General features: G+C 28.0%; 55 protein-coding genes (2 of these 55 running past the window's edge). 28 read left to right on the top strand and 27 right to left on the bottom strand.

Going from position 1 to position 57671, the window contains the following annotated elements; all coding sequences use genetic code 11:
- Positions 1-1376, bottom strand: partial view of a S41 family peptidase gene (locus Q0776_RS07715; RefSeq protein ID WP_298366708.1) — the 5' portion only. 121 nt of this gene lie to the left of the window's left edge; only the first 1376 of its 1497 coding nucleotides appear in the window; it begins with the start codon at positions 1374-1376; its stop codon lies beyond the left edge, outside the window.
- A gap of 140 nt (positions 1377-1516) precedes the next feature.
- Between Q0776_RS07715 and Q0776_RS07720 the strand changes: the two genes are divergently transcribed.
- The 5 genes from Q0776_RS07720 (at position 1517) to Q0776_RS07740 (ending at position 6092) form a co-directional block, all read left to right on the top strand.
- Complete coding sequence (locus tag Q0776_RS07720; protein ID WP_298366711.1) at positions 1517-2026, top strand: sigma-70 family RNA polymerase sigma factor; 510 nt, start codon at positions 1517-1519, stop codon at positions 2024-2026.
- Positions 2013-2438 carry a hypothetical protein gene (locus Q0776_RS07725; RefSeq protein ID WP_298366713.1) on the top strand — a complete coding sequence of 142 codons (426 nt, stop codon included), beginning with the start codon at positions 2013-2015 and terminating at the stop codon, positions 2436-2438. The genes Q0776_RS07720 and Q0776_RS07725 overlap by 14 nt, the downstream gene beginning before the upstream one ends.
- Positions 2439-2441: 3 nt before the next feature.
- A complete protein-coding gene (locus Q0776_RS07730) occupies positions 2442-2981 on the top strand; it encodes a DUF4252 domain-containing protein (RefSeq protein WP_298366715.1) in 540 nt (179 codons plus the stop codon).
- 1 nt (position 2982) lies between these two features.
- Complete coding sequence (locus Q0776_RS07735) at positions 2983-3531, top strand: DUF4252 domain-containing protein (protein ID WP_298366718.1); 549 nt, start codon at positions 2983-2985, stop codon at positions 3529-3531.
- Between the two features lie 122 nt (positions 3532-3653).
- A complete protein-coding gene (locus tag Q0776_RS07740) occupies positions 3654-6092 on the top strand; it encodes a M1 family metallopeptidase (RefSeq protein WP_298366720.1) in 2439 nt (812 codons plus the stop codon).
- Between the two features lie 52 nt (positions 6093-6144).
- Here Q0776_RS07740 and Q0776_RS07745 read toward each other — a convergent pair whose 3' ends face one another.
- Positions 6145-6561 (bottom strand): helix-turn-helix transcriptional regulator, encoded by a 417-nt coding sequence (locus Q0776_RS07745; RefSeq protein ID WP_298366722.1) that lies wholly within the window; start codon positions 6559-6561, stop codon positions 6145-6147.
- A 355-nt stretch (positions 6562-6916) separates the two neighbouring features.
- Here Q0776_RS07745 and Q0776_RS07750 point away from each other — a divergent pair, with 355 nt between their 5' ends.
- The 6 genes from Q0776_RS07750 to Q0776_RS07775 all read left to right on the top strand — a co-directional run bounded on the left by Q0776_RS07750 (position 6917) and on the right by Q0776_RS07775 (position 13757).
- Positions 6917-8014 carry a M14 family zinc carboxypeptidase gene (locus tag Q0776_RS07750; RefSeq protein WP_298366724.1) on the top strand — a complete coding sequence of 366 codons (1098 nt, stop codon included), beginning with the start codon at positions 6917-6919 and terminating at the stop codon, positions 8012-8014.
- Between the two features lie 70 nt (positions 8015-8084).
- Entirely contained in the window at positions 8085-8564 is a 480-nt protein-coding gene (locus tag Q0776_RS07755; RefSeq protein ID WP_298366727.1) for a winged helix-turn-helix transcriptional regulator, read from the top strand.
- A gap of 183 nt (positions 8565-8747) precedes the next feature.
- Positions 8748-10664: a dehydrogenase E1 component subunit alpha/beta gene (locus Q0776_RS07760; RefSeq protein ID WP_298367487.1), complete on the top strand. Its 1917-nt coding sequence runs from the start codon at positions 8748-8750 to the stop codon at positions 10662-10664.
- An 85-nt stretch (positions 10665-10749) separates the two neighbouring features.
- Positions 10750-11916: a PAS domain-containing sensor histidine kinase gene (locus Q0776_RS07765; RefSeq protein ID WP_298366729.1), complete on the top strand. Its 1167-nt coding sequence runs from the start codon at positions 10750-10752 to the stop codon at positions 11914-11916.
- Complete coding sequence (locus tag Q0776_RS07770) at positions 11909-12958, top strand: response regulator (RefSeq protein ID WP_298366732.1); 1050 nt, start codon at positions 11909-11911, stop codon at positions 12956-12958. The genes Q0776_RS07765 and Q0776_RS07770 overlap by 8 nt, the downstream gene beginning before the upstream one ends.
- Before the next feature lie 355 nt (positions 12959-13313).
- Positions 13314-13757, top strand: coding sequence for a hypothetical protein (locus tag Q0776_RS07775; protein ID WP_298366734.1), 444 nt, complete (start codon positions 13314-13316; stop codon positions 13755-13757).
- 216 nt (positions 13758-13973) lie between these two features.
- Here Q0776_RS07775 and Q0776_RS07780 read toward each other — a convergent pair whose 3' ends face one another.
- The gene (locus Q0776_RS07780; protein WP_298366737.1) at positions 13974-14711 is read right to left on the bottom strand and encodes a pseudouridine synthase; all 738 of its coding nucleotides are present in this window, start codon (positions 14709-14711) and stop codon (positions 13974-13976) included.
- A 106-nt stretch (positions 14712-14817) separates the two neighbouring features.
- On the opposite strand from Q0776_RS07780, the gene Q0776_RS07785 reads away from it, so the two are divergent.
- The 5 genes from Q0776_RS07785 to Q0776_RS07805 are packed head-to-tail and all read left to right on the top strand — an operon-like array spanning position 14818 to position 17364.
- Positions 14818-15300, top strand: coding sequence for a lipocalin family protein (locus tag Q0776_RS07785; protein ID WP_298366739.1), 483 nt, complete (start codon positions 14818-14820; stop codon positions 15298-15300).
- A 3-nt stretch (positions 15301-15303) separates the two neighbouring features.
- A complete protein-coding gene (locus Q0776_RS07790) occupies positions 15304-16017 on the top strand; it encodes an OmpA family protein (protein ID WP_298366740.1) in 714 nt (237 codons plus the stop codon).
- Between the two features lie 28 nt (positions 16018-16045).
- Complete coding sequence (locus tag Q0776_RS07795) at positions 16046-16819, top strand: sulfite exporter TauE/SafE family protein (RefSeq protein ID WP_298366742.1); 774 nt, start codon at positions 16046-16048, stop codon at positions 16817-16819.
- A gap of 10 nt (positions 16820-16829) precedes the next feature.
- The gene (locus tag Q0776_RS07800) at positions 16830-17012 is read left to right on the top strand and encodes a CPXCG motif-containing cysteine-rich protein (protein WP_298366745.1); all 183 of its coding nucleotides are present in this window, start codon (positions 16830-16832) and stop codon (positions 17010-17012) included.
- Between the two features lie 19 nt (positions 17013-17031).
- On the top strand, positions 17032-17364 hold the full coding sequence (locus tag Q0776_RS07805; RefSeq protein WP_298366747.1) for a Dabb family protein: 333 nt from the start codon (positions 17032-17034) through the stop codon (positions 17362-17364).
- Between the two features lie 13 nt (positions 17365-17377).
- Here Q0776_RS07805 and Q0776_RS07810 read toward each other — a convergent pair whose 3' ends face one another.
- The 3 genes from Q0776_RS07810 to Q0776_RS07820 all read right to left on the bottom strand — a co-directional run bounded on the left by Q0776_RS07810 (position 17378) and on the right by Q0776_RS07820 (position 20150).
- Positions 17378-18475, bottom strand: a complete 1098-nt coding sequence (locus Q0776_RS07810) for a TlpA disulfide reductase family protein (RefSeq protein WP_298366749.1) — start codon at positions 18473-18475, stop codon at positions 17378-17380.
- 78 nt (positions 18476-18553) lie between these two features.
- Positions 18554-18847 (bottom strand): thioredoxin, encoded by a 294-nt coding sequence (trxA, locus tag Q0776_RS07815; protein ID WP_298366751.1) that lies wholly within the window; start codon positions 18845-18847, stop codon positions 18554-18556.
- Between the two features lie 91 nt (positions 18848-18938).
- The gene (locus Q0776_RS07820) at positions 18939-20150 is read right to left on the bottom strand and encodes an MFS transporter (protein ID WP_298366753.1); all 1212 of its coding nucleotides are present in this window, start codon (positions 20148-20150) and stop codon (positions 18939-18941) included.
- A 102-nt stretch (positions 20151-20252) separates the two neighbouring features.
- On the opposite strand from Q0776_RS07820, the gene Q0776_RS07825 reads away from it, so the two are divergent.
- A complete protein-coding gene (locus Q0776_RS07825; RefSeq protein ID WP_298366755.1) occupies positions 20253-20852 on the top strand; it encodes a class I SAM-dependent methyltransferase in 600 nt (199 codons plus the stop codon).
- Between the two features lie 819 nt (positions 20853-21671).
- Here the strand turns inward: Q0776_RS07825 and Q0776_RS07830 are convergent.
- Genes Q0776_RS07830 through Q0776_RS07855 form a run of 6 tightly spaced genes read right to left on the bottom strand, consistent with a single transcriptional unit; the run spans position 21672 to position 26500 of the window.
- Positions 21672-22778 (bottom strand): L-dopachrome tautomerase-related protein, encoded by a 1107-nt coding sequence (locus Q0776_RS07830; protein ID WP_298366758.1) that lies wholly within the window; start codon positions 22776-22778, stop codon positions 21672-21674.
- A gap of 1 nt (position 22779) precedes the next feature.
- Complete coding sequence (locus Q0776_RS07835; protein WP_298366760.1) at positions 22780-23250, bottom strand: cupin domain-containing protein; 471 nt, start codon at positions 23248-23250, stop codon at positions 22780-22782.
- Positions 23251-23268: 18 nt separating this feature from the next.
- Positions 23269-24282, bottom strand: a complete 1014-nt coding sequence (locus Q0776_RS07840; protein ID WP_298366762.1) for a zinc-binding alcohol dehydrogenase family protein — start codon at positions 24280-24282, stop codon at positions 23269-23271.
- A gap of 18 nt (positions 24283-24300) precedes the next feature.
- Positions 24301-25086 (bottom strand): glycine betaine ABC transporter substrate-binding protein, encoded by a 786-nt coding sequence (locus Q0776_RS07845; protein WP_298366765.1) that lies wholly within the window; start codon positions 25084-25086, stop codon positions 24301-24303.
- 56 nt (positions 25087-25142) lie between these two features.
- On the bottom strand, positions 25143-25433 hold the full coding sequence (locus Q0776_RS07850; protein WP_298366766.1) for a putative quinol monooxygenase: 291 nt from the start codon (positions 25431-25433) through the stop codon (positions 25143-25145).
- On the bottom strand, positions 25433-26500 hold the full coding sequence (locus Q0776_RS07855) for an L-dopachrome tautomerase-related protein (RefSeq protein WP_298366767.1): 1068 nt from the start codon (positions 26498-26500) through the stop codon (positions 25433-25435). Before Q0776_RS07855 ends, Q0776_RS07850 begins: the two co-directional genes overlap by 1 nt.
- Positions 26501-26680: 180 nt before the next feature.
- Here Q0776_RS07855 and Q0776_RS07860 point away from each other — a divergent pair, with 180 nt between their 5' ends.
- Positions 26681-27565 (top strand): AraC family transcriptional regulator, encoded by an 885-nt coding sequence (locus Q0776_RS07860; RefSeq protein WP_298366769.1) that lies wholly within the window; start codon positions 26681-26683, stop codon positions 27563-27565.
- A 149-nt stretch (positions 27566-27714) separates the two neighbouring features.
- Here the strand turns inward: Q0776_RS07860 and Q0776_RS07865 are convergent, their stop codons facing one another.
- Positions 27715-28218, bottom strand: coding sequence for a TolC family protein (locus Q0776_RS07865; RefSeq protein ID WP_298366771.1), 504 nt, complete (start codon positions 28216-28218; stop codon positions 27715-27717).
- A 295-nt stretch (positions 28219-28513) separates the two neighbouring features.
- Between Q0776_RS07865 and Q0776_RS07870 the strand changes: the two genes are divergently transcribed.
- Positions 28514-29482, top strand: a complete 969-nt coding sequence (locus Q0776_RS07870) for a TIM barrel protein (protein WP_298366773.1) — start codon at positions 28514-28516, stop codon at positions 29480-29482.
- Between the two features lie 104 nt (positions 29483-29586).
- Here the strand turns inward: Q0776_RS07870 and Q0776_RS07875 are convergent, their stop codons facing one another.
- The 5 genes from Q0776_RS07875 to Q0776_RS07895 form a co-directional block, all read right to left on the bottom strand.
- Positions 29587-31008 (bottom strand): hypothetical protein, encoded by a 1422-nt coding sequence (locus Q0776_RS07875; protein ID WP_298366775.1) that lies wholly within the window; start codon positions 31006-31008, stop codon positions 29587-29589.
- 156 nt (positions 31009-31164) lie between these two features.
- A complete protein-coding gene (locus Q0776_RS07880) occupies positions 31165-32379 on the bottom strand; it encodes a toll/interleukin-1 receptor domain-containing protein (RefSeq protein WP_298366777.1) in 1215 nt (404 codons plus the stop codon).
- A 93-nt stretch (positions 32380-32472) separates the two neighbouring features.
- Positions 32473-34692: a caspase family protein gene (locus tag Q0776_RS07885; protein WP_298366780.1), complete on the bottom strand. Its 2220-nt coding sequence runs from the start codon at positions 34690-34692 to the stop codon at positions 32473-32475.
- 5 nt (positions 34693-34697) lie between these two features.
- Complete coding sequence (locus Q0776_RS07890; protein WP_298366782.1) at positions 34698-35261, bottom strand: hypothetical protein; 564 nt, start codon at positions 35259-35261, stop codon at positions 34698-34700.
- Positions 35262-35287: 26 nt separating this feature from the next.
- The gene (locus tag Q0776_RS07895) at positions 35288-37276 is read right to left on the bottom strand and encodes a hypothetical protein (RefSeq protein ID WP_298366783.1); all 1989 of its coding nucleotides are present in this window, start codon (positions 37274-37276) and stop codon (positions 35288-35290) included.
- Positions 37277-37385: 109 nt separating this feature from the next.
- Between Q0776_RS07895 and Q0776_RS07900 the strand changes: the two genes are divergently transcribed.
- Positions 37386-37670, top strand: coding sequence for a hypothetical protein (locus Q0776_RS07900; RefSeq protein WP_298366784.1), 285 nt, complete (start codon positions 37386-37388; stop codon positions 37668-37670).
- Between the two features lie 260 nt (positions 37671-37930).
- Here the strand turns inward: Q0776_RS07900 and Q0776_RS07905 are convergent, their stop codons facing one another.
- Positions 37931-40267 carry a hypothetical protein gene (locus tag Q0776_RS07905; RefSeq protein WP_298366786.1) on the bottom strand — a complete coding sequence of 779 codons (2337 nt, stop codon included), beginning with the start codon at positions 40265-40267 and terminating at the stop codon, positions 37931-37933.
- A gap of 301 nt (positions 40268-40568) precedes the next feature.
- Here Q0776_RS07905 and Q0776_RS07910 point away from each other — a divergent pair, with 301 nt between their 5' ends.
- On the top strand, positions 40569-41444 hold the full coding sequence (locus tag Q0776_RS07910) for a universal stress protein (protein ID WP_298366788.1): 876 nt from the start codon (positions 40569-40571) through the stop codon (positions 41442-41444).
- Positions 41445-41456: 12 nt separating this feature from the next.
- Positions 41457-41750 carry a hypothetical protein gene (locus tag Q0776_RS07915; protein WP_298366790.1) on the top strand — a complete coding sequence of 98 codons (294 nt, stop codon included), beginning with the start codon at positions 41457-41459 and terminating at the stop codon, positions 41748-41750.
- Between the two features lie 26 nt (positions 41751-41776).
- Here Q0776_RS07915 and Q0776_RS07920 read toward each other — a convergent pair whose 3' ends face one another.
- The gene (locus tag Q0776_RS07920) at positions 41777-42481 is read right to left on the bottom strand and encodes a hypothetical protein (protein ID WP_298366791.1); all 705 of its coding nucleotides are present in this window, start codon (positions 42479-42481) and stop codon (positions 41777-41779) included.
- Positions 42481-44328, bottom strand: coding sequence for a hypothetical protein (locus Q0776_RS07925; RefSeq protein WP_298366793.1), 1848 nt, complete (start codon positions 44326-44328; stop codon positions 42481-42483). The genes Q0776_RS07920 and Q0776_RS07925 overlap by 1 nt, the downstream gene beginning before the upstream one ends.
- Before the next feature lie 246 nt (positions 44329-44574).
- Between Q0776_RS07925 and Q0776_RS07930 the strand changes: the two genes are divergently transcribed.
- The 4 genes from Q0776_RS07930 to Q0776_RS07945 are packed head-to-tail and all read left to right on the top strand — an operon-like array spanning position 44575 to position 49665.
- Entirely contained in the window at positions 44575-45258 is a 684-nt protein-coding gene (locus Q0776_RS07930) for a TetR/AcrR family transcriptional regulator (protein WP_298366794.1), read from the top strand.
- Positions 45248-46912: an ATP-binding cassette domain-containing protein gene (locus Q0776_RS07935; RefSeq protein WP_298366795.1), complete on the top strand. Its 1665-nt coding sequence runs from the start codon at positions 45248-45250 to the stop codon at positions 46910-46912. Before Q0776_RS07930 ends, Q0776_RS07935 begins: the two co-directional genes overlap by 11 nt.
- A gap of 3 nt (positions 46913-46915) precedes the next feature.
- The gene (locus Q0776_RS07940; RefSeq protein WP_298366797.1) at positions 46916-48277 is read left to right on the top strand and encodes a biotin/lipoyl-binding protein; all 1362 of its coding nucleotides are present in this window, start codon (positions 46916-46918) and stop codon (positions 48275-48277) included.
- Positions 48277-49665, top strand: coding sequence for a TolC family protein (locus Q0776_RS07945; protein ID WP_298366799.1), 1389 nt, complete (start codon positions 48277-48279; stop codon positions 49663-49665). The genes Q0776_RS07940 and Q0776_RS07945 overlap by 1 nt, the downstream gene beginning before the upstream one ends.
- A 104-nt stretch (positions 49666-49769) precedes the next feature.
- Here the strand turns inward: Q0776_RS07945 and Q0776_RS07950 are convergent, their stop codons facing one another.
- The 3 genes from Q0776_RS07950 to Q0776_RS07960 all read right to left on the bottom strand — a co-directional run bounded on the left by Q0776_RS07950 (position 49770) and on the right by Q0776_RS07960 (position 51987).
- Positions 49770-49961 (bottom strand): cold-shock protein, encoded by a 192-nt coding sequence (locus tag Q0776_RS07950; protein ID WP_298366802.1) that lies wholly within the window; start codon positions 49959-49961, stop codon positions 49770-49772.
- Positions 49962-50100: 139 nt separating this feature from the next.
- Positions 50101-51348, bottom strand: a complete 1248-nt coding sequence (locus Q0776_RS07955; RefSeq protein ID WP_298366803.1) for an ATP-binding cassette domain-containing protein — start codon at positions 51346-51348, stop codon at positions 50101-50103.
- 72 nt (positions 51349-51420) lie between these two features.
- Positions 51421-51987, bottom strand: coding sequence for a hypothetical protein (locus Q0776_RS07960; RefSeq protein ID WP_298366805.1), 567 nt, complete (start codon positions 51985-51987; stop codon positions 51421-51423).
- A gap of 327 nt (positions 51988-52314) precedes the next feature.
- On the opposite strand from Q0776_RS07960, the gene Q0776_RS07965 reads away from it, so the two are divergent.
- Positions 52315-54501 (top strand): amino acid permease, encoded by a 2187-nt coding sequence (locus Q0776_RS07965; RefSeq protein ID WP_298366810.1) that lies wholly within the window; start codon positions 52315-52317, stop codon positions 54499-54501.
- A 123-nt stretch (positions 54502-54624) separates the two neighbouring features.
- A complete protein-coding gene (locus tag Q0776_RS07970) occupies positions 54625-55242 on the top strand; it encodes an acetate uptake transporter (RefSeq protein ID WP_298366812.1) in 618 nt (205 codons plus the stop codon).
- A gap of 90 nt (positions 55243-55332) precedes the next feature.
- Here the strand turns inward: Q0776_RS07970 and Q0776_RS07975 are convergent, their stop codons facing one another.
- From Q0776_RS07975 to Q0776_RS07985, 3 genes are all read right to left on the bottom strand, one after another.
- Positions 55333-55914: a hypothetical protein gene (locus Q0776_RS07975; RefSeq protein WP_298366815.1), complete on the bottom strand. Its 582-nt coding sequence runs from the start codon at positions 55912-55914 to the stop codon at positions 55333-55335.
- Between the two features lie 103 nt (positions 55915-56017).
- A complete protein-coding gene (locus Q0776_RS07980) occupies positions 56018-56536 on the bottom strand; it encodes an EF-hand domain-containing protein (protein ID WP_298366817.1) in 519 nt (172 codons plus the stop codon).
- 73 nt (positions 56537-56609) lie between these two features.
- Positions 56610-57671, bottom strand: partial view of an exo-alpha-sialidase gene (locus Q0776_RS07985; protein ID WP_298366819.1) — the end only. The gene runs 2220 nt beyond the window's last position; 1062 of the gene's 3282 nt are visible here — the last part of the coding sequence; its start codon lies off the right edge, out of view; the stop codon is at positions 56610-56612.

Below are 57671 nucleotides of genomic sequence, written 5' to 3' on the forward strand. Positions count from 1 at the left end.
GAAATTAAATCTAAAGCTGTTTTTAATAATGGTTCTTCAATATCACCAAAAGGCTTAATTTCCGAAGCTCTTTCAAAAACCTCGTGATCAGGTTCAAAACCAAGAGTATAATCACTTTCATCTAGTTTATTATATATTTGAAAAACTATAGGTTGCATAGCATTCGTATGGCTAGAATTTACATTTTCTGATGTGAAATCAGGTGAGTCATACAATGTGATTGAACCTACATTTTTACCATAAGTTGTTGTTCCAATTTTAATAACCGACATAAATGGAGATAAACCATTTATTACCATTTCACTGGCTGAGGCCGTGTCATCTGAAGTTATAATATATACTCTTGTTAAATTATTCAATCTATTTAGAGTTACTTCTGTATCAGTATATTCTCCTTCTTTATTATAAATATATGCAGTGTCGAAGAATGGATAATATCCACTTTCGTCAGAATGATTGTCATTGTAAATTAATTTCGCAAATACTTCATCTTCAGGAGCTGCTCCATAAATCATACTTGCTAAATAAGCTGATGTTAATACAGATCCACCACCATTATATCTTAAATCCAAAACAAGTTCATCAATGCCATTAGTTTTAAAATCTCCAAAAGCATCATTTAACTCACTGTGAAATGTATATTTAAATCCATTATAGACTAAGTAACCAACTTTTTTTCCTCCTTCGGTTGTAATAATATTGGAATATAAAACCGGATTTTCAACAACTTCCCTAATTGCAAGAGACTTCTCAACATTTGTTGGTATAATTTCATCATTATTTATAGTGTTAAAACTTAAAGCAATACTTGTTATATCAGCATCGTAATAATTATTAACAATTCTATAATTGTTAACATTTAACTCAACTCCATCAAATTTATAAAACATGTCTCCTCTGTTTAAACCTGCATCCGAAGCCGGTGAATTTGGTACTACATAGGTAACATATCCAATTATCTCATTACAATCACTACAAAGTCTAGCTAGTCCAAATTCAAAACCATAAGCGTCGTTTACTCCTCTAAATGAAGCTCCTTGTTCGTTATAATCTTCAATAAACCAAGAGAATGGTGTACCTGTATTTCTATTTGCATCATCATTATGCAATAAAGATTCAAAAAGACTTTCAGGAGTTGAATATGAATTTAAATATGTATAATAATCATCAATATTATCTTCTTTAGCATTATCTAAGTTTGCAATATATGGTTGCCAATTATACCATGAATTCATTCCTTTCCAAACAAAATCATTAATTGGGTTGTTTAATTCTACGGTGGCAACAACTGGAATATCATCGTCATTTTTTTTACAGGACGTCATAAAAAGTCCAACAAAAACAACCAAAGTAATAAGGGTTTTTAATTTCATCATAATTTTAAAGTCTTATATTTCATAATTATTTGACGCAAGATATTACTTTTTATTACAAAAATTAAACCAAAGTGTTACAAAAAAGAAAGTTGCTCGTCATAATTATGTAAACAACTAAAAAAAGTTAAACCAAACTTAAAATGAAGCAATCGGAGTTTTTAAAAACTGTAATGCCCTTTAAGGATAAAGTATTTCGAGTAGCAAAAAGGTTGCTTGTATCTACTGAAGAGGCTGAGGATGCAACACAAGAATTGTTATTTAAGTTATGGAAAAATAAATCGAAATTAAAAGAATATAATAGTGTAGAGGCTTTTGCAATGACAATGACAAAAAATTATTGTTTTGACCGATTAAAATCGAAGCAAGCAAGTAATTTAAAGTTGGTTCATAGCAATTATCAAGAAAAAGATACGCCGTTACAAAGAAGAGTGGAACTTAATGACAGTGTAAGTTTGGTTCATAAATTGATAGAGAACTTACCAGAGCAACAAAAATTAATAATACAGCTTAGAGATATAGAAGAATATGAATTCGATGAAATTGCAAAAATGTTAAACTTACAACCAACAGCAGTGCGAGTTACTTTATCAAGAGCGAGAAAAACAATTAGAGAACAATTAACAAAACAACATAATTATGGAATTAGCTAACATAGAAAAGTTGTTGGAAAAATATCTAAATGCAGAATCTACAATTGCAGAAGAGAAAACTTTAAAAAGTTATTTTTTAAGTGATAACGTAGCACCACATTTACAAGAATATAAAGCTTTATTCGGATATTTTTCAACTAGTAAAAATGAACGATATACAAAATCAATCCAATTAAAAAGTCAAAAGAAGAGTTGGAAATGGTTAACTATAGCCGCTTCAGTAATTTTATTAGTAAGTGTTTATACCGGTTATCAAAATAACCAACAAAAAAAGGCTGAAAAAATATACAATGAAACCCAAATGGCTTTCGGTATGTTAGCAGCAAATTTAAACAAAGGAAATGTTGCCATTGCAAAGTTGCAACACTTCGAAGACACAAAAAACAAAATTTTTAAACAACCTAAAAAGTAAAAAATGAAAAAATTAATAATTATACTAGTAATTGCAATTTTGCCTTTATCAAATTATGCTCAAAATTCAATTTTCGACAAATTTGAAGATATGGACGATGTTTCATCGGTTATTGTAAATAAAGAAGCCTTTAGAATGCTTGCAAAATTTAAAGGTGGAGGAGAAGAAGGACAAGAATACCTTAAAATGGTACAAAACTTAGAGTCATTTAGAGTTTTTACAACTGAAAATTTAGAAATTGCTGCAGAAATGAATTCAATTGTTTCTAAATATTTAAAATCTTCTAAACTTGTTGAATTAATGAGAGTTAAAGATGAAGATACAAATGTTAAAATTTATGTTCGTCAAGGTAAAGATGAAGATCACGTAAGCGAATTACTAATGTTTGTTAGTGGAGCAGGAAAATATACAAATAAATCTGATAGCCCCGTGAAAGCTGAATCTGTGATTTTATCATTAACAGGTGAAATAGACTTAAATAAAATCTCGGAACTTACAGATACACATATACCTAATAGTGGTAAACATTTAAAAAAGCAATAACATGAAATCAGTTATAAAAATAATTGGAGTAGTGCTAATTGCAGTAATTTCTGCAGTAAGCTGTGATAGTAATCAATCTTTACAAAAGTATTATGTAGACAGTAAAGAGAATAACGAATTTATTTCTGTTGATATTCCTGCAAGTATTTTACAATTAAAAAATACAGAGGTTTCAGAAGAAGTTAAAAACACCTTGGAAACGATTAAAAAAGTAAACTTTTTAGCGCTACAATTAACTGATGATAATGAAGCATTGTATAATTCAGAAAAACTAAAAGTAAAAAACATTCTTAAAAATTCTAAATACAAGCAATTAATGCGAATGAATATGGGAAAAGGAAATGTTAGCGTTAATTACTTAGGAGAAGAAGATGCAATAGATGAAGTAATTCTTTTTGGATCTGACAATAATAAAGGGTTTGCAGTAGTACGTATTATTGGTGAAAATATGAATCCAAATGATATTATGAAAATTTCCCAAGAATTAAAACTAGATGGAGATTCTGCTCAGTTGCAACAACTTTCAGGATTATTTAGTAGCATAAAATAAGAATACAAAATAGTTAATTTTTAAAAGCCATACTTCCCATAAGTATGGCTTTTTAACTATCTATTAACTACTTAAACTAATTAAAATAGTATTTTTGACGCTTTAAAACTTATAATATAAATATGAAGAAATTAGCTATTGCATTTTTTATGCTTTTTACATTTATTGTAAATGCTCAAGAAAATGTTTATAACCCTGAAAGAGAGAAAGTTAATAATCTTATTCACACTAAATTAAAGGTGAATTTTAACTTTTCTAAAAAAGAAATGAATGGAGAAGCTTGGGTAACATTAACACCTCATTTTTATAAAACAAATAAAGTTGTATTGGACGCCAAAGCTTTTAAAATAAATGAAGTAAAAGTGAATAATGCAAAGGCTGCATATAACTATTCTGATAATCAGCTTACAATAGAGTTAGACAAAACCTACAGTAAAGGAGAGGAATATACAGTATATGTAAATTATATTGCACGCCCCGAAAAGGTTGAACAAAAGGGAAGTAAAAACATTACTGATGCTAAAGGCTTGTATTTTATAGATCCTTTAGATGAAGACCCTGATAAACCTACTCAAATTTGGACCCAAGGAGAAACAGAAGCAAGTAGTTGTTGGTTTCCTACAATTGATGCTCCTAACCAAAAAACAACACAAGAAATTTATATGACTGTGCCAAATAAATTTGTGACACTATCTAACGGATCATTAATTTCTCAAAACAAAAATAATGATGGTAGTAGAACGGATTATTGGAAAATGGATCAAAAACATGCTCCATATTTATTTTTTATGGGGGTTGGAGAATTTAGTATAGTAAATGACACTTGGAATGGTAAAAAAGTTGATTATTATGTAGAGCCAGAATACGAATCTGTTGCTAAAGATATTTTTGGTATGACACCAGAAATGTTAACTTTTTTCTCTGATTTAACTGGGATTCAGTATCCTTGGGATAAATATAGTCAAATGGTTGTTCGAGATTACGTAAGTGGAGCTATGGAAAACACAACCGCAGTAGTTCACGGAGAAACAGCTCAGCAAAAAAAAGGTCAGCTAATAGATAATAATGAATGGGAAGGAACTATAGCTCACGAAGTTTTTCACCATTGGTTTGGCGATTTAGTAACTACAGAAAGTTGGGCGAATTTAACTGTTAATGAATCTTTTGCAACTTATAGCGTGTATTTATGGTACGAATATAAATATGGAAAAGACAAAGCTGCAGCCCATATGTATGAGGATGTTCAAACATATTTACAAAGTGAAAGCGATGAAAAATATTTAGTTAGATTTAACTACCATGATAAAGAAGATATGTTTGATACCGTTAGTTATCATAAAGGAAATGCAATTCTGCATATGCTTCGCGATTTTCTTGGTGATGAAGCATTTTTTCAAGGGTTATCTAAATATTTGAATGATTATAAATTTGGAACAGCTGAAGCGCACGAATTAAGGTTAGCTTTAGAAAAAATTAGCGGAAAAGATTTAAATTGGTTTTTTAATCAGTGGTATTTTGGTAATGGCCACATTAAAGCTACTGTAACTTACGATTTCAATACAATTAACAAAACTGTAACTGTTAATATAAATCAGCAGGAAAAAGTATTTAAATTCCCCTTGTCAATCGATATTTATGAAGATAAACTAAAAACATCTCACAATGTTTGGGTTAATGATAAACAAAGTTCATTTACGTTTCCTTACAATAAATTACCAAAACTAATTAATATAGATGCTAAACATGTGTTGTTAGCTGAATTTACAGATAATAAATCTATAGATAATTATATTTTTCAATTTAATAATGCGCCTCATTATTTAGATAGAAGATTGGCATTAGAAGAAATTGTTAAGCATCAAAAAGATAATAAATCGGCACAAAACGCAATAGTAAAAGCTTTTGATGATCCGTATTATGAAATACGTATAATAGCTTTAGATAATTTAGATTTATTTCAAAAATACAACAAGAGAGATATTATTTCTAAAGTGGAGAAAATTGCGCAAAACGATCCGAAAACATTGGTAAGAGCGGCCGCGTTAGGAGTTTTAGGTAAATTAATTGAACCAATATATAAACCTTTATTTGAAAGAGGTATGAATAGTGAGTCTTATGCAATTGTTAGCAGCTCATTAACTTCATTATATCAAATAGACAAACAGGCTACATTAAACAAAATAAACTCTTTAAGTGATGATGTGAAAGATAATTTAGCAGATGCTATTACTTCTATTTATATTCAAGAAAAAGATAAAACTCAATTACCATTTATTGCTAATCACATTTTAAAAGGAATGTTTTTAACGCAAAATAAAAGAACTCAACAAATTTATGGTAATGCTTTTAAATGGATTGCTGAAAGTGATAATAAAGAAGCTATTATTAATTTAACAAATGATTTTGTAAAACTAGGAAAGCAATACAAAAAGTATAAATTTGATGAATTAGCCATTAATATGCTTAATCAACTTGTTTTTATGCAAAAAGCAACAATAAATAGCAATAAGGAAGAATTAATTGTAATTCTAAAAACCGGTATGGCAAGGCTTATTGAGTAATTATTAATAAAAAGCTTAATAAAAAGGTTTCTATTTAAATAGAAGCCTTTTTTTATGGAGTGTAGTTTTTAAAGCTACCATCAGAATAAAAGATTACAATTCGTTCAATTTCTTTAAAATTGTCCTTAGAAACTATTTTATCCGTTGTTTTAATCTTTAAATTACTTTCGTTATTTGTTTCTTTAATTGATTTATGAATTTCGCTGTTGGTTAATGGAGTAGTAGACGAATTAGTAATTTCTTTCTTTGGAAAAGTACCACTACCATTCAACAACCAATACAGTTCTATTTCTGGAAAAGCTTTTAATACTTTAAGTACAAAATCTAAGCTTGGTTTATTTCTTCCAGAAAGTAAATGAGAAATACTTGAGCGTTGAATATCTAATTTTTCAGCAAAAGAAGATGCTGAAAAATTGTAGTATTCCATCACTTTTTTTAATCTAGCAGAGAACTCTTCAATGTTTACCATTGTAACAATATTTGGTGTTTACAAATTTAAACAAGTAATCTAATATAAAAAAGCATTTAACGATAATTAATTTAAAACACGTAAATAAGTTAAATTATAGGTTTATTTGAAAACACATAAAAAGTTGTATGCCAGTATAATGAAATTAACATATAAGTTTTAATTATAATCAATAAAACTAAACTTGAGTTATAATTTTATACTGACTACATATGTTTACAAATGTATAAAACTTCCAAAATAAAACTGTTTACATTTGTAACTTTAACTAATTTACAATTGTAACAAAACTTTAGAATTTGTTAATATTTAAAAATCCATTTTGTAAAAAACTAATTAAGTATACATTTGTGTTATGAAAAAAATGAATGCTGAAAAAATCCAAAATTGGTATTGTAATAACTTAGAAAAACAATTAAAAGGAAGAAGAGTTTTATTTAATGATATTGAACCTTTAATTAAAAATTTATCTTCAAAATTTAATAAAAAAATTATAGGAAATTCTGAAAGCGGAATTCCAATTTATAGTATTTCTATAGGTACAGGTAAGAAGAAAATTTTACTTTGGTCTCAAATGCACGGTAACGAAAGTACAGGAACAAAAGCTTTGTTCGATTTATTTAATTTCTTGGAGAATGATGACTTGTCATATAACATTTTAAATAATTGCACATTGCAGTTTATTCCACTTTTAAATCCTGATGGAGCTATAAAATTTACTAGAGAAAATTTGAATAACGTAGATTTAAATAGAGATGCGGTTTCTATTTCTGCAACCGAGAGTAAATTATTACGCAATATTTTAGATAATTTTAACCCTAAATTTTGTTTTAACCTTCACGATCAACGATCTATATTTAATGTAGAAGGCACTCCAAATCCGGCAACTATTTCGTTTTTAGCTCCTTCAATTGATAAAGCAAGGACTTTAACAACCGAAAGAAAAGAAACAATGAGTGTAATTGTAGCTATGAATTCTTTACTTCAAGAAATTATTCCAAATCATATTGGTAGATATACAGATGAGTTTTACCCAACAGCAACAGGTGATAATTTTCAAAAATTAGGACATAACACCATATTAATTGAAGCAGGACATTTTGAAAATGATTATGATAGAGAAAAAACTAGAGAATTTAATTTTTACGCTTTGGTTAAAGGCTTAAGTTTTATTGCTAGCTCAAATGATTATACTAATTACCAGAGTTATTTTGATATACCAAACAATGACAAATTGTTTTTAGATATAATTTATAAAAATTTACGAGTTGAAGAAAATGGTAATGAAGAAATTAAAGATGTTGGCATTCAATATAAATTTAAGGTAGAAAATGGGGAGCTTGTAAAATATAAGTGTATTGAAAAAACAGGAAATTTATCTAATTATTATTCTTACAATATAATAAATGGCGAAAAATTGAATTTTAATGAATTAAAATTATCAAATTCGTAAATAATTTGTGTTAGAATCAGTTTTTTTTAATAAATTTGTCTTTTAATTAATAAACTATCTTTAAATAAATATGAAAAAATTCATTTTAGACGAAATTGATCATCAAATTTTAGATATTCTTATCGAAAATGCGAGAACTCCTTTTACAGATATTGCAAAAAAATTAGTTGTTTCCGCTGGTACAATTCACGTAAGAGTGAAAAAAATGGAAGATGAAGGAATCATTAAAGGATCTACGCTAACCTTGGATTATGAAAAAATGGGTTATTCATTTATTTCACATGTTGGTATTTATTTGGCAAAAACTTCAAAAACAAAACAAGTTGTTAACGAGTTAAAGAAAATTCCAAATATTACTATTGCCTATATAACTGCAGGAAAATATAATATATTTTGTAAAATTAGAGCAAAAGACACAACACATGCTAAGGAAATTATTTTTGAAATTGATGATATTGATGGTGTATCAAGAACAGAAACAATGATTTCTTTAGAAGAAAGCATAAATGATAAAACAAGATTAATGCATTCTATATTTAGAGAAATATAAATTTCTCTATTTAATAAAAAAACACCTTATTAGAAATCTAATAAGGTGTTTTTTTTATATGATTTTTAGTACATTTGAGTATATCTAATTACTCTAATGAGATCAAAAAATAAATCAATTAAGCCAATTGTATTTGATAAAAGAAATTTTACCAGTTTACAATTAATTGATTTTTATAAGTCAATGTTAAAACCTCGAATGATTGAGGAAAAAATGTTGATTCTACTTCGACAAGGAAAAATCTCAAAATGGTTTTCAGGAATTGGCCAAGAAGCAATTGCTATAGGAGTGGCATCTGCACTTAATAGTGATGAGTATATTTTGCCAATGCATAGAAATTTAGGTGTTTTTACTTCTAGAAATATACCTTTACACAAATTATTTTCTCAATGGCAGGGTAAAAAAGGTGGATTTACCAACGGTAGAGATCGTTCGTTTCATTTTGGTACACAAGAATTCAAAATAATTGGAATGATTTCTCATTTAGGTCCTCAATTAGGTGTTGCAAACGGGATTGCCTTGGCGCATTTACTAAAAAATGAACAAAAAGTTACTGTAGTATTTTGTGGCGAAGGAGGAACTAGTGAAGGAGATTTTCATGAAGCATTAAATATTGCATCTGTTTGGAAATTACCTGTAATGTTTTGCATTGAAAACAATGGATATGGATTATCTACACCTTCCAGTCAACAATTTAATTGTAAAAATATTGCTGATAAAGGAATAGGCTATGGAATGGAAAGCCATATAATTGAAGGCAATAATATTTTAGATGTAGCTTATAAAGTAAATAAGTTGGCAAAAAAAATGAGATCAAATCCTAAACCTGTTTTAGTTGAGTTTAAAACATTTAGAATGCGAGGTCACGAAGAAGCTAGCGGAACTAAATATGTTCCTCAAGATCTATTGACCAGTTGGGGCAGAAAAGATCCTATTGAAAACTTTCATAATTTTTTAAAAAAAGAAAAAATACTTTCTGAAGAAGTTGATGTTTTATTAAAGGAAGAAATAATTCAAGAAATTAATGAACATTTAAAAATAGCATTTGATGAACCTGAAATTTCTTCAACCATTGAAAACGAATTAAATGATGTATATAAAAACTTTAATTTTATAGAAGAAAAACCTACAGAGAACACCAAGACTATTCGTTTTGTAGACGCTATTTCATTAGGCTTAAAACAATCTATGCAGCAAAATAAAAACCTTGTAATTATGGGGCAAGATATTGCGGAATATGGCGGTGTTTTTAAAATTACTGAAGGATTTTTAGAAGAGTTTGGACTTAAAAGAGTAAGAAATACACCAATTTGCGAATCGGGGATAATTGAAGCAGCATACGGACTTTCAATAAATGGAGTAAAATCTGTTGTGGAACTTCAATTTTCCGATTTTATTACCTCAGGGTTTAATCCTGTAATAAATTTACTAGCCAAATCATATTATAGATGGAATCAACCAGCAGACATTGTACTTAGAATGCCTTGTGGTGCCGGTGTTGGAGCAGGTCCATTTCACAGTCAAACCAACGAAGCTTGGTTTACAAAAACACCAGGTTTAAAAATAGTTTACCCAGCATTTCCAAAAGATGCTAAGGGATTATTAGCTACCGCTATTGAAGATGAAAATCCAGTTTTGTTTTTTGAACATAAAAAATTATATAGAAGTATTTCTCAGGAAGTTCCTTTAAACTATTATAAAATACCTTTTGGTAAAGCGGCCATTTTAAACGAGGGAATTAGTTTATCTATAATTGCTTATGGTGCAGCAGTGCATTGGGCATTAGAAGTTATTGAAAAAAATTTCATATCTGCAGATCTTATTGATTTACGCACACTTCAACCATTAGACACAGAAACCATTTTTGCTTCGGTAAAAAAAACAGGTAAAGTTTTGATTCTTCAAGAAGACTCGTTATTTGGAGGAATTGCTTCCGATATTTCTGCGATTATTACAGAAAATTGTTTTAAATATTTAGATGCTCCAATAAAGCGATTGGGAAGTATTGAAACTCCTATACCATTTGCTAAAAACTTAGAAAACAACTACTTACCAATTGATTCTATTTTGGTGGAAATTCAATATTTATTAAATTATTAAAGAAATAATTTAAACTATAATGATTTAAGTCATACAATTTAATATCAATAACAATTAACTTTATTGTTAATCTCAATTAATTGTTATGCTTTTAAAAGAAAAAACAGCTTTTTATAGAGTCTGCTTTAATTCTATGCAGGTAGGAATTTTGGTTTGTAATAAAAACAAAAAAATTGTACTTGCCAATAATCCTTTAGCTACTATTTTTAATTATTCGATAGATGAAATACATGATAAATATGCCGATGAATTATTTTTAAAAAAGAATTTATTCGATGATTTTATTAAAAACCCAACAAATAAAAAATATAAAAATAGTTTAGAATGTATAGGTATTAATAAAAATGGACAAAAAATAATTTTAGAATTAAGTTTTGGTGAAATGATATATGAAAATAAGTTTTATTACAAGGCGCTTATTGCAGATATTACAGAAAGAAAAAAGAAGGAGAATGAGTTAAATAATATAAATGTTCAACTAGAAAAAGAAGTTGAACTTAGAAATAAAGAGTTGGAAAAAGTTATTGAAAAATTAAAAATTTCATTAAATAAGGAGAAAGAGTTAAACCGTTTAAAAACAAATTTTATTACACTTGCATCTCATGAGTTTAAAACACCTTTAAGTGCTATTTTATCCTCTTCTGAACTTATTGTTAAATATTCGGATCTCAATAATACAGAAAAAATAAATCAACATTTACACAAAATTAAAACGCTTATTCATCATTTAAACAAGATGATTGATAGCTTGTTAACTCTCGAAAATATTGAAAGTGGAGAAATAACGCCCATTTATTCTAATGTGAATTTAAATGATCTAATTTTAGAAATTATTGAAAACTCAAAGTCCTTACTATTTTTTAAACAAAAAGTAATTTTCGATAAAACTTGTAACGAAACCGTTTATCAAGACAGAAAAATATTAAAAATAATTATATCAAATATATTATATAACGCTATTAAATATTCAAAAGAAGATAGTGATATTAATATTTTTTGTAAAAACACAAATGATTTTATAGAATTAAGTATTAGGGATAGAGGAATTGGAATACCTGAACAAGATCAACCTTTAATTTTTGAACGCTTTTTTAGAGCAAATAATGCAAGCTATTTGCCTGGAACAGGTGTTGGCTTAAATATTGTTAAAGGATACATTAATTTATTAAAAGGAAACATTTCGTTTAAAAGTACAGAAAATATTGGAACGGTGTTTTGCGTAAGAATTCCAAAAGTGTTAAAAAATGAATAGAAAAGTTTTATTAATAGAAGATGATAAAATTGTAAGAGAAAATACATCAGAAATACTAGAACTAGCAAATTATGATGTAAAAACTGCAGATAATGGTAAAAATGGTATTTCCGTGGCAAATTCTTTTTTGCCTGATATAATTGTTTGTGATATAAAAATGCCTGTTTTGGATGGTTATGGTGTTCTTCAAATTTTATCTAGAAGTAATAAATTAAAACATATTCCTTTTATTTTTCTAACTGCAAAAACACATCATAATGATTTAAGAAAAGGAATGGAGTTTGGTGCTGATGATTATATATGTAAGCCTTTTGAAGAATCGGAACTTTTAAGAGCAATTGAAAGTAGATTAAAACGGGTTAAAAATATAGAAAGTAAGAATAAAACTGAAACACCTAAATTAAAATCCAATTCAATATTTGAAAACATTAAAGATTTTAATAATTTTTTAGATAAAAAAGAGGTTTTTACGTATAAAAAAAATGAATCTATATATTGTGAAGGAAATAGAAGTAACTTTATTTTTTTGATAAAAAAGGGACTTGTTAAAACATTTAAAAATAATGAAATTGGTAAGGAATTAATAACAGGTTATTATTTTGATAATGAGTACTTTGGGTATGCGTCATTTTTAAAAAATTTACCGCATTTAGAAAATGCTACCGCAATTACGAATACAAAATTGTATAAAATTACGAAGAATGAAGTTACATCAATTATAAATAATAACCACAATGTAATATACAATTTTATAGATTTTTTGACCAATAAATTAATTGAGGCAAATGATAAATCATTATTATTTGCATATTCTTCAGTACGAAAAAAAACAGCATTTTTAATTTTAGATTTACTAAAAAAATATCCGCTAAAATCTAAAAATGAAATTACAATTAATCGTACAGATTTGGCTAATTCAGTGGGTATTGCAAAAGAAACCCTTATAAGAACACTTCACGATTTTAAAAAAGAAAATCTTATTGATTTAACTCCTAAATCAATAAAAATATTAAACATTGATAAACTAAAAAGAATTCAATAAAACTATATAATGATCATAATCATTTTTTACATTGATTACGGTCATTGCTAATTAATATTTCCTATACTAAATTAGCTTTTATAAAAATAGACTAGAATATTAAAAAATAAGAAAAAGGGAAAGTAGAAAATTAATTCTAGTATGCTTATTAAATTTTATTATTAGTTAATTTATGTAAATAGTTTATGTTGATTAAAATTTGTTAAGTGAGATTAAGTTTTGTGTTTCTATATATTGGATGTTTTAAGATTAATAACACAAAGTAATATAAGAATTAATTTTCTCAATTGAATCCGAAGGATTCTTAAAACAATACTTCGGATTCTTTTAAGTTGAACTTTCTAAATTAGACATTATGAAGAAGAATGTGCCTATAACTAAAAACTCGCAAATTAAGAGTAGTATTATTGAATTAAAAAATGAAACTTCTGAATGGATTTCGGAAATTAAATTCATTTATATTGAACAAGATTTTTTAGAAGAATTATTGGCGGAACATGTAATGGGGCTTTGTAAAACAAATAATTATAGTCAAGCAAAATTGTTTTTAAAAGGTATTACACATGAAAGAAAATTAGGTAAACTTTTAGAAGAAGAAATTAGAAACCATAATGTAAACTTAGCTCTTTTAATAGAAAATATTTACCTTAAAAAAGAAGATAGTTTTAGAGATAAGCACAAGGTTTTATTATCTGAGGTAAAAAATTACATTCAAAACTTTAAATATATAAAAGAGAAAGTTTTTGAGTTGGTTTTACAAATAATGAAATCCGAGAAAAAGAAAAAATTATTATTATAATAGTATAATAATAAAATCACTAACCGCATTCAGATTTTGGTTCTTTGAAATATTGTATGGCAAGTAATTAAAACGTTTTTTTAAGATATTTACGTGATATTTTCAATTTAATTATTTGATTAGGAATTATTATTTTATTTATTTGAATTGGGGTGCAAATGAGTAACTTAATATATTTTATACAGTATTTTAAAAATTTTAAGTTGAGTGCGGTTTTTACATTTCTACACTTTCCCAATTAAATATTTTAAATATTACATTCCAATTTTCTGGAAATTTTGCTTTTAACGAAATTGCAACATTGCTTATTGGGTGTTTAAACTCAATTGAGTACGCATGCAAAAATAAATTTGAGCAATTAAATTCATTTTCGAACATTCTATTATGAAATCTGTCACCATATTTAGTATCTCCAACAATTGGATGACTTATTTTATTCATGTGAATTCTTAATTGGTGCATTCTTCCTGTAATTGGTTTTAATTTTACCAAGCTATATCTAGAAAAATCGTAAGGATGAACAGGTATTTTCAACTCAATATTATTTAAAACATCACAATGCGTTTCAGCTTCTTTATACACCTTTGTATCTGGATTTTTTACAGGTGTATTTACAATTAAGTTTTCCTTTACAAAGCCACGGACAATTCCACAATAGCTTTTTTTAATTTTACTAGAATTAAATAATTCTTGAAAACTAGAGACCAATTCTTTTTTTTTGGAAAGAACAATTACACCAGAAGTTTTTCTATCTAACCTATGAACTGGATAAAGTTCTAAATTTAATTGAGCTTTAAGCAGTTGCAAAAGGGTATTTTCTTTAATGTTTCTCGCATAATACGAGTTATGCACTAATACATTATTAGGTTTATTGGCTATTATTAAATAGGGATCCTCATATAAAATTTCTACTAACATGCGGCAAATATAAACATTCAAAAAATGAGTAATCATTTAACATTTTTTTTTGTTAAAGTAAATTAGAATAATTGTTCAGAATTTTTATCTTTATCGCTTAAAGCTAACCTCCAAAATATTATTTTAATTAAATTAAAAAAAAATGAAAAAAATTATTTTTCTTACATTAACTGTGGCCTTGTTACTAGTTTCTTGCGGATCTTCAAAAACAGTAAGAACATCTAAAAAGGTCATGAAAGGGGAATGGACTCTAAACGATATCTCATATGATAAATATGGAACCTTTAGAATTACATTTTTTAATGATGCAACAAAGGATTGTATGATTGGAAGTGATTGGAAGTTTGTTCCAAACAATAATTCTGGAATTTATACCATACAAAATGTAAATTGTATTACTGGAGATCGAGACTTTATTTTTACCATTCAAGAAATTAACGAAGAAAACGGATTGTACGACTTTCTACTTAAACCAGTAGATAAAAAAGGAAAATCTGCTTCAAACAGAGGTTTTAGATTAAAACTTGTTCAATTATCAGACACAAACATGGTTTGGGAACAAGAAGCATCTTTAGATGGTAAAACAATAACAATGACTCTTAATTTTTCAAAAAAAAATAACTAAAAAATGAAAACAACTTTAAAAAAATTATCGATAGGAATATTAGCTCTTGGATTGGTTTTTAATCTAAGTAGCTGTCAAGCAACAAAAAATGCAAATAGTTCTCAAAAAGGAGCAGTAATAGGAGCTGCCGGAGGTGCTATTCTTGGTGCAATAATTGGAAATAACACTGGAAAAAAAGGCAGCGGTGGAGAATTAGGCGCTGTAATTGGTGGTGTTGTTGGTGGAACTGCCGGTGTTTTAATAGGTAAAAAAATGGATAAACAAGCACAACAAATTGAAGAAGAAATTCCTGGTGCTGTTGTAGAACGTATTGATGACGGAATTGTAGTTACTTTCGATGAAAATAGTGGTGTACATTTCGATACAAATAAATACAATATTACAAACGATTCTGAAGTGTTATTAAATAAACTTGCTTTAATTTTACAAGAATATCCTGATACAAATGTACTTGTTGTTGGACATACAGACAGTACTGGATCTGATACTTATAATATGACTCTTTCACAAAATAGAGCTCAGGCAGTTACAGATTACTTTACTAAAACTAAAGGTTTAAGTGCAGACAGATTAACAACAAGATGGTTTGGAGAAGAGCAACCAGTTGCTGATAATAACACAGCCGAAGGTCGTTCAAAAAATAGAAGAGTTAATATAGGAATTGTTCCTAATGAAAAAATGAAAGAAGACGCTAAAAAAGAGGCAGGTTCTAATTAATACTAAACTATAAATTTAAAATATTTGTATGATTGAGAATTATATAAATGATGAAATCCTTAATTTTCAATTAACAACAATAGATTGGCTCTTAGCATTGCTAGGAGCCTTCTTTTTAGGTTTAAGTAAAGCTGGAATAAAAGGAATTGGTGTTATAATTGTAACAATAATGGCCATTGTATTTGGTGGAAAAGCATCTACAGGAGTGCTTATTCCTATGATGATTTTCGCCGATATTTTTGCAGTTATTTATTACCATAGACATACACAATGGAAATACTTAGTGAAATTATTACCTGCAATGGCTGTTGGAGTTTTATTGGGTGTTTTACTAGGAAATGACATTTCAGATGTTGTTTTTAAACAATTAATGGCATTTTTAATTTTAGGGATTGTTGTTTTTATGATTTTTATGGAAAGAAAAAAATCAAATGATATTCCTAAAAATAGATTTTTCTCAATTGGAACTGGCCTTTTAGCCGGATTCACATCAATGATTGGTAATTTAGCAGGTTCATTCTCAAATATTTACTTTTTAGCTATGCGATTACCAAAAAATGAATTTATTGGTACAGCTGCCTGGTTATTTTTTATAATAAATGTATTTAAATTACCTTTTCATATTTTTGTTTGGAAAACAGTTGGTAAAGAAAGCATACTGCTAAATTTAGTGTTAATACCAGCAATACTTGTTGGTTTTATAGCAGGTGTTTACTTGGTAAAACTTATTAATAACGCTGCCTATAGAAAGTTTATTTTAATTGTAACAGCTGTTGGTGCATTAATAATTCTATTTAAATAATTGAATACAAATGGAGGAATATTTTTTTCAATGTCCATATTGTTGGGAAGAGATTTCTATGTTATTAGATAGTTCTGTAAATTCGCAAACTTATATTGAAGATTGCGAAGTTTGTTGCAATCCAATTGAAATTAATCCTATATTTAAAAACAATGAATTAATTGATTTAGGTATAAATAACATAGAACAATAAAAAACACAAGAACCTTACTATGAGTGCTATTGATACAACAAAAGAAAGCTTTATTCACGTAGTTTTATTTTGGTTAAAAAATCCAACAGATAAAAATGATCGTGCTGAATTTGAAAAAGCGATGAATACCTTTTTAGAAACCTCTAAATATGCAAAAACTAAACATTTTGGAGTTCCTGCTAAAACAAATAGACCAGTAGTTGACAGTAGTTATACGTATTGCCTAAAAACCACTTTCCTAAACATTGAAGAACACGATAAATATCAAGTAGAACCAGCTCATAAATTATTTATTTCTGAAGCATCAAAACTATGGGAAAAAGTACTTATTTACGATTCTGAAATGATTTAATTTATTTTAATAATTATTTAAATATTTTTTTTAATTCATTCTCTAATCTAGAAATTGAAATTTTATTTTCAATAATGCCTCCATTTCCATCAAGTAAAATCATATGTGGAATAGATTCTACATTAAACATATAGGCAATTCTCATATTATCATCGTAAATATGATTCCAGGCTAACATATTATCTTCTGTAATACCAGTTGTCCAAGCATCTTTGGTTTTGTCTTCGGATATTGTTATAATATCAAACCCCTTACTTTTGTAACGATTATAAATATTTTTAACCTGTGGTGTTACTGCTCGACACGGTCCACACCAACTTGCCCAAAAATCAATTAAAACAGCTTTTTTTCCACTTAATGCATTTTGTAGACTAAGATTTCCTCCGTTTAATGATTCTCCAGAAAATAACGGAGCCATACGTCTTTTAACAACAATTGGTTTTTTTTCACTTTCTTTTTTTGCTATCAGTTCCAATGCTTCAAGTTTCTCAATTTCAGAATTAATTTTGGGTAACCATTGTTGGTGATTTAACGTTTCAGAAATAGATTTTAATTCAATTAAATTTTTCTTCTTTAAATTATTGTTATTTAATGCATCTTTTATAATATAATTTGCAATAGGAGCGTGGTTGGTACTTTTTATATGTTTAATTTTAAAACTAAAAATTAAGTTGTTTATAGAATCAAAAGCTTTAATGTTGTCTATTGCATTTACAGAGCTTAACTTATTATTTAATAAGGAAAGTTCTTCATTGTAACTATTTAATTTGTTTTGAATGGAGCCGCCATATGCAAATTGAGATAGAGGCGAGGCGTACACAAATAATTGTGTGTTTTCTAATAAAATAGGAACTAATATTTCACTATTTTTAAAATGAATTGTATAAAACTGAACGCTATCAACTGTTCCTGAAAAAGAAGCAATATTACCAGCTATTAAAGCCGAATCAACTTTTATATTTTTACTATTATATAAATATGCTTTTGTGGAATTTATATTATTTAGTGAAACATTTAAGGTAAAACCAGAAACTTGTTTTTTCTTTTCGTCATTGCAAGAAATGAAACATACAAAAGCTAAAAGAGCAATTAAAAATGTTAAATTTTTCATCTATTTTTTTTTACAAGTATAGATAATAAAATTAACATTTAAAAAAAAGACTAAAAAGCGGGTGCAAAAACCACTTAATTAAGAATTTAGGGCTTGTTTTAATTGGGTAATTGTTTGCATACCCGATTGTCTCCAAACTTGTTTTCCTTGTTTAAAAATAATAAATGTTGGTACCCCCTGAACTTGATACTTTGCTGATAACGATTTATTTTTATCTACATTAATTTTTATGATGCTAACTGTATCTTTTAATTCAGTTTTTAATTGTTTTAGTACTGGCGCCATTGATTTACATGGTCCGCACCAATCTGCTGTAAAATCCACCAAAACAGGAACATTTTGATTGATAATATCGTTAAATGACTTTTTCATTTTTCAAAATTTTTAAAACACTCTTAAAGTTACAAAATAGCATAGTATTTTTTGTTAAAATAAGGTTGTTTTTTAAGTGTTAAAGTCGAGTTTATTCCGAGAATTTTAACTTTAATCTCGTTTTCTTTATAAAAAGCAGCACTACAATAGAAATACTTCCACAAATTAAAAAACCTACAAACAAGGGAAGGGCAGAAGTGGTAATATTTCTACCAATATAAATGCTTATTGGAACAGCCATAAGTGTTGATATAAATCCAGTAATTGCCGCTCCCATTCCTGCAATATGTCCAACTGGTTGCATAGCAAGAGCGCGAATATTTCCAAATAAAAATCCAATAGAAAAAAACTGTATAAAAAAGAAAATTAATAAAACATAAATACTTGGATTTATACCCATTGAAAAAAGAACTACATAAATAAAAGAATTTAGTGAAAATAAACTTAATGCGATGGTAACAATACGCTCCATTCCTAATTTAACAACCAATGTTCCATTTAAAAAAGTTGCAGAACCAACAGAAACTGCCAAACCTGCAAAAATATATGGAAATTCGTTAACCATTTGGTATTGATTTTCAAAAATTTGTTGTGCAGTACTTAAATACACCATAAAAGAACCTGTTATAAAACCTGAAATAATTGTAAATCCAATGGTGTCTTTATATTTTAACAACTCTTTAGAACTACTTATAAATTGCGTTGAAGTAAACTTAATTTTGTTTTTTAACAACAAAGTTTCTGGTTGCCTAATATAAAACCAAATAGCAATTAAAACAGTGAATATCAGTTGTATATAAAATATATATTCCCAGCCATAACTATCTAAAATTAGTTTTCCAATTGCAGGTGCAACTATTGGAACAAGTATAAAAATAACGGTAACAAAAGACATAATTCTAGCCATATAATTACCACTATAAGTATCTCGTATTATTGAAATACTAATGGTTCTAGGACCTGAAAGTCCAACACCTTGTAATAAACGACCGAGTAACATTATTTCTAACGATTCTGAAGAAACACAAATAAAACTCGCAAAAATAAATATAGCAAATCCAGCATAAACAAGAGGTTTCCTTCCTAAACTATCAGACAAGGGTCCAAATAACAGAGGTCCAATTCCTAAACCAATAAAAATAAATATAATAAGCAATTGATTATCTCTAGAATCAATCACATTTAACGACGAACTTATAATATTTAATGCAGGTAATAAAGCATCAATGGCCAATGCAACTACCGACATTAATGAGGCCATTAAAGCTACGAATTCTAATTGTGATATTGATTTATTTTGCATTGTGCAAATGTAAGTTAATAGACATTAATGCTATATTTTTTATTATTGAAATTGAATATACCATCATAAGTTTTTGTAATTTGGCTTTGTAATATTGTAATTATGAATTTACCATTACTTAAAGAATCAATTGAAGGTATTGATATCTATTTATTGGATCAAATTTTAAAATCAAGGTACCAAACAAATGAAAAAATTTTAGATGTTGGATGCGGAACAGGGAGAAATTTAAAATGGTTTTACCTTAATAACTATAAAATTTATGGAATAGATTTAAATAGTGAATATATTGAATTTTGTAAAAATAGGTATCCCAAACGCAAGGATTATTTTAAACAAGCATTAGTAAATTCAATTCCATATTTGGATAATAGTTTTAAACATATTGTATGCAATGCAGTTTTGCATTTTGCTAAAGATTTAACAGAGTATTTGAAAATGTTTTATGAAATGCTTCGAATATTAGAACCTGGTGGTAGTTTATTTATTAGAATGGCTTCGGAATTTGGAATTGAACATATGATTAAACATTTAGGAGATGGAAATTATTTGCTACCAGATAATTCAACACGATTTTTATTAACCTCAGAATTATTGACAGAATTAAAGAACAACAATAATATTATATTTTTGGAAGATGTTAAAACAACAATTGTTGAAAACAAGAGAAGTATGACTACAATAGTGTTGCAGAAAAAATAAAGTGTAGAAGTGGTTTTAAAATACTCTATTTAACATAATATAAATTATAGTACAAATGTATTGTTTAGTTAATAAGAGTGGTTTATCCATTTGATAGCTATAATGTAGTATTATGTAAAATATCCCAGAAGCATTCGTTTACATAAGAATAATTGGAACTTGGGTCATTAAACTATTAAGCGGTTTGCTTCGCAGCGTTTATAAAACATTTGTATCTATAATTAGCCGTTATGTAAAATAGCCGCTACCAAGCGTTCGATTGTTTTATAAAATCAAATTGCTCTGCAATTTATTTTACACACAATTATCCACCGCTTGCCAACGCCAAAATAAAAGCTAACCTTTTTGCTCTTATTAAAAATCGCGTATTCGATAAAATGTACGTAATAAAAAATTTTAGACGATTCTCGTGGATTGCCACAAGAGCATAAATTTTAAGAAATCGACTTTTTAGGAGATTCACGAACACATTTGAAGTTTCTGCAAATAATTAAATATGTGAGTAAAAATAAAATTCTATGCACTTGTTATATGTAGAACTTCAATTAATCTTTTTTTTAATTCTTTCATTATCTTTTGTCTTGAAACAAAAGAAACAAAAATTCAAGGCTGCATAAACTTTTGGAAACAATTTACGGCTTATTCGCTATATTTTAGGAAACATTGTAACTAGTTAACAGCGCTTAGAAATACCTTGTATAATTGAAACTGTTAAGAAACCGTATTACTAAACACCTAATATATGCACGCTCACTTCACCTTATTGTTTTACCAAAATTTTATGAGGCCGAGTTAAAATCGAGTTTCTATTTTACATAATTATCTAAAAGAAACTCCTTTTACCAATGGCTTAAATCTGAAAGTGTAAAACGGTTTTGTTGACTGATCTTTACCATTATTAAAAACTGCACCTTTGTTTACTTGTGCTGCAGAAACATACATATAACCATCTACATGGTTGTAACTTACACCATCTGGCCATACCATGTTTTTATCTTTAGTCATGGTTTTTACACTTCTATCTTTTGCCAAAACTACAGCTACGCTTTTAGTCTCTAAAGCAGTGAGATAAAGGTTTCCTGCTGTATCAATGCTCATTCCGCCATTGTTTGGTTTTTCTGAATAGGTTTCAATTTTGCCATCTAATTCTGTTTCAGTAAAACTTTCATTTACTAAATCTAAAGTCTTAATTCTGTAGATTTTTGTTCCATTCAATGGTCCATAATAAATGTATTCAAAATCTTTATCTGTTGTAATTCCGTCGTTTCCAACTAACAGATCATTTCCGTTAACAGCTAAATGTTTTCCATTTATAACAGTTGGTGTGTTTTCTGGAATTGTTGTTCGAGTTCCTTCTAATATACGACGTGTTTTACCTGTTTTCATATCCACAATAATGAAAGCCCCTTTACTGCCATCTCCTCCATTTCCAATGCCTTCATCTGCAATAATGAAAAACCCATGTTTAGTATCAACAACCATATCATTTGGCTGTGATTCTTTTGGAACTGAAGATTTTGGCAAGTAATATATACGCTCTAATTGGTTAGTTTTAGTGTTCCAACCCACAATTTTTGGTGTTACATTATCACGTTGTGCCATATCTAACATCCATACAATGCCATTTTTATCATTTCTTATTCCGAGGACATTACTTAAAAAATTATCGTCTGTGTCTCTTGGTGTATTCCATGCTTTATTAGGAAACGGGTTGCTTTCCTTGGTTTTAGCATCCATAATCATTACTCTGTTATCTGGCGCAAAAAAAGGATGATGACTATACACTAAATCTCCGGAGTTTGTAAATGTAATATTACCAACTGCCTGATCTGTAGTTGCAAAAACTTCAGAATCTGTTATTGCTGTTTGTCCATGTGTTACCATAACTGTTATTATTAGACTTAAAGTGATTATATGTTTTTTCATTTTACTTGCTTTTTTTTAAATAATCTGGTAATTCTTTAGTTAACCAATCTTGACGAACAGGAACATGTACATCTAAATCAACCGTTTTTTCTAAAGCCCAAAATTCATGTGGTACATTCTCAGGGAACACGATAACTTCTCCTGCCCCAACTTCTACAAATTGTTCTTTACCATCGATAATAGTCTTGATTTTAACCTTGCCAGACATGATGTAGGTAATTTGTTCATTTGGGTGTTTATGCCACGGAATATGGGATCCTTTCTCTAAATTAAAAATGGTCATTTGTCCTTTTTTTCCATGAAACCATTTACGTTTAATTCCTTTACCAATAGTTTCAGATTGCATATCGTCAAAATTGAAATGTTGGATTTTTGATGTTGCTACAGAATCTATAGTTGTTACCTGTGCTTTTGTGTTATTTATAAAAAATAACACAAAGCTTAACGCTAGGACTAGTCTTTGAATACTCATTTTATATACTTATTTTGATTAAAATAAAATAACTGTTTTTCCAATAGATTTACTTGATTCTTGTACTTCATGTGCCTTCTTTAAATTCGCTACTGTAAACCCTTCAAGTGTGGTTGTTAAAGTTGATTTTAAAGTGCCATTGTCTAATAAGTCTGCAACATGATTTAAAATTTCGTGTTGTCTATCCATATCTTCTGTGTTAAACATAGAGCGTGTGTACATTAATTCCCAAGAAAAAGTAACACTCTTAGATTTCATAATGTTTAAATTTAACGGCTTACTACTTTCTGTAATTGAAACAATATGTCCTTGTGGTTTTATAATTTCTGCAGCTGTTTCCCAATAGCCTTCTAAGTCCACAAAATCCAAAATATAGTTCACTTGAGAATGCCCGATTTTTTCTAATTCTTCTTTTAAGTTGTGATGATTTACCACAAAATCAGCGCCTAAATCTTTACACCAAGCAATTGAATCTGGTCTTGAAGCTGTGGCAATTACGGTTAAATTTCCTAGTTTTTTAGCCAATTGAATAGCAATAGAACCAACTCCGCCAGCACCTGCTAAAACTAAAACAGTTTTGCCTTGGTCTTTTTTTGGATTAATTTTAATTCTATCAAATATTGCTTCATAAGCAGTTAAACTTGTTAAAGGCATTGCTGCAGCTTCGGCAATTGTTAGGTTTTTTGGTTTACGACCTACAATACGCTCGTCGACTAATTGAAATTCAGCATTACTACCGCTTCTGGTAATATCTCCAGCATAAAATACTTCGTCACCCACTTTAAATTTGGATGTTTGGTCTCCAACAGCTTCCACTATTCCTACAGCATCCCACCCAATAACTTTTGGTGTTTCTAAAACTGCATCTTTTGCAGCAGATTCTCTAATTTTAAAATCTACTGGATTTACAGAGTTTGCTTGAACTTTAACTAAAATGTCAAATCCTGTTGGACTTGGTTTTTCTGTTTCAAATAAAATGAAACTATTTTCTTCTTGTATTGGTAATGATTGTTTAAATCCTATTGCTTTCATTATATGTTTTTTTTTAAATTATCTATTTTGTTCTAACCAAGTTTTGGTTACTTTATCTATGTCCATACCTTCAACGCTTACTTTATAATCCAATTCAGCGATAACATCATTGCCAAAACGAAGGCTGTCTAAAACTTTTAATTGCTCTGAAGAGAATAAATCTTTTTTATCATCTCTAATTAATAAAACAGCTTCGTCCACAACTCCTAATAAACCTTTTGGGTCTTTAAGTTCTCTGATTTTGTGTTTATAATGTAAAAATTGTGGATTCCATAAAGGCACAACAATCCACTCTTTATTAGCAACGGCGTTTTCAAAAGCACTGAAACAATCTTCTTCTGTTCCCTTATGAAAAGAGTATCCAGCTTCACCTAAATTGTAATCGGTAATCATTTGAGCTGAAAAACGACTTATACCAGCTCCAGGATTAATACCTTGAATTCTACGATTCATTTTTGCTAATACTTCTGGTTTTAATAAATCTGAAACTTCACTTACATCTTCTTCAGAAACAAATTCTGGAACTCCCCATAAGGCATAAGGCTTGTAATGAAGTCCTAAATTTGTAAGTGGAACCGTTTTTTGAACTTCTGCTCTGTATCCACCATGACTGGAAGGCAACCAAGCAGATGTTAAAAGGTCTGTCTTTCCTTCCTTTAAGTTTTGGAAGTTTTTTTCGTGGTGCTCATAAATACGATTTACTTCAAAACCCATATCAATAAGCACGTTTGCTACTAATGAAGCCGCTATTCTATGAAAAGATAAATTAGTTACGCCAATAGTTATTTTTTTATTTGATATCATGATATTTAGTGATGAAAGTAAAAGCGTATTCTATAATGAATACGCTCATACAGCTATTAACCAATTACGGTCATTTGGTTTACTACGAATTCTTCAACAGCACCTTCAGTCGCTTTTATGTAATCGGCTAAATGTTGATTATTCATGTGTTCTTGCCAGAGTTCCTTGCTTACCCAATTTTCATGGAATAAAAACAAATTTGGATTTTCGTTATCTTGATGTAAATCATAGTTGACACATCCTTTTTCCGCTCTTGTAATTGGAATTAATTTTAATAATTCTGCTTTTACAAATTCTCTTTTTTCTTCTTTAGCTATTATTCTTGCTACAATTGTTAACTTGCTCATTATCTTTGTTTTAAAAGTTTTGTTTTTACAACTAAATAAGGTCCAGTACTCACGTCTTCGCCATTATTTAAAGCTGCTGTTCTATTTAACTGATCTATTGTTCCGTAAACATACCCATCGTTTGCAACGTATAATCCATCTGGCCATGATTGACCTTCTGGTAAGGTTGCTAAGGTTTTAAAACCATCATTTTTATTGTAAACACCTATTTCAGTTTTTTCGATGGTTGTTACATATACGTTTTCGTTTGCATCTACTTCAATACCATCGCTAAAAGACTTGTCTCCAAATTTTTCTATTCCGTTTGTTAATGTTTCCTCATCAACAAAACTACTTGCAGCAACTCTATAAATAGTTCTTCCATTTAAAGCTCCGAAATACACATAATTAAAATTAGGGTCTACCGCAATCGGGTTTAAAGCAAATCCACCTTCAGTTTCTGGCATCATTGATGGATGGTTTTGTGCCATTCTTTTAGCTTCGCCATTTTCAGTGTTTATAACAATAAAAGCAGGTTCTGGTGCGCTTTTTAAATCGCCTTGAGTCATATCAGCAATGATAACTCGATTGTGTTTTTCATCAATAATAAAATCTTGTAAAAAACTAGCTGGCTTTACCACAGCTTCTGGAATGGCAATGGTTTTTACTAATTTTTCATTTTTAGTATCCCAAACCACAAATTGTTTAGTTCCCATATCTAACAACCAAAGATTGTCTTTGCTATCTGCTCTAATTCCTATAACTGCTTTTAGATTTGAGTTCTCTCCAGTTGAATATTCAGCATTAGGATAGGCAACATTTTTCCCATCTTTATTTATTTCAAAAACTTTAGTTGTTGGTGAAACCAATGGATTCATGGTAACAAATATTCTTCCGTTTGTTGTAACAGCTAAATTTCCAGGTCTAATGTCATGACTAGAAAATACTGTTTCGGCAGTTTTTATTTCATAATTAGTTTTTTCTGTTTGGGTTGCTGATTCTTCAGATTGAACATTCTTTTTATCGTTTGGAGATTTACACATTATCAATACAGAAGATAAAAATGTTAATACTATTAATTTTTTCATTGTTTCTATTTTTAAAGTTTAATATTTTTTTCGTTTTTAATTACACTGCAAATTTACAGGAAACATCAAGTAATTTGTTTGTACAAAAAATGGGTATTTATGTATTTTTAAAGGTTTTTAGCAGGTCCATTGATTTAAATAATAATATTTTACATAAATTTGTATAAAAAACAGATAGATATGGAAGTTTTAGAAGCATATAAACCTTTTGAAATACAAGAATTGGAATTATCAAAATGGATACCCAGAGCTGTTAAAAACAATTTTTTTGAATTGGTTTTAGTAAAACAAGGCAGCGGAACTCAATGTATTAATTACAATGATTATAAATATAGTTCGGGTAGTATGTTTTTACTTCCACCTTTAAAATGTCATAAGTTTGATATTGAAACGCCTTCAAAATTTGTGTTTTTAAAATTTACCGATTCATTTTTTAAGGGGAACAACAGAGTATCAATTGATAGAGACGAGTGGTTTAAAGAAGCTGCTTATATTCTTTCTAATTACAATCAGTTACCAGGAGATATTATTAAAAGTGAAGTCGATAGACAATACTTGGAAAGTCTGATTAACATGATTTTACAAGAATCTAGAAACTATAGTAAAGAGTCCATTTCTCTAATAAGAAGTTTAATGACCAGTATTTTAGAAATATTGATTAGAAATATTAAAAAAGGAGATATTTATGAAGTCGCAGAAAATAATACTGATGATAGGATAACTAAAATGCTAACCTATATTAATGAGCATATTGATCAAACAAACTTGCTTAAGGTCGAAAATTTAGCTGAAGTATTTTTAATGTCTCCAACTTATGTTAGTGAGTTTTTTAAGAAACAAGTTAGAATGCCATTAAGAGAATATATTATAAAGGCAAAGTTGAAACTTGTTGAAATTCGTTTATTAAATTCTGATTATAATTTAAGTGAAATAGCTGATGATTTGGGCTTTACAGATGTTAGCCACCTTTCAAGAACATTTAAAAAGTATGTTGGTGTTTCTATTCGTGAGTTTAAAAATAATGGTGAGTACATGCTTTTAAAACGTAGTGTTTGTGCTAGCTAGATAAATTATTAAAACATTCCATTTCACACACATTATGCTTCCCTCCTACGTCGTCGCATAAAAAGTGTTCCATTAACATTGAAGAAGAAACTTTTGAGAATAAATTTTTTTAAGAAACTGAAGTAACAACTTTCGCTTTTAAGCAAAGCTCAAGTTACATAACGCAGAACATTATAATACATTTTATATTGTTGGTTTAGCCAGTGGCTGAAGCAATAATTAAGAATGATGGCGCGCTGGAGAATTTGATACATATAGTTTTTAATATGTATAAGCATCTCGTTACTATTTAAAAATCCAAACTTGGAATCATAAATCATTCTAGTTTTAACATCGCGTTTAAATCCAACATTTGTACTATTAATTTGGTCCGTTACATAATCACTAGTAATTGGATCGATAGTGTTTCCGCTTGAAAAACTTTGAGAAGCGCTACCAAATAAATTTGGCAACCTGGACGATTTAGCTTTATTATAATCTACTTCTAAAATGCTTTTATTTAATGCCGCATCTTTTATTGTAATATTATTTTCTAAAGCATAATTAATACAATCTTCTAAAGACCAAACTTCTGGATATGAATTACTTAAAGATCCTTGTGCAAAGGAAATTTGAATAATTAATAAATTTACTATAATAAGATAATATTTCATTTTTTTTGAGTGTTTTTAATTTAACACTTCAAAGGTGAAACTATCTGCATTTATAATAAAAGGTAATAGACGTTTTGGGATATTTACTATATAAAAAGTCCTTTTTAATAGATGAAAATTTTTGGCTTGAGTAGAATTATTATCAAAATTTCCTGTTATACTTAATAATTTATTACCATTAATTCTCAAACTTAATACCCTCCAGAATATTACTATATCAATTCTTAATTTCCAAATCCAATCAAAATCAACTATCTTTCATACTCTCTAAAATCATATAAAAATATTCTACAAAATGAGTAAGCATTCAACTATTTTTTCTAGAAGAGAGTTTTCTAAACTTTCTGCAATGGGACTTGCAGCTATTCCCTTAATGTCTTTTAAAAATGTATTAAATACAACAGAATCGTCATCACAAGATCAACTAAATGTTCATTTATTCTCAAAACATCTACAGTTTTTAGATTATAACGATATGTCTGCTGCTGCAGCTGAAATGGGTTTTAATGGTTTAGATTTAACAGTACGACCAAAAGGACATGTATTGCCTGAAAATGTAAAGGATGATTTACCAAAAGCCGTAGAAGCTATGAAAAAAAATGGTCTTGCCCCAAAAATGATGTCAACCAATGTTTGGGATGCTAAAAATATAGTACAAAAGACGGTTTTAGAAACGGCAAGCAAATTAGGTTTTACCAATTACCGTACAGATTGGTTAAAGTACCCTGAAGATACACCAATTACTGAAAGTCAAGCTTTATATGGAAAGCAATCACGAGATTTAGAAATTCTAAATGAAAAACTAAAACTTATTGGTGGGTATCAAAATAATTCAGGTAAAAATGTAGGCGCTCCTGTTTGGGATCTTCTTCCTATTTTAGAAGCAACAGAAGGAAAATATATGGGAAGTCAATATGATATTAGACATGCTGTAATTGAAGGTGGTGAATGTTGGGAACTTGGATTAAGACGCATTAAACCGTTTATTAATTCTATTGTAATAAAAGATGTTAAATGGGGAATTATAAATGGAAAATGGCAGCCAATAAATGTTCCTTTAGGTGAAGGTATGGTAGATTTTAATCGCTATTTTTCTTTACTAAAAAAATACAAAATTAACGTTCCTGTTTCTCTTCACGTTGAGTATGATTTAGGTGGTGCTGAAAAAGGAAATAAGAAAATAACTATTAATGAGAAAAAGGTTTTCAAAAGCATTAAAAAAGACTTAATGTTTATAAAAGAAGCTTGGAAAAATGCCGAATAGTATCTCTAAAGACAGAGCAATACTGCATAGTTATCCTCTCAATAAAAAATTTCCAAAGAATTTTGCAAAAATTAAGTTTACTAATAGTTATCTCTTTTTAAAAATCAACTTAACGCTTTATTCAATAAAATATCCATAATATATTGAGTTTCTTTATTGTTTTCTTTTTTTACTTCAAAAATAGTAGCAATTGGATTTTCTATTCCTATGTTTGGAGAACTCGTTTCTAAAGTTTCATATTTACGTTCAATAGTGCTTTTTATTAATGGAATAGTATTTTCATATCCTATAAAAAGAATTCGATTTAAAGCTGTTTTATTTAGCAATAGATTAACCTCAAATTCACAGCCTTTATTCTTTTCTGAAAACCCACGCAAATCCATTAAAACAACACTTGCTGTTTTAACCAAAGTATCTACAGTTAATTGCCAAGTATTATCGTAACAAGAAATTGGTGTTTCTTTAAAAGTTCCATCTAATTTAACCGGCTTTTTGTTTAATCTGTCTAATTCTTTTTGCAACGCATCTGAGTTTTTTACAAAATTACGTTTCATTCCTCTTACACTTGCTATTATAAATATAATGGCTCCAATTAACATTAGCGCAATAAAACCTCCAAATAGTTCATTTCCGTCCATATTATTTTCTAACTGCGTGTAAAATAAAAATACAATTATTATAAACACAGGAAAGGTTCGCTTAAAATTTCGTTTCCAGTAAACTTTATAAAATGATGGATCTGCAACTGTAAAGTAGGAACCAAAATGTTTCCAAAATTTGGCTAATTGAGAAAAAGTAAATAACGAAGTTTTTTTAATTAAAAATACTCGAAGTATTAATAGCATTATATTCGGTTGCTTTCTAGCTTTTTTATTTAAACGATAAACCATAAATATATGAAAGATAATTGCAAATAACATTGGCAATCCTTCGGAAAACAAACCAATACTTAAATCTAATAAACATTCAAATAAGGCAATTAGAAACAATGATAAAGAAATTAAAAACTTCCATTTAGATTGAAAAACAGCAAAAATAAATTTCCATAAAGGAGCAATTACATCAAATACCCCATTTTTATAGGCTGTAAATTGATGTCTGTAACCTATTTGCCCTAAGCTTGCCCATATTAAAAATAAAAGAACAAATAACCAAAATGACATAGCAATAGAATCTGTTAAAATAAAACTGTCCGAAAATGCAATTGCGCCAGCAATAGCATATACTGCTATAATTAAAAGATCTGTAGTATATTGAAATATCATCATTTTTTTAGCACGTTCTACCAACGTTTTACGATGAGTTGCAATTTCTGTAATATCTGATTCGGAATTAAAATGTTCAAAAGATAGTTTTTGGTTGTTTTTAATTTCATTAGCTGAGTTTTCAATATTAGAACTTTTGTCCACCTTAGATGATTTTGTCATCATCCATCTATTCATAAACCGAACAAGAATAAATCGAGAAAAATAAGCAATAATGGTTGCAACAATAATAATACCTAACCGATTTGTTAAATTGGACATAGGATCATTTTGTACTATTGTTAAGATTATGTTTTTATAAAACAGGAAAATCTTAATTAAATTTGAAGTAAACATAGCAAATGATTTTAGTTAGTGATAGTTAATTGTTATATAATCAATGTTTTAAATAGAAAAACTTATTTTAAAAATTGAGTGTTAAAATGAAACCTGAATCCAATATGAAGTTCCACTTTGTAAAACTTGTTTCACTTTAAAAAATTCATCTTTTTTAGATGTATGAACATTAATACCAAATTTTGGTGTACCATATGGTCCTTTATGAATATTTCGAGCTGTTTTGGCAACTATTAAATCCCCTACTTTTGGAATTACAACACTTTCATTCTCGAAAATGGTGAAATATAGTTCGCCATTTGAAGAAGAAAATTGCACAAACCCATTAGAAACAAAAAAATTATCTAAATTTCCAAGAGCTTCTTTATAAAAAATTCCTTCTTTTTTATAATCCTTGATGTAATTTAAATAATCGGTTACTGTATTTCTTTTTACAACTCTTTCCCATTCTTTTTCTTCATCTGCAACATTTTGTAAAACGCTTATTAAACCATTTATTTCATCCACATGTTCACATTCAGAATAGTTTGCTAAATGATTTTGAAAATCTTCAATACTAATTCCTTCTTTAATTTTATCCCAATCTTCAACATCAGAAACAACTTCTTCTTCTGTTATAGCAGTTTCTTCTGGTGTAATAGCGGTCTCTTCAATAATAATAGTAGGTTCTTCAATTGAATTAGCAGTTTCTATTGGTGTATCTTTTACAATTTCTTCTGAATTATTTTCAATAATAAAATACGCAACAACAGCAGCAAGTATTACTCCCGAAATATATTTTAGTAGGCGCAATCTTTTTGACTTATTACCAAATTCTTTTGCAACACCTGGCCTTTCAATTTTTTCAGAAATTTTATCATTCAATTCTGGAGCCTCTTTTTTTAAAATTGGTTTTTTTTCTACAATATCATTATCCGAATTTAAACTTAAAGCTCTCAGAAGTAACGCCATACTCCTTTCTTCTTCTAAGTGAAAATCTAAATGCTGAATTCGTCTTAGTCTAAATGGTACATTGCATTCTTCAATTTTAATTGGAATAACACGCTTATTTTCTTCTAAAGCGTAAGAAATTTCATCCATTACGTTGTTAGATTCAACAGAGTTTTTAGATAAAATAAGTAAAACATCCTGACAAGTTTGTAAAGCGGATTCTATAGAATCATCCCAAAGACCACCAGGTTTTATTTGCTTATCAAGCCATAAATTGGCTCCGGCATCCCGTAAACTCTTAATAAATTTTGTTACAAAAGCTGAGTCTTTCCGAGAATAACTAATAAAAATAGTATTCGTAGACATATTAAATAATTTTAGTTAGCAATAGTAGTTAATTATCTAACAACCAATATAGTAAAATTTATCCAGACTATTTTAAATGTTTTTTTTCCTGGATTACACTAAAAAACTTTCATGTAAAAACTTGATAAAATCATCATTAGGATTGTCAGTATTCATTAAACATGTATATGCTTTATAAGCATTTGTATGCATCGATATTTTCTCTCTTATTCCTGACATTTCAGCTGCTTTAGTATAATACTCTTTTGAAACATCTAGGTTATCTAAATACAAATTGGCTTCAGCAATTGTTGCGTACTTCCATAAATTATTTCTACAAGCATTTGCTGCTTCTAAAGCCTGATTTGCATATTTTAGCATTTCTGTTTCATTTCCATTTACAACAATACTTAAAAAAGCGAGATTTATGGCTTGGTAATAAACTTGATTTAAATTGTTTGTTTTAATACCAATTTCCAAGCCTTTATTGTAATAATTAAAAGCTCGATCACCATCTTCCTTTAAATAATTTAATAGATATGAACGCTTATATCTTCCCCCAATAATCCCCAACAGATCTCCATTTTCCTTTGCTAATGGGTGATTTGTTAATATTTCTAGGGCCTCTTCCTTTCTATCCATTCCTTCTAAACTAAATATAAGTTGTCTTAAACCATTTATATCTAATGAATTAGAAATTGGTAATAATTTTTTAACAACTACATCATATTTACCCAGTGCTATATTTATTTCTTCCTTATTTGTATATTTATTATAAAAATCATTATTTGTTAAAGTGTTTATAATTAACGCATAACAATCGTTATTTTCATCTGTTGGTTTAACCATAGATAAATGATTTCCAGATATGGTTTCGCAATAATCTTGTGAAAATGATCCAAAACTTGAAGCAATATTTACATATTCATCATCTGTTGCTGCTGCAACTTTTAATTTAAATGGATACTTATTTTTAAACAGAGTATCCCATTCATTTCTTAATGAAACTATAAAATTTCCAGTACTACTTAATTCTTGGTATTTATTATTCCATAATTTGGTTAATTGTGAAGCTTCTATACCAAAGTTAGGCGTTCCCAATAAAATTAAATGTGAAATTTTGCTTCTAAAATCTTCACTTAAATTAATAATAACTTTTTGAGCAATTAAACCACCTAAGCTATGTGAAACAATTGCAATTCGGTCGTATTTCTCAAATTTATGTTTAAAAGAAGTAACTAAATAATTTGAAATTTTATCAATATCTGTTATTGCTCCCCAAATATCTTTACCAAATTCTGGATTTACATAAGGTGAATAACCTAATGGTTTCATATCCCAACCATTCATTCTTTCATCCTTCATCAATAATTCAGGTATAATACCAAAAGTTTCGGCTGCTTCACCTGAAAAACCATGAACAAAAAGTAATAAATTATTAGATCCTTCTGTTTCTCTATAAGATGTAACAACTTCTTTTAATTCTTTACTATCAACTTTTTCTGGTTTATTAATTGTATCGAAAGAAAACTTATCTCTAATTTCTTTAGGAACATAACTAAGTGTAAAATTATCGTACAATTGAAGGTTTACATAAGGATTTTGCTGAATGCCCAATTGTTTTGCTATTCGAGGAACTTCCGTTTGAACATAGCCTGAAACATCATAAATTCTAATAAAAGGTTCTTCAAAATGAGATTTATATTTACCTTTAATTGCATTAACCAAACACTTAGTAAAAATACTATTTTCTCCTTTTGGTTGATATGATAATTGATCTTCTCTACAAGATGATATTATAGAAACTCCTCTTTCATTATCTATTCTTTGCCCTAAACCATCTGCTACATCATCGTTATCTATAGTTATCCCTGATTTGCTTTCAACTTTATTATCATCATTAAAAAAAACATTTTTTGTCATACCCGCAGCATGACAACAATCTAAAAAGAAAATAAGTCGTTTAGATTTTAATCCATTTAATTTATCCTTTAACTCCTTAGCACTTACCCAAGTTTTAGGCGCCATATCTGCTGTACCTATCATACCATAAGGTTGAATATGGTATTGACCTAGGCCGTAACCTCCGTGACCTGTGTAATATAAAAACACAGAAGAATCTTCATTGGTCATTTCTTGTAGTTTATCAAATGCATCTAAAATTCCCTTTCTGGTAGACTCTTTTCCTTTTACAAAAATAATATTGTCGGGATTGTAACACGCCAAATTTTCATCAATTAATAAGTCATAAACAGCCTTGGCATCTATTAAAGTATCTAATTTAACATCCTCTACACCTATTATAAGTGCATATGCATTGCTTAATTTTGTCATAACTATTACTTTTTAAGGTTATTAAATAAAAGAAGTACTTTATTTACTTGTGCTTGGCTAATTGATTTATCGCTTGCCGCGGTTAAATCAATTAAAGTTTTAAATAATTTTGCTTTTTGTACAGTAATAGCATTTACCATTAACAATTCATTTATAAGATTACTACCTGATTTATTGATTGTAGTAATATTATTTTCTTGTGATTTTATAAAAATTAGATGGTTTATAGAATCTCTAATATTAAGTATTTGCTGGTATGGAGTTTTAGGAATTTCAGGTTCTATTTTTTCATCAATTTGAATACCTGATTTTGCAATTAAAGGATCTTCTGAAGCTGGTAAAAAATCTTCAATTGCATTGTCTATTTGTTGATCAAATTTTAATGAAATACCTGTTGAAGTTGCATCAATTCCACTTAATTTTTCCATTATATTTGAAAAATGCTTTCTAAAAACAATAAATATAATTAGTATGGTAATGGGCCAAATTAGATGTTCAATTACTTTACTTATAAAATCTAAATTGGTTAAAACCTTGCTTATTTCTTGCGAAGAATCTTGAATAGCCATTTTTTATAATTTAGTTAGTTAGTTTGTTAATGCCAAAAAGTTAGTATCTCTTCAAATTTTTCATCTTCAAAATATGAAATGAATAATGGATCGTTTAAATATGTAGTTGGGGTATACAAATTTCCTTGAGAAACTGCTTTTAATAAATGTTTTACTACTTCATCTTTTTCGCCCGTAACTGCAAAATACTGGGCTATCGCATATTCTATATTACCGTAATTATAAGCTGAAGGTAATTGTTTAAGCTTCTCTATTATTAGCTCAGATTCAGTTACTTTACCTAGTTTAAAATTACAACTTGCTAGTTTCGATAAAATATTTACATTGTCAGGTTTTTTAATAAGTTCTTGTTGAAACATATTAGCAGCGTTGCTATAATCTTCAGTAAAAAAGTAAGCTAATGCCAAGTTTCCATCTTCATTATTTTCTTTGCAACTTTCAATAAGCTTATTAAAATAGTTGTTCGCTTTTTCTTTTAAATTTAGTAATAAATATTCTTTTCCAATGTGTAAATATAAATTTTGAATATCTTTTGTGGAAATTGAAAACTCAATGTTTGAAATAAATTCTTCAACTTTTTTATCGTTTCTAGAACGAATATATGCCGTTAACAAAGTTCTTTTTAACTTCACTTTATCAATTTTATCATTAATATCAATCAACAATTCTATGGCAGTATTATAATTACCCAATTCAATTTCGGATAAAGCTTTTACATAAATTCTGTATTCGCAATATGTACAATTTTCAACATCCATTCCTTTCATAGAAATTTCTTCAAAAATAGGATTGATATCTTCTGGTTTATTAACAAATTGAAGAGCTATTGTCATAAAACTGGAGTTTGATAACAAGTCAAAAGGAGTTATATCATATTCTTTTTTGGAGCAGCTATAAACTTTATTGTTATTTCCTTTTAACAGTGCCTCATACATATTAAGTAAATTCAGTTGCCTATTATTTGTATATGATGTTGGTGTAATTAATTTCCTTAAAGAATCGGATTTTTTAAAATCTCCAACATTATAATAATAAGCTACTTTTAATACTTTTGGTTCAAAATAATCTTCATCGGCCTCTATCGATTTGTTTAGAAGTTCTATATACAAATTAGAATTAGAAATATTTTCTTTTGCATCTATTAAATATTTAAAAGCTTCATATTTAGGTGGTGATTCTACTTGTAAATTCGAATTTTCACTGTTTTCAGAAATTAGAAAGCCTAATATAAGTTGCGTTAATTTCTCTATACATTCAAGTGGGGATTCTGAATCACATTCAACTAGTTTAAACGAAATTAGTTGGATATTTTTAGCTCCGTCAGTTATGGATCCTTGAAATAATAACTTTTCATTTTTTAAATAAAAATTACCCGAAATTAATTTACCAGCACTAAAATATTCCTTAATTATTCGTTCATTATCAAGCGGTTTTAGATTTGTAGAAGTGTTTATTAAACCTACATAATCATCAACAATTTCAGGTGAAATTACTTGACCAACATTGTTTTCCGTAATTCTATGAATTACCCAATCTGCGGTCATTTTACTAACAATATCATATTTTTTATCGCCAGTATTATTTCCAAATTTTAAAACAGCAATTTTATCATTAGTTTCAATGTTTTGAACTACTTTTTTATCATTAAAATTATTATTTATAATTAGAGAAGCTATTAAAAGAGAGATAATGGAAACTATTAACAATATTAAAAAATACATTTTTTGAAAAGGACTATTTCTCAATGCTTTTTTAACCAAATTACCATCTTCATTCAAAGTCATTTCTTTATAATCTAAATGTCTCAAATGAAATTTCCACACCAAAAAACCACTAATAGGAAATCCAATTAAAGCAAGGATAAGAAAAAAAGATACGGATTTATGAGGCAATCCTAATGGCTCCCAAATTACCGCTATAACTTGAAGAAGCACCCAACAAGATACTATATAAATAGATAGTTTTTTAAAAACTTCTTTATCGTGACATTCCCTTATAAATTTTTTAAAATTCATATATTTTAATCATATATATACATTAAACACTTAATATCAATGTCTTATTCTTAGGAAAAGTAATTAATTTTTATTAATATAGTATAATATTAATTAAAAAAATTATGATATGTCTAACAAGGATAAACGAAAAACCGCCCCTAAAACTGGCATAGAAATTAAGCCAAAAACAGGAATAATTATTGAGCCTAAGACTGGAATTGCAATTGAACCCAAAACTGGAATTACTATAGAGCCAAAAACGGGAATTGCAATTGAACCTAAGACTGGAATAACTATAGAACCCAAAACCGGTATTACAATTGAACCTAAGACAGGAATAACTATAGAACCCAAAACCGGCATTACAATTGAACCTAAGACGGGTAAAGTTATTAAACCAAAGGAAAAATAATTATTTTTAAACTTTAATTACTTATAAAAAACAGTTTGTTTCTAAACTGTTTTTAACTATATAGTGTACAAATTAATAAGTTAAGAAAACTTAAAAATTTGTACATATGTTCTACTATTATTTTAATCGCATTTTAAAAAGGGGAACTTCCACTTATGGTTATGGCAACAATGTTATAGCAAAAATGTTCAGTTATTACTTTTTATAAATTTTAAAATTAAAGGTTGTTTGCAATCAAATTTCAAATTAATTAAAAAAAGTTATTTTGTTATTTCAAGTAATAAAACTCCATGAACATCAAGTTCAAATTCTGAATCTAATGGTTGTTCAGTAAGCATATTTGTGCATTTAACGCTATCACCATTTCTCATAGCAACCTTTAGTTGAGCTTTATTTTTACCTAAATTAATAATTGTCATAATATAACCACCTTTGTTGTTTGATGCAATTCTCCAATTACACCCTTTATTTTTTAAACCATTTGACTCTGATAAAACAACTTCCGGTAAATTATCTTTTATTAAATCTAAAGCAAACATTTTTAAATCGTTATAATTTGTAGTGTTTAAAGTATGTAAATGCCCTTTACTTTTTACAAGTTTTTTAGAACGTTTTTGCCCATATTCGTTCATTGAAAGACTGTTATTATTATCAACTATTACAGTTCCTCCGTTATTTAAATAGTTTTGTAATGTTTCAAATTCCGAATCGGTTACGTATTCTGTTTTGTAAACAAGTACGGCCTCCCAATTTTTAGCATCCTGCTTTTTAATAATTCTTTCTGTAGCATAACCAACCGGAAAGCCTTCAAAAAATAAGGATTCATACAAATCATATTGTTGCGTCATATGATGCTCTTTGTTAATTGCAGATGTTTCAGAATGAAATAATCTTAACGGTTTTCTTTGACGACGTAACGCCATAATTTCTTCTGAAAAGCTATTTAAATCCATCATTACCTGAGTTAACTCGTTGGCTACTTGAGGCTGCATATTAACCGATGCAGCAAATGATTTTGCAAGCGCCACATCTTTAGAATAAACACTATTTTCAAATCTAGCTTCAGGAGAACCATCTGGATCTCTTGCCCAAAACCAAGATAAACCAGCATCCATACCGTGTAATGTTGCTAACCAAAAGTTGTTTCTAACATATTCTGGAGAAGTATCTAGCTTTCGCCAAGCAACACTTGAAAGGAAATGAGTTTCGGAATTAACGTGTATTTTTTCAGGTGCAATTGATTCCATAAAATCATATGAAACACAAAGTTCTTGCCAGTGATATGAGTAATATTTTTCCCAAAATTCAAACTTATCATATCGAATATCTCTTTCTCTTGTTTTTGCATCATCACCTATCATAGTTGTTAGCTCAGTCAATGCTTCAATATCAATTCCGTGAGAGCGTTCATCATCAGAAAAAAAGTGTGGTTGCAATTTAATATGTGTGTCACCTTCAGGATTTGTTTTATGCAACTCTGTTTGCAAAAAAGTAAACCACTCTACTACTCTATCCATATTAAATCGGTCCCAATCGTATCTTAAAGGTGTTCCTTTTGTATGTTTTTCAAGAGGAAAAGTGAAAGTAACATCGTTAAAAGTGCTAAAGTTTGTATTCCAGTTTTTATTTAATTCAGTAATGTTATTTTTATATTTTTTTCTTAGCCAATTGTTAAATTTGTTTAAGGTATATGACGAGAGATCATTCATTTCTCCACGTTTAAATGCCCAATTACCTTTTTCGGAAAACCAATGTGGTTCATTTGCTAAAATGTAACCTAATTGTACAGATTTCCTTCCTTTTGTTATAGATCCTGTTTTCTGTAAAATGTCGCTCCAAACATCACGCATTAAGGGATTATCAATATCAAAACCAATAAAAGTACATATTCCTTTAGTAACCTCAGGCTCTTGTTTTTTAACCCATTTAGGGACATTTGTATTCCAAAGTAAGCTATAACCAACCTTTTTGTCTGGATGATTCTTAATTTTATCTAATGTCCAGGGTACAAATGTGCGATCTTCATTTAACAATTGAGGCGTAAATCCACCAATATGATCAATATTTCCTAAATGATCGTTATAAATTCTACTATCTGAAGTTGGGTTTCCCATTGATTTTGAAAAGTAATCATATAAAAACACAGGTTTTCCATTACTTGTAAACTGATCATTTTCAAGTTTTATATTTTCCCAATCTACTTTTGATACAGGTCTCCTTACTATGGTACCATTCATAACTAAAGTCAAATCATTTATTCCTTTATCTAAAATTTCAATAACTTTTTGTCGCTCAAAAATAGGAAGGTTCTTAGCCATTGCTGCCTTATCACCTTTTAAAGGTTTAAATTTTTCTAACGAATTTTGAATAAAAGGAATGTTATTTTCATCCCATTTAGCAATTTTTAAAAACTCTTTTGAAAACCATACAACTGTTATTTCTCTAGTTACATCAAAACCTTTTTTTTGAGCTTTAGACATTAAATTTTCTAACTCTGTAATTTTTTTCTTAGCTGTTTTATTTAAATCTTGAGCATTAACAGAAAAGTTCTGAATAAGTAATAATAGTAAAAACGCTAGTGTGCAATATTTCTTCATTATTTTAATTATAAAAATTAGCTTTTTTATTAGCCAGTTTTCTTCTTTTTTAATTAGTATCAAATATATAAACTTTAAGTTTTTTAATTCGGTTTCAACATTAATATATATAAAATATTTCTAGCTTTCATTTTTATTAATTTTTAAAAAGTATTATTGAAATTTAGCAGTATTGATTAGTTTATTTAATGACTTTAATCAATTATTCGAACCTATAAATAACAACATATATGACCATAATCATTTAAATGCTTTAGTTGTATTTATAACTTTGAAGTAGAATTCAAATAAATATAGTACTATGAAAAAAATGCTATTTGCCATCGATTATTCTAAAAATTCTACTACCGCACTCAAATACGCATATTCAATAAATAAAAAAATGAATACCCATCTTGTTGTTGTTCATGTTTTTGGCTATCCAACAGCATTAGGTACCGATAGTCACGACCATTTTCCTAACCTTGACAAAGACACATTTAAACAACAATATTCAAAACTTAAAGCTTTTTGCTATAATCAATTAGGAGAAGATTTAAATAAAATGAATATAAGTTTAGATGTTATTGAAAATTTATCAGTAGTTAATGGAATTGTAAATAAAGCTGATCAAATGAAAGCTTTTATGATTGTATTAGGAATGAAAGGTCAAAGCGCAATAAAAGATTTACTAATAGGAAATACAACAAGAAATTTAATTGATAAAGCTAATTGTTTGGTTTTAGCAATTCCAGAACGCGCTTACTTTAATGAAATTAAAACCATTGTTTATGCATCTGATTTTGAAGCGGATAAAGACATAGAAGTTATTAAAAAAATAACTGGTTTTGCAAACGCTTTTGATGCTAAAATAGAAGTAGTAAATATAGCCGACAAAAAAGAATTTGATTCTGAAATAAAAATGGAATTGTTTAAAAATAAGCTAAAGGAAAAGATTAACTATAAAAACATAGGTTTTAATATACTCCATTCTAAAAATATATTTGAAACACTTAGGGTATATTTAGGTGATGTTAATGCAGATGTTGTTGTGATGCTTGAAAGAGAAGATAAAGGACTTTTTAAAAGTTTATTCCATAAAGATTTAGTAAAAAAAATGGAAATTTATGGCAATATTCCTATGATTAGTTTTAATGAAAATAATTTTGGTTTATTCCATTTTTTAAAAATTAGTTAAAAAATAATTAAAATGGCTAGAAGAATATATCAACTGTTATTAGGGCTCTCAGTAATAATGGGAATTGTACTTTTTATGGTTAAGGAATCACATTCAAAAGTATTTTTAATTGTTTTTGCTAGTTTAATTTTTTTATTATTTAATACAGGAATTCACGGTCTTATAGCGCATTCAATAAAACCAAAATATAAAGGAACACTTATTGCTTATCCTATAATAATGGGCGTAATTTGGACTATTTTATTCTTCCTGTTTGTGTTTTTATTCTTACCAACTATTTGTCCTGATTTTCACTTATATAGTTAATATAATAAAACAATAACATTAAAGCATTAAAATTGCAATGGAATAAATATTCCTAATCCAGCTCTTAAACCTGTCCATCCGTTTTTAACTGCGTCTCCAGAATTGTCTTGTAAATAAAACTCTTGATCTTCTTTTAATAAATATTTTCCTCCTAAAACTATATCAAAACCTAAAGAAGCTCTAAGTTTAAAAAAACCAACTGGATATTCATAAATTACTCTTACTCCTCCACCTAAATCAACTGAATTAAATCCAATTGAATCTGTTTCACTTTGATCAGCAATACTTGTGTAGCTTTCAATATCTAATTTAGAAAGAATAAAAAAACTACGAAAACCAACATTAAATTCACCTTTATTTTGAGAAATAGGAATTAAATTTAACAAGTATTCACCACCAAAAGTAATGCCTTCAATCGCTTCTGTAATCCTAATTACTCCAGAATAATCTGAATAAGAAACTTTCCCTCCAGTTGAAGTATAACTCGCAAAAAATGATGCATTTAGTTCGCTAACTTTATAACCAATGGTAAAACCTATATTACTAGGGAATTCATCATTTTTAATTAACTGAACATCAACAATATCCGCTCTAAATTCTTCTTGAAACGATTTTAATTTTTTATGTGAAAAAGTATTATAATTGGCATCAATATAAAAACCGTTTTCTTGTGCTTTTATGCAAATACTTGATAAAAGCGTTACTAAAAAAAGTATAATTAGTTTTTTCATTATTGGTTAATGTAAGTATCAAGGTATAAGCCCCAAGAATAGATTAGTTTATTGTTTAAATATCTAAAGTAAACTCCTACATAGTGACTATCGTAAATTTGAAGTCTCTTTAATGCTCCTGTATTTAAATTATAAATATTTGCAAAAGATTTATGTCCTCCAAATGAATCTGTGTGTAATTGACCAAAAAATACTTTTCCCGAAGTTTGGTCGTATTGTATGTCGTTTACATCAAAAATTTCGTTTAAAACTGTTTTATTTTGAGTATTAAAATTATAAATAACAGGATTTGAATTAACGTTGCTATAAATGCATTTGTTTTGATCTAAAAGAAAACCAATTGTATGAATTGAACTTCCAGTATCTGTTGAAGTAACTAAAACTACATTATTGTTTTCTATTTTATAAATAGCATCTTGGTTATAAAAGTACTTTCCATCATCAGAAACTTTAAAATAATAATTAATATTACCACTGTAAATCAATGTTTTGTTTTCTGCGTTATAAATATTAAAATATCCCGAACCACTAAAATCGGCTATATACATAAAACCATTTCTATAATGTGGTCTTGTTGAGTATCCATTAAAATTATAATCTTCAATATTCCAAGTTTTTAAAATAGATAAATCTGAAGCATTAATTTTATAAGATTTTTCTTCAGTATCCACAATTAAACTATTTGAAACAGGATCAATTATTAAATTTCGATAAGTTGATGCTACCACATTATCTAACCGCATTTTTGAAAGCACTGATAAATTGATTGGGTCTAATTGATATAGGTATAATTCCTGAATAGCTTCATAATAGTCCTCGCCTACTGTTTTTAATGCGAAATATGAATTTGTTTTAGAACTATAAACATATTCATTTGCTAAAATGGTACTAAAAGACTTTCCAAACTCTTTTGTTGCCGTAATAGAACCAACCTGCTGTTCGCCTCTATACATATATAAATAATGATGTATATTCTCGCCAAATATAGGAGATTTATCAAAAATTAATTCACCTCCTTTGGAATCTAATATTTCATCAGAGTATCCATAATTGCTATACTTGTAATAATCAAAATTCCCATACAATGCATGTGAACTCCATCTCATTACATGTTGATTTTCATTGAGTATTTCTGTTTCTATAGAAACTTTAGGTATTTCAATAGCCACTTTATTACTAATTGATGATGTATAGTAATTCTTTAACATTATAGAATACTTTAAAGAATTTGTAACACTTAATTTATCGTTATAAATTCCTGAATACAACTCATCATTTGTTAACAGTATTTGATCAATATGTTGATTATTCTCGTTCTCAATAATTAAATAGGCTTCATTAAAATCTGAATGCTTCAAAATATCCCAACTAATAAAAAGTGTTCCATTTAAAATTTCCACATCTAACATATTTGGAGCATCACCAATAGATTTATCTACCAAAAAAGTATATTCTTGTGTAATTACATAAGCCTCCAAATTAGCAACATCAGCTAAACTCCCCGTTCCTGATGAGAAATAATATTCAACCTTAAGCTTATGTGTACTTTCTTCTAAATTATTCACATCTATGTAAAATGTTCCATTTTCATAAGAATCGCTCAGAATCAATTTATTATCAATGCTTATATCAATTTTATATAAACGATGTTTATTTGCTCCATTATATAAATAGTTAACATTAACAGGCTGAGTTAATGTCATATTATTTTCAAAGAAACTAAGTGTTAATGAAGCAGTTGGTTGTGTAATTTCAATCTCCTTGTAATAATCTTCAGAAAAATCAAATGTGCAGCTACTTAACACTATTATAAAGAAAAGAGCTCTTAAAAAAGTTTTTTTTAGCATAACAAAATAAAAAACAAATATAGTATTACTTCTATTAGTTAACACTAAAAAAACTAGTTTTTAAAATTTATTTAAGGCACAAAAAAATTGTTATGGTTGGGTATATTAAATTGAATAGTTTTATTTTTAATAGTTTTGTTTTACTTAAGTCTTCACAAAAAATTAACACTTTTTCATATAAAATTTGTGCTCAAATAAGCTTAATTAATAGTATTACTATTATATTTGCATTTAAAATATTTAATTATGAAATCATTACTATCTAATATTAAAATAGAAGTTCCAAAAGGGCTTTATTTAAAAGACCCAGAATCGTCTTTATTAGGAAAAAATATTATAGAACACAGTATTATTTTTATTGAAAAAAATGGTTTTGAAAATTTCAATTTTAAAAAACTAGGAAAAATTATAGAATCTAATGAAAGTTCAATATATAGATATTTCGAAAGCAAACATAAACTGTTAGTTTATTTAACCTCCTGGTATTGGAGTTGGATTGAATATCAACTAGTTTTTGAAACTTATAATTTAAACATTAAAGAAGACAAACTAAAAAAAGCAATTGAAATTGTAACAAAAACTACAAAAAAAGATAGCAATTATAATCATATAAATGAAGTACTTTTAAACCATATTGTTATTAATGAAAATTCGAAATCATATTTAACTAAAAATGTAGATTTAGAAAACAAAGAAGGCTCTTTTACGTCGTTTAAAAGAGTTGTACAACGTTTATCAGAAATAATTTATGAATATAATAAAACTTATAAATACAATTTAAGTTTAGCCAGCACTATAATTGAAGGCGCATTGCATCAACACTTTTTAAAAGCACATTTTAAATCAATTACAAATTGCAATGTAATAAATACACCAACTACTTTTTTTACAGATTTAGCACTAAAAACATTATCAAAAAATGAACAGTAACAATTTATCTCCATGGCAACGTTTTGTAGGGTTATTAAAATTAGAACGGAAAGATATTTTTCAGGTAGCGTATTACGCAATATTTGAAGGTTTAGTTGCATTGTCTTTACCATTAGGTATTCAAGCTATAATTAATTTATTACAAGGGGCTCAAGTATCAACTTCGTGGATTGTTCTTATAGTTTTAGTAACTGGTGGAGTTGCGCTTTCTGGAATTCTAAAATTAATGCAAATGCGTATTATTGAAACTATACAACAACGAATTTTTACAAGAGCATCGTTAGAATTAAGTTATCGCTTTCCAAAAATAAAAATGAGTGAATTACGTAATTATTATCTTCCAGAATTGGCTAACAGGTTTTTTGATACCTTAACAATTCAAAAAGGTTTATCAAAAATTTTAATAGATGTTCCATCTGCTTTTTTACAAATTATATTTGCGTTAATTCTGCTTTCTTTTTACCACCCTTTCTTTATTGTTTTCGGATTTCTGCTGTTACTTTTAGTTTATATAGTTTTTAAATATACAGCAAAACCTGGATTAGAAACTAGTTTAAAAGAATCAAAAATAAAATACAAAGTAGCACATTGGTTACAAGAAATTTCAAGATCTGTAATAAGTTTTAAACTTTCTGGTAAAACTAATTTGGCGATGTCTAAAAACGATGAATTGGTTGCTAGTTATTTAATATCCAGAGAAAATCATTTTAAAATATTAATAATTCAATTTGCGCAAATGATTGGTTTTAAAGTACTTGTTACCGCAGGGCTTTTATTAATTGGAGGATTTCTAGTATTAGATCAACGTATGAATATTGGTCAATTTGTTGCTGCAGAAATAATAATACTTTTAGTAATAAATTCTGTAGAAAAATTAATATTAGGATTAGAGTCTTTTTATGATGTATTAACTTCTATAGAAAAACTAGGACAAGTTGTTGACAAACCTATTGAATCTCAAGAGGGAGAATTAATTAGTAAAGATAAAGATTTAACTATTGAATTTCAAGATGTAACATATGTAGTTAATGGAAAAAGCAACCCTATTTTAAATAATATTTCGTTTACCATAAACCCAGATGATAGGATTTTGGTACACGGAGAAAATGGTTCGGGAAAATCAAGTTTATTTCAACTTATTTCTGGAGTAATTGCTCCTTCCGCTGGATATATTTTTATAAACAACCTATCAATAGAAAGTTTAAATATTAATAAATATAGGGCTCAATTAGGGTTATCTCTTTCTGAGGAAACACCTTTTGAAGGTACCATAAGAGAGAACATTACTTTTGGTAATACAGAAATTACTGATGAAGAAATTTATAACACTTTTGATAATTTAGGTTTAACCAATTTTTTAAAACAACAACCACAAGGATTAAATACGTTTTTAAAACCTGAGGGAAAACAAATTGCGTATACTGTAGCTAAAAAGATAATACTAGCAAGGGCAATTGTTAAAAAACCTAAATTATTGATTTTAGAGGACCCTTTAGACCAGTTCAATAAAAATGAGGCAGATCAGATTATCAATTTTATCACAAACAAGTTGAATCCTTGGAGCTTAATTGTTGTGAGTAATAACGAAAGTTGGAATAAAAAATGTAATAAAAAAATTATTCTTAAAAACGGAAATATTATAAACAAACTGTAAACTATGTTAAATATATCTCACAATAAAGTTTCTCAATATATTGATATTAAAAACTTTAAATCTGGAAAGGACATTTTCACAAAAGAATATCATAAACGATTTAAAAGGTTTCTGTCTGTATTTAGTATTATTCTTTTACTAGTTTTATTTTTACCTTGGACACAAAATATTTCAAGTAGTGGTAATGTAACTACATTAAAGCCCGGACAACGTCCACAAACCCTGCAATCACAAATTCCCGGACGAATAGAAGAATGGTTTGTTCAAGAAGGTGATTTTGTAAAAAAAGGAGATACTATACTCCGAATTTCCGAGGTTAAAAGTGATTATTTTGACGAAAGATTAGCAGAAAGAACCGATAACCAACTCTCAGCTAAAACATCTTCTGTAGAAGCATATAAAAACAAAGTGCTTGCATTAAGAAATCAAATTTCGGCATTACAAAATGAACGTACTTTAAAACTAGAACAAGCAAAAAATAAATTAATACAGGCACGTTTAAAAGTTAAAACAGATAGTATGAATTTAGAAGCTGTTAAAGTAAGTGCAGAAATAGCAAAATCTCAATACAACCGTACGGTTTTACTTCAAAAAGAAGGTTTAAAAGCTGTTAAAGATGTTGAGGAAAAACGTGCAAAACTTCAAGAAACTGATGCTAAATTAATTTCGCAAGAGAATAAATATTTAAGTACGAAAAATGAATTTATTAATTCTGAAATTTCCATTTCTACAATTAATGCCACTTATGGAGATAAAATAGCAAAAGCACAAAGTGGCTTATACGCGGCACAATCTAGTGGATTTGAGACAGAAGTTCAAGCATCTAAATTGGAAACAAGTCTTGCTAACTATAAAAAACGTAATAGTTTGTTATTTGTAACAGCTCCACAAGATGGATTTATAAATAAAGCTATTAAATCTGGTGTTGGTGAAACATTTAAAGAAGGAGAACAGCTTGTAAATATAATGCCTGCAAATTATGATTTAGCAGTTGAAATGTATATACGACCTATTGATTTACCATTAATGCATATTGGTGAGAGTGTACGTGTACAATTCGATGGTTGGCCTGCAATTGTTTTTAGTGGTTGGCCAAATGTATCTTACGGGACTTATGGAGCAAAAGTTGTAGCTGTTGAGAATTTTATTAGTGATAATGGTATGTTTCGTGTACTATTAGCGCCTGATTTGAATGATGTTGATTGGCCAAAAGCAATTCGTGTTGGATCAGGAGCAAAAGCTATTGCGTTATTAGAAGATGTACCTATATGGTTTGAGTTGTGGAGACAAATAAATAGCTTCCCTCCTAACTTTTATCAGCCAAATAAAAAATTAGATAGTTCAAAAAATAAAAAGAAGGCATAATGCGAAAAATTATTTTTATATTAATGTTTTTAAACTGTTCTATAGGTTATTCTCAAGTAAACGATACCATTTTAACTTTGGAAGAATATTTAGGATATGTAAAAAAATACCATCCAATTATTAGGCAAGCTAAACTTTTAACTACCGAAAGCGAAGCTAAATTACTTAAAGCAAGAGGTGCATTTGATCCTAAATTAGAAATAGATTATAATCGTAAAAAATTCAAAGGAACAGAATATTATAATAAATTGAATTCTACCTTTAAAATTCCTATTTGGTACGGTATACAACTAAAAGCCAATTACGAAAATAATGATGGAACCTATTTAAACCTGGAAAATAAGACTCCTGATAACGGTTTGTATAGTGCAGGTATATCTATTCCACTCGCAAAAAATTTGCTTACAAATAAGCGAATGGCCACATTAAAACAAGCTAAATTATATACAACACAAGTTGAGGCTAAACAACAATTATTAATTAACGATATTTTGTTCAACTCTGTTATTTCTTATTTTAATTGGTTGAAAAACTATAAAGCAAAATTAGTTTATCAAGATTACCTAATTAATGCCAACACAAGATTATTAAATGTGAAAAGTAGTTTTTACGCAGGAGATAAACCTGCAATAGATACCCTTGAAGCTAATATTAATTTAAAAAATCGAATTTTGGATTTCGAGAAAGCTAAAATTGGATATGTAAAGTCTTCATTAGAACTTTCAAACTATTTGTGGTTTGAAAATAACATTCCTCTTGAAATAGAATCTCAAATAATACCAGATGTTAACACAATTAGCAATATTGATGCTGTATTAAATAGTTCAACCTTAAATATTACTAACGATGTTATAGAAAATCATCCTAAAATTCAAGAGCTCAATATAAAAAAAGAAATTTTAAAGGTAAATAAGAACTTAAAAACTAATAACTTACTTCCTACTGTAGATTTAGAGTATAATTTTTTAACAACAGATTACAATGCTATAAATTCATTAAATACAACCAACTATAAAAGTGGAATAAACATTAATTTTCCTTTATTTTTAAGAAAAGAACGAGCAGATTTAAAGCTAGCTAAATTAAAATTACAGGATATTGATTTTGATATTTTAGCTACCGAGGTAGGCTTAAAGAATAAAATTGAGAGTATTTTACAAGAAATAGGTTCATATTATGTACAACATAATATTTTGCTCGATTTAGTAAATGATTATAAAAAAATTGTAAATAGTGAAGACCGTAAGTTTAGCCTTGGTGAAGGATCCTTATTTTTAGTTAATTATAGGGAAGTTAAATTAATTGAAAGCCAATTAAAGGAAATAGATACAGAATTTAAGTTATTCAGAAGCAAATCAACTTTATTAAAAACTTTAGGGAATTTGTAATATTATATAATCAAAAAAATTTGTTAATTCATTTTTTAAATTAAAGCAAAAAAAAAGCCCATCAATAAAATTGATGGGCTCGATAAAACTTTGAAGTATATGTATTAGATAACTTTTACGTTCACTGCGTTTAATCCTTTTTTTCCATTTTCTAAATCAAATGAAACTTCGTCACCTTCGCGAACTTCGTCAATTAATCCAGAAATGTGTACAAAATGATCTTTGTCTACTCCTTCTTCAGTTATAAAACCAAAACCTTTTGTCTCATTGAAGAATTTTACTGTTCCTTTACTCATTGTAATGTAATTTAATTATTATATTTTTACTTTTGCAAAGATGGTGCCAATAATTTTAATAATGGCTATTTAATTCATTTATTTTCAATAAATTATTATAATAGGGAAATTTCATTCAATTTTACATCTAACTACACTATTATTTTACCAATCCAATTGATCCGTTTTTAGATGGAACCAATTCAAAAATATGACTTGGATTTAAACCTTTTTCCTTTTTATGTGAAACATAAATAATGGCAGTACTAGTTTCTTTAGCCATTTTATTAATTAAATTGGTTAAAAAAGCAATGTTATAATCGTTTAAACCGCTTGAAGGTTCATCAAGTATTAATAATGGAGGATGTTTAATCATTGACCTTGCAATTAAAACTAAACATTGTTGTTCTTCAGTTAATCTTCGGAACCAAGTTTGTTTAAAGCCATTAAGTCCAATTAGTTCAATCCATTCTGAAGCTAATTTTTTTTCTGTAGTAGTTGGCGGTTGATACAAACCAATGGAATCATAAAGTCCAGAAATAATCATGTTTTCAACCGAATGTCTACCTTTAAATAATTCAGTCATCGCTGGAGTTACATATCCAATCTTCTTTTTTATTTCCCAAACACTTTCGCCACTTCCCTTTTTAACACCAAAAATAGTAATATCTTCTCCATAAGCTTTTGGGTTATCTCCAATAAGCATTGTTAGCAAAGTTGTTTTACCCGAACCATTGGGCCCCATTAATTGCCAAAATTCTCCCTTTTTTATTTTCCAATTAACATCATTTAAAATAGTACGACCATTATATTTTACAGATACATTTTTAAATTGAATTAATGGATTTTCAACTACTTCAAATTTATTTAAAGGTTTTGGAATGCGAGCGTTTACCTCTTTTAGTTGTTCTTTTTTAAATTTAAATTCAAATTCATTAGCACTTCCAATAAATAATATTTCTTCATTTTCTATGTGTAGAATGGTTGAAATAAATGGAAGTAACTCACTTTTCCTTTTAAACAGTTGAATAATTGGTGTTTTCTTCGATATTTCTCCCAATTCAATTAATAAAGATGCTCTTGATTCTTTATCTAACATATCAAATACATTTTCTAAAATAAGAAAATCCGGATTTTTAGATAGTAGATACTTTAATAAAGCTTTTTTCTGTTCTCCGCTTGAAAAAGTTCTGATACTTCGTTTTTCGTTTTTAGAAAGTGAATAATCATTATGCAATACCTCCTCTTTCAAAAAACTTTTTAAGGTGAAATTTGAAAAATATAATCCTTTTTTACCCTTAAAGTGGTCGAAAGGTTTAGGTGCTAAACCTTTTAATAGGTTATTTATAAAAAGAGACTTAATTGAAAGTCCTGAATCATATATTGCATAATGGTTATATAGTTGCATTCTAATTTATTGTCATTTTTAAGATGAAACAAAACTAAGAAATGCTATTTAAAAAAGCTTAATTATTAGAAACTAAAACCTTTTGCCAATACTAAATCCATAAGAAAATGTTTTGTATTCTTCTTTCCAATCATACATTAATGAAGGTGAAATTTCCCAATTATTTGCTATTTCAATTTCATATTCTACACCTAATTTTACAACAAAGAAATTCTTAGTACTTTCACTAAATTCTGTTTCTACACCAGGTCCTATAAATACTCCCAATTTATTGTTTAAATTGTATTTCCCAACAATTGAACTTACAAGTACATTTGTTCTTTCTTCTTCACTTTCATTTTCCAATTTAATTAAATAATTATCAAACTCAATATCTATAATTGTACCTATACTCCATTTATCATTTAAACTATAGAAATAATCAACACCAATTGTAGGGACCCATTTACCTATACTTTCTTCATGAGTTTCATGTTCATAAAATGCAGAAGAAACATGAGTAAACCCTGTAAAAAGCGCTATTTTGTGTTTTCCGTGATGTGTTGTTTCGATATGAGCGGTTTCGTGATGATTTTGAGCTGTTAAAGTAAAGTTTACTAAAATTAATAAACTTACTAAGATTTTTATTGAATTTTTCATTTATTTTTATTTTGAGCCGCGAATTTAGGACTTTTTAGTATTAAATGAAAACAACTAAATTAATATTTAAATACATTATATTATCATTTTATAATTTTATTTATAGCACTAAAACTATTAACTATTTAACACCGTTTTTAATTCTAATTTTAAGAATGAAAGCTGTATTTTCTATATATCTAATCCACAAAAACTTATATAAATTTAAATACGGTATTTAGAAAGTAAATAAATTACAATGAATACTTCTAATTAAATAGAACTTATATTACATGGAATACTTATATTTATTTTTATTTAAAAAATTAAAACAAAAGTTATAAATATATGGCTGTTGGGAAAAAATTTGGAACTTTTGCAGGTGTATTTACACCTTCTATTTTAACCATTTTAGGAGTAATAATGTATATGCGTTTAGGCTGGGTTGTTGGAAATGCTGGTCTAATTGGAGCTATAATGATTATTATATTAGCACATGTAATTGCTGTTTCAACTGGGCTAAGTGTTTCTTCTGTTGCTACAGATAAAAAAATTGGTGCCGGTGGTGTATATTATGTGCTCTCAAGAAGCATGGGAATTCCAATTGGTGGTTCCATTGGAATTACACTTTATATTGGTACAGCATTTTCAATTGCTCTTTATTTAATTGGTTTTGCAGAAAGTTTTAATAACTATCTTGGTTTTGGAACTTCAATTAATGATATAAGATTAACCGGTTCTATTGCGCTTATTACACTTACGTCATTGGCGTTAATAAGTACTTCTGTTGCAATTAAAGCTCAATTTTTTATTTTGGCGGCTATTTTGTTTTCATTGGTATCTGTTTTTTTTGGAAATTCTTCATTTCAACCTGAAACTGTTGAAATGTTTTCAACAGAAGGAGCTGTTCCGTTAGAGGTTGTCTTTGCTGTTTTTTTTCCAGCAGTTACTGGTTTTACTGCCGGAATCGCAATGAGTGGAGATTTAAAAGATCCTAAAAGTTCTATTCCTAAAGGTACCCTATTAGCCATTGGCGTTGGTCTTATTATATATCTATTTTTAGCCATTTTTCTTGCATATAATATTGATTCTGAAGTATTAAAAACCGATTATAATGTTTTAATGAAAGTCGCTCTTTTTGCTCCTGCAGTTATTGCCGGTATTTGGGGAGCAACCTTATCTTCTGCCCTAGGAGGAATTTTAGGAGGTCCAAGAATTTTACAAGCAATGTCTGTAGATAAGGTTACGCCTAAAATATTTAGAAAAGGGAAAGGTGTAAATAATGAACCTGTTAACGCTTTATTTTTAGTTTTTTTAATTGCTGAAGCCGGAATATTAATTGGCGAGTTAGATGTTATTGCCAGGATAGTTTCTATGTTTTATTTAACGGCTTATGGATTTATAAATATCTCATATTTTTTAGAAAGTTGGGCAAATCCAGATTTTCAACCAACATTTAAAATAAAAAGTTGGATAGGTTTACTTGGATTTATGGCTTGTTTTGCTGTTATGTTTAAATTAGATACCATTGCTATGGTTGGAGCCTTTGCTATTATAGCTGGATTATATTTTTGGCTTCAACGAAAAGAGGTAAAACTACAATCTAACGATGTTTGGAGAAGTGTTTGGGAAAATGTTGTTAATAAGGGTCTTAAAAAAATTGATGCAGAAATTGACGAAAAATCTAATTGGAATCCAAATATAATTTTATTTAGTGGTGAAAGTAAACATCAAAAATATTTATTACAGCTAGGAAAAACCGTAGCAGGTAGAACAGGGATAGTTACAAATTTTAAACTAATTTTAGATAAAAAGAACAATAAACCTTTAAAGAAGACAGAACAAGTTGTTAGAGATGAATTATTTGAAGATTTAGGAATTTTTGGAAGGCAAATTAGAGTTAGTAATATTTATGAAGGAATAACAAATATTGCCATGACATATGGATTTTCGGGTGTTGAGCCAAATACTATTATGATGGGATGGCCAAAAGGTTTAGAAAACTCTATTGAATATTCTAAAATGACCCAAACATTACTATACTTAGATTATAATCTTTTGTATTTAGATTTCGACAGAAAACAAAAGTTTGGAAAATACAAAACTGTGGATTTTTGGTGGAGAGAAACGGATAGTAAAAATGCCGAAATGATGCTTAATATTGCTCGTTTTATAATTGCTTCTCCAAGATGGAATAATACAAATATGAGGGTGTTATTTGTAAATAATAACAACGTAGACAGAGAACTTATTCACTCAAAAATTCATAAACTAGTTGAAGATTTAAGAGTTATTGTTGAAATTACAATAATAAATAATGCTGTAGAACAAAAACCATTTTACGATATTATTGAAGAATATTCAGAAAAAACTGATTTAACCGTTGTTGGAATTCCAAATTATAAAACAGAAAAACAAGCCCAATTTGTTTTAAAAACAAATCATTTATTTGAAACTATAGGCTCTACTCTATTAGTTAAAGCATCTAACAATTTTAATGTTCTTGATTTAGATTTTATAAATAACGAATTATAAAATAGAATTTGTTTTATACGAAATCGTAATAGTAACTATTTATTTTAACTGACAAAAATCATCAACTTATACCTATTAAAGTTGGTATTTTAGCGACTTGTTTAAAATTGAATATTTAAAATTATGAGTACTACAAAATTAGGAAATCCGGCAGTTGTGGGATTGGCAGGATTTGGTTTAACAACATTATTATTACAATTTCACAATTTGGGCTTAATTGGACTTGGTCCGGTGGTTGCAATGGGATTTATATTTGGAGGCTTAGCGCAAATGATAGCTGGTTTTTTAGAACAAAAAATGGGTAATAACTTTGGTTTTGCTGCATTTGTAAGTTATGGATCTTTTTGGATTGGATTAGGAATTATTTGGATGTTAAACAATTCTGGAATTTATGTTTCATCACATACTGATGTTGGTTACTACTTAATTGGTTGGACGTTACTAACATTAATATTTTGGGTTGGATCTTTATTTATCCATTCTGCAATGGCCTTTACATTTACAACTTTAGTAATTGGATTTGTATTACTTGATTTAGCTCATTTTGGATTTCCTCAAATGACAACTTTAGCTGCATATGTGCTAATTGTATGTGCTTTAGCTGCATGGTATATGATGGCTGCTGTAATTATTAATGATGTTGCGGGTAGAGCATTATTACCGGTTGGTAAACCTTGGGTGAGCTTAAAAGAAAATCAAGAAAACGTTGCTACAAAAGCCAAATTAAGTCACCAACATTAGACGAACTTTATACTTATAAAATACAAGCCGAATTAGAAAAAATCTAATTCGGCTTTTTTTAATTATTAATTTGGTTAAACTTAATAATAATTATTTCTTTTTGGCATTTGCTTTTTTCCAGTCAACACCTTTTTTAAGCTCTTCTAAAGTTACTTTACCATCATCATTGGCATCACTTCCAATAAATATATCTTCACCGTTTCTTGGGTTTCCTTTTTTATCTTTTTTGTCCTTATAAAAGGCTTTCATTTCTTCTAAAGAAATTGATCCATTTTTATCTGAATCCATCCAATTTAATTTTCTTTCGCTTTTATCTTCAGGAAGTTCTTTACTCATTTTCTCTTTAGCCTTAGTAACTACTTTTGTCTTAGCAACTACCTTTCCTTGGTTTACCTTTTTCCAGTTAACTTTTTGTTGTAATTCATCAACTGTTACGCTACCATCATTGTTGTGATCCGAGCCAATAAATATTTCTTCGCCATTAATAGCCTGCCCTTTTTTGTTTTTTTTACCTTCATAAAAAGCTTTCATTTCTTCTTTACTTATTGAATTATTTTTATCCTTATCCATCCAACCAAGTTTTTTCTCTGCTTTCTCTTTTGTGTCCTGAGCATTAACACCTACAAACGTAAATAAACCTAAAACTAATACTGTAACTCTTATAATTTTCATAAATCTATTGTATATATAATTAATAACTCAAATGTACTAGTGAGATATTATTTTTATGTATTTGCTAATAATTTAAATGTTGTTGACAATAAATACTGAACTTTTATTCTTGTTTTTTACGCAATGGTTTAAGAAATTCTTCAAGTGTTATTTCCTTGTTTTTATTAATATCAATATGTTTAAAAAATCGTTTGTAATTAATTGGCTCACCTTTTTTATTATTCTTATTCTCAAAAAAAGATTGAAATTCTGAAATATCAATTATTTCATCCTTATTTACATCTATTTTTTTAAAGGTCTTACTTTTATCGTTTGCCCAATTATTTACCCTCTTTTTATTTCCTTTTTTTGTATTGTAAAAAGCCCTTGAGCCTTGTTGACTATATTCACTAAAAGTTAAAATTTTATCACCATTTAAATCTTTAGAATTAAACAAAACTTCAGCATTTATTTCTCCCCCTGTTCTATTAAATTTACCTAAATAAAATCTTTTAAATTCTTCAATTTCAACAAATGAATCTCCATTTCTATCCATTTTGTCAAAATTTTCTCTTCCACCTTGTGCAATTACTTGTGAAATTGTAAAAAGTCCAAAAATTAAAATAATATGTTTAAATTTCATCTTGTATGTATTTAAAATTAACATTTGTATTTTAACTCTTAGACTCTTTTAAAACTATTTAGTTTAATTAAACTTATTCTTTAAAATCATATCCTCTTCCAGGAGTATATGGAGCGCCAGATTTCACTAATTTATTTTCTAATTCTTTAATATTAACATTAAACAAAGTTTCCACTATCTTTTTAATAACATCAATCTCTGCTTTTGCAATTAAATAGCTGTCTAAATGTGTTTTTGTTGGTGCCGAAGTTGAATACTTTTGCTCATAACTAATACTTCCTAGTCTGTTTGCTGGATTTTGTGGCTGATCAATATCTAATTTAGTTTTTATTGGATCCCCATGTAATTCAGTATTAACTATTTTTAAAGTTTGTTCTATTTGTATAACATCTTTTGAAAATAAATCAATCGGATTTTCTGCTCTTATTATGGCTTCTTTAATGTATTTTAATTTCTTTTGAATTTCCGAAATCATAGTTGTAGTACTTCCATAATCTGCTTGTAACTTAACAACTTGCTTTTGAAAGGCTGTTTTAGCTTCTCTATCTTCTGCTGGTAATACAGTGTTGTTAAGTGCAATTACATTAAATGAAACTGGTTTAACTAAAGATATTAATGTTCCATTTTTGTATAATTGCATCTCAATAGAATAGGTTCCTGGAGTAACCAAATTCCCTTCATCAATTGGTTCCCAAGGATTGTAAAACGATGATTTCCTAAAATTAATAGGATTTTGAAGTGTGTATCTTAAATTCCATTTAAACCTTTGCAAACCTTCTGTTGGTTTTATAAATTCTTTTTTAACAACAACTCCTTTATTATTTTTTATAGTAAACAATAATTTTGTTTCAGGTTCATTTAACTCTTCTTTTAGTTCATTATAATTAGGATAGGCTACATCACTCTTATTCGCTATTAATTCTTTTTCTTTTTTAACTCTTATTTCTTTTAGTGTTTCAAAAGTGTGGTTGTAATAAAACGTAAACAAAGCCTCTGGCCCTAAATTTTCTGCAGTATAAAAATTATCTCCCTGAAATGCTTTACCTGGCAATCCTAAAGGTTCACTTTTTTCCCAAATTAAAGCATCTCTTATTGGATATATTTTTGCATTATTTTGTTGATCATTTTTTATTGT

It is taken from the genome of uncultured Lutibacter sp. (genome assembly GCF_947495725.1).
In the GTDB taxonomy this organism is placed as follows: domain Bacteria; phylum Bacteroidota; class Bacteroidia; order Flavobacteriales; family Flavobacteriaceae; genus Lutibacter.

Coding starts and splice junctions, on each gene's coding strand:
- Q0776_RS07720 (WP_298366711.1), top strand. CDS start 1,517: ATGAAGCAATCGGAGTTTTTAAAAACTGTAATGCCCTTTAAGGATAAA.
- Q0776_RS07725 (WP_298366713.1), top strand. CDS start 2,013: ATGGAATTAGCTAACATAGAAAAGTTGTTGGAAAAATATCTAAATGCA.
- Q0776_RS07730 (WP_298366715.1), top strand. CDS start 2,442: ATGAAAAAATTAATAATTATACTAGTAATTGCAATTTTGCCTTTATCA.
- Q0776_RS07735 (WP_298366718.1), top strand. CDS start 2,983: ATGAAATCAGTTATAAAAATAATTGGAGTAGTGCTAATTGCAGTAATT.
- Q0776_RS07740 (WP_298366720.1), top strand. CDS start 3,654: ATGAAGAAATTAGCTATTGCATTTTTTATGCTTTTTACATTTATTGTA.
- Q0776_RS07745 (WP_298366722.1), bottom strand. CDS start 6,561: ATGGTAAACATTGAAGAGTTCTCTGCTAGATTAAAAAAAGTGATGGAA.
- Q0776_RS07750 (WP_298366724.1), top strand. CDS start 6,917: ATGAAAAAAATGAATGCTGAAAAAATCCAAAATTGGTATTGTAATAAC.
- Q0776_RS07755 (WP_298366727.1), top strand. CDS start 8,085: ATGAAAAAATTCATTTTAGACGAAATTGATCATCAAATTTTAGATATT.
- Q0776_RS07760 (WP_298367487.1), top strand. CDS start 8,748: ATGTTAAAACCTCGAATGATTGAGGAAAAAATGTTGATTCTACTTCGA.
- Q0776_RS07765 (WP_298366729.1), top strand. CDS start 10,750: ATGCTTTTAAAAGAAAAAACAGCTTTTTATAGAGTCTGCTTTAATTCT.
- Q0776_RS07770 (WP_298366732.1), top strand. CDS start 11,909: ATGAATAGAAAAGTTTTATTAATAGAAGATGATAAAATTGTAAGAGAA.
- Q0776_RS07775 (WP_298366734.1), top strand. CDS start 13,314: ATGAAGAAGAATGTGCCTATAACTAAAAACTCGCAAATTAAGAGTAGT.
- Q0776_RS07780 (WP_298366737.1), bottom strand. CDS start 14,711: ATGATTACTCATTTTTTGAATGTTTATATTTGCCGCATGTTAGTAGAA.
- Q0776_RS07785 (WP_298366739.1), top strand. CDS start 14,818: ATGAAAAAAATTATTTTTCTTACATTAACTGTGGCCTTGTTACTAGTT.
- Q0776_RS07790 (WP_298366740.1), top strand. CDS start 15,304: ATGAAAACAACTTTAAAAAAATTATCGATAGGAATATTAGCTCTTGGA.
- Q0776_RS07795 (WP_298366742.1), top strand. CDS start 16,046: ATGATTGAGAATTATATAAATGATGAAATCCTTAATTTTCAATTAACA.
- Q0776_RS07800 (WP_298366745.1), top strand. CDS start 16,830: ATGGAGGAATATTTTTTTCAATGTCCATATTGTTGGGAAGAGATTTCT.
- Q0776_RS07805 (WP_298366747.1), top strand. CDS start 17,032: ATGAGTGCTATTGATACAACAAAAGAAAGCTTTATTCACGTAGTTTTA.
- Q0776_RS07810 (WP_298366749.1), bottom strand. CDS start 18,475: ATGAAAAATTTAACATTTTTAATTGCTCTTTTAGCTTTTGTATGTTTC.
- trxA (WP_298366751.1), bottom strand. CDS start 18,847: ATGAAAAAGTCATTTAACGATATTATCAATCAAAATGTTCCTGTTTTG.
- Q0776_RS07820 (WP_298366753.1), bottom strand. CDS start 20,150: ATGCAAAATAAATCAATATCACAATTAGAATTCGTAGCTTTAATGGCC.
- Q0776_RS07825 (WP_298366755.1), top strand. CDS start 20,253: ATGAATTTACCATTACTTAAAGAATCAATTGAAGGTATTGATATCTAT.
- Q0776_RS07830 (WP_298366758.1), bottom strand. CDS start 22,778: ATGAAAAAACATATAATCACTTTAAGTCTAATAATAACAGTTATGGTA.
- Q0776_RS07835 (WP_298366760.1), bottom strand. CDS start 23,250: ATGAGTATTCAAAGACTAGTCCTAGCGTTAAGCTTTGTGTTATTTTTT.
- Q0776_RS07840 (WP_298366762.1), bottom strand. CDS start 24,282: ATGAAAGCAATAGGATTTAAACAATCATTACCAATACAAGAAGAAAAT.
- Q0776_RS07845 (WP_298366765.1), bottom strand. CDS start 25,086: ATGATATCAAATAAAAAAATAACTATTGGCGTAACTAATTTATCTTTT.
- Q0776_RS07850 (WP_298366766.1), bottom strand. CDS start 25,433: ATGAGCAAGTTAACAATTGTAGCAAGAATAATAGCTAAAGAAGAAAAA.
- Q0776_RS07855 (WP_298366767.1), bottom strand. CDS start 26,500: ATGAAAAAATTAATAGTATTAACATTTTTATCTTCTGTATTGATAATG.
- Q0776_RS07860 (WP_298366769.1), top strand. CDS start 26,681: ATGGAAGTTTTAGAAGCATATAAACCTTTTGAAATACAAGAATTGGAA.
- Q0776_RS07865 (WP_298366771.1), bottom strand. CDS start 28,218: ATGAAATATTATCTTATTATAGTAAATTTATTAATTATTCAAATTTCC.
- Q0776_RS07870 (WP_298366773.1), top strand. CDS start 28,514: ATGAGTAAGCATTCAACTATTTTTTCTAGAAGAGAGTTTTCTAAACTT.
- Q0776_RS07875 (WP_298366775.1), bottom strand. CDS start 31,008: ATGTCCAATTTAACAAATCGGTTAGGTATTATTATTGTTGCAACCATT.
- Q0776_RS07880 (WP_298366777.1), bottom strand. CDS start 32,379: ATGTCTACGAATACTATTTTTATTAGTTATTCTCGGAAAGACTCAGCT.
- Q0776_RS07885 (WP_298366780.1), bottom strand. CDS start 34,692: ATGACAAAATTAAGCAATGCATATGCACTTATAATAGGTGTAGAGGAT.
- Q0776_RS07890 (WP_298366782.1), bottom strand. CDS start 35,261: ATGGCTATTCAAGATTCTTCGCAAGAAATAAGCAAGGTTTTAACCAAT.
- Q0776_RS07895 (WP_298366783.1), bottom strand. CDS start 37,276: ATGAATTTTAAAAAATTTATAAGGGAATGTCACGATAAAGAAGTTTTT.
- Q0776_RS07900 (WP_298366784.1), top strand. CDS start 37,386: ATGTCTAACAAGGATAAACGAAAAACCGCCCCTAAAACTGGCATAGAA.
- Q0776_RS07905 (WP_298366786.1), bottom strand. CDS start 40,267: ATGAAGAAATATTGCACACTAGCGTTTTTACTATTATTACTTATTCAG.
- Q0776_RS07910 (WP_298366788.1), top strand. CDS start 40,569: ATGAAAAAAATGCTATTTGCCATCGATTATTCTAAAAATTCTACTACC.
- Q0776_RS07915 (WP_298366790.1), top strand. CDS start 41,457: ATGGCTAGAAGAATATATCAACTGTTATTAGGGCTCTCAGTAATAATG.
- Q0776_RS07920 (WP_298366791.1), bottom strand. CDS start 42,481: ATGAAAAAACTAATTATACTTTTTTTAGTAACGCTTTTATCAAGTATT.
- Q0776_RS07925 (WP_298366793.1), bottom strand. CDS start 44,328: ATGCTAAAAAAAACTTTTTTAAGAGCTCTTTTCTTTATAATAGTGTTA.
- Q0776_RS07930 (WP_298366794.1), top strand. CDS start 44,575: ATGAAATCATTACTATCTAATATTAAAATAGAAGTTCCAAAAGGGCTT.
- Q0776_RS07935 (WP_298366795.1), top strand. CDS start 45,248: ATGAACAGTAACAATTTATCTCCATGGCAACGTTTTGTAGGGTTATTA.
- Q0776_RS07940 (WP_298366797.1), top strand. CDS start 46,916: ATGTTAAATATATCTCACAATAAAGTTTCTCAATATATTGATATTAAA.
- Q0776_RS07945 (WP_298366799.1), top strand. CDS start 48,277: ATGCGAAAAATTATTTTTATATTAATGTTTTTAAACTGTTCTATAGGT.
- Q0776_RS07950 (WP_298366802.1), bottom strand. CDS start 49,961: ATGAGTAAAGGAACAGTAAAATTCTTCAATGAGACAAAAGGTTTTGGT.
- Q0776_RS07955 (WP_298366803.1), bottom strand. CDS start 51,348: ATGCAACTATATAACCATTATGCAATATATGATTCAGGACTTTCAATT.
- Q0776_RS07960 (WP_298366805.1), bottom strand. CDS start 51,987: ATGAAAAATTCAATAAAAATCTTAGTAAGTTTATTAATTTTAGTAAAC.
- Q0776_RS07965 (WP_298366810.1), top strand. CDS start 52,315: ATGGCTGTTGGGAAAAAATTTGGAACTTTTGCAGGTGTATTTACACCT.
- Q0776_RS07970 (WP_298366812.1), top strand. CDS start 54,625: ATGAGTACTACAAAATTAGGAAATCCGGCAGTTGTGGGATTGGCAGGA.
- Q0776_RS07975 (WP_298366815.1), bottom strand. CDS start 55,914: ATGAAAATTATAAGAGTTACAGTATTAGTTTTAGGTTTATTTACGTTT.
- Q0776_RS07980 (WP_298366817.1), bottom strand. CDS start 56,536: ATGAAATTTAAACATATTATTTTAATTTTTGGACTTTTTACAATTTCA.